We start from the raw sequence: 57,671 nt of genomic DNA on the forward strand, positions 1-57,671 counted from the left end.
ACCCGTTCCCATGCCGAACACGGAAGTTAAGCTCTTCAGCGCCGATGGTAGTTGGGGGTTTCCCCCTGTGAGAGTAGGACGTTGCCAGGTAATGAGTAAAAAGATCAGTAGAGATACTGGTCTTTTTTGTGTATAAAATGATTATTTCATGCACAAGGAATTTATAAAATTCCTTTACTATGGATAAACACACGATATCCAGAGCAAGTGTCTGGCCCCGAGTACAGGACGTGCAAGTGCAGGTCAATGCCGATAGGACGTTGCGCTTTGTACTGCCTCTTAGGTCTACAGCCACTCATGAGGTTGATCAAGGCGCTTTCACTTATTTAGAAAACAGCCATTTGAAAAAAATACAATAATTTCTAAAAAGATTCTTTTAAATCTGCTCCTATGTTATATTCGGATAAAAAGGTGTGAAGCTGGGATGGGAAACAATGTTAAGGATAACTGGAATGCAAGTATATATGACGGCAGTCATCAATTTGTTTCGAAATACGGTGAGAGCTTAGTTGACTTATTAGATCCTCAAAAGGGTGAAGCCGTTTTTGACGTTGGATGTGGTACCGGTGACTTAGCCAATTCATTAGCCAAACTTGGATGCAATGTGATTGGCATTGATAAGTCAGCAAATATGGTACAGCTTGCAAGAGTGAAATATAGTGAAATTCCTTTTCATGTTAAGGACGTTTTAGAGATAGATTATAAAGATGAGTTCGATGCTGTTTTTTCAAATGCCACCCTTCATTGGATTAAGCAGCCTAAGGATGCTTTGCAAGCTATTTTCCATTCGTTAAAAGTTGGCGGAAGATTTGTTGCTGAATTCGGTGGAGAAGGTAATGTTAAGATGATAACAGAGGAAATTAGAAAACAATTTGCAAGAGTAGGAATCGAGTATAAATCGCCTTGGTATTACCCTAGCATTGGACAATATACTTCGTTAATGGAGGAAGTTGGGTTTAGAGTTACCTTTGCTGCCCATTTTGATAGACCGACACGACTAGAAGGGGAACATGGGCTAAGAAATTGGATAGAGATGTTTGGTACAAGCTTCTTTGAATCTGTACCTGCTCAGACAAAAAATGAAATCATGACGAGAGTTGTAGATAATTTAAAGACTTTTCTTTATAAAGATGATCAATGGACAGCAGATTATAAAAGACTTCGGGTTATAGGTTACAAACTGAATTAAGTTTTAAGTATGAGACAGTAACATTGCTTACTGTTCTTTTTTGCTTAGGAATTTATAAAATTCTTGTACTGTGGAAAGCGCACGACATCCAGCTCCAGCGCCTAGCCGCTCTTGGGTCTACAGCAACTTTTGAATAGAAGACTGATTAAGGCGCTTGCACTTTTGTTCTTGTCTATTTTAAAGTAAGAACTTTGATATAGTATAGAGTATTGCGGTTTATATTATTTTAGAATAATTATTAAAGATATTTTATCGGAATATTCGGTGAAATTTAACGGAATTTTATTATAATTAATTTAGTCTATAATATAAATTAGAAAGATTGTATTAACTATTATACATTAGTAAAATTATTGCCATTTGAGGAGAATCTGTAGTCCTATCCTTCCAATTGAAGACGATTTCTGTCCGATGTTGAATAAGGGCTGTTCGAAAAAGGGAGAATTAGAAATGACAACTAAGCCAAAAAAGCAAAAATTTATCGTTGCAGAGCACGAATCAATCGATGAATGTTTAGATAGGATGCGTAAAGATGGATATTATCCAGTTAGAAGGATGGAGCAACCAATCTTTAAGGAAGAGGTACGCGATAATATCGTTGAACATGTGCCTTGCGGTAGAGAGATCATTTTTGAAGGAAAACTACTCTAAAAACCGAACATTAACTTTGGAATATAATAGATTGTTCGATTTTACGTTGACATCACGAATCTTCATTGTTACTATTAAACATGTAAATAATTGATAAGCGACAACCTTATATAACGTTGGGGATATGGCCCAAAAGTTTCTACCCGATGACCGTAAATCGTCGGACTATAAGGGAAAGTGTACGTATCAACGATTCGGAACCATTATAAAGGTTAAATCCGAGCTCGATGTACTGTATTTTCTCTATTACTAAGAGAAGGTTGTGTATCGAGCTTTTTATATGATTGAAGAGAGTAAGAAATGGCTATCCTCTTTTTAAATAGGCCATAGGTAGCTTAAAAATAAGTTTTTGTTGTTTTGTATCTAAAGTTATTCTAAAAGGTGGGAAAAGGATGGAACCGCTTGTAGGCGTTATTATGGGAAGTACATCTGACTGGGAAACAATGATGCATGCATGTGAAATATTAGATGAACTGGGAATCCCTTATGAAAAGAAGGTAGTATCTGCACATCGTACTCCAGATTACATGTTTGAGTATGCAGAAAATGCAAGAAATAGAGGTTTAAAGGTCATTGTTGCTGGTGCCGGTGGTGCAGCACATCTTCCAGGAATGGTTGCAGCAAAAACGACAATTCCAGTAATTGGCGTACCGGTTCAATCAAAGGCATTAAATGGTCTTGATTCATTATTATCGATTGTTCAAATGCCTGGAGGTGTTCCAGTTGCAACAGTTGCCATCGGAAAAGCGGGGGCAACGAATGCAGGATTGCTTGCAGCTCAGATCCTATCTACAGGAGATAATGACTTGGCAGACAGACTGGATAGTAGAAGAGAAGAGCTTCGTCTAAAAGTGTTAGAGAGCAGTGATGAACTTGAATAATAAAAGAATCATGCCTGGAGCAACAATAGGAATTATCGGTGGCGGTCAGCTTGGTAGAATGATGGCGATTGAGGCTAGACAGTTAGGATATCGGATTGCCGTATTAGATCCTACAAAAGATTGCCCGTGTGGCCAATTGGCTGATAGTGAGATAACAGCAAGCTATGATGATTTAGACGCGATAAAAGAGTTAGCTGAAATTAGTGATGTGATAACGTATGAGTTTGAAAATATAGATTATAAGGCTTTGCACTGGCTGGAGGAACATGCATATTTACCTCAAAAGAGTGCATTACTATTGCTTACACAGGATCGTGAAACAGAGAAGGCTGCAATTAAACGTGCAGGGTGTGATGTAGCTCCTTATAAGATTGTTCATAATGAGGAGGAGCTGACAAGTGCCACATCGGAACTTGGTTATCCAAGTGTGCTGAAGACGTGTAGAGGTGGCTACGATGGAAAAGGTCAGGTTGTGCTTCGTACTGAGCAGGCACTAATGGATGCTAAAAAACTTTTGCTACATGGAACATGCATATTAGAGAAATGGGTTCCTTTCGAAAAGGAAATTTCCGTTATTGTTACGAGATCTGTCAATGGAGATACAAAGACTTTTCCTGTAGCTGAGAATATCCATAAAGATAATATTTTGTATCAAAGTATTGTTCCAGCACGTGTCTCTGAAGAAACCCTTGAAGAAGCAAAGCAATTAGCGATAAAGCTTTCCAATAGCTTTGAGCTTGTTGGAACACTTGCCGTAGAAATGTTTTTGACGAAGGACGGAGAGATCTATATTAATGAATTAGCTCCTCGTCCACATAATTCAGGTCATTATACAATTGACCTCTGTGAAACAAATCAATTTGAACAACATGTTCGAGCTATTTGTAATCTTCCTCTTGGAAATACGACATTGCGACAAAGTGGTATGATGGTAAACCTTTTAGGAGAAGATTTAGCTATTGTTACGGACCATATCTCGTTACTAGAAAGGGCAAAACTTCACCTTTACGGGAAGAAAGAGCCAATTTCAAAACGGAAGATGGGGCATATTACAATAATGAGTGATTCATTAGAAGAAGACATAGAAGCTGTTAACCAGATTTGGGGCCTAAAATAGATCGGAGGAAATAGGATGATCGAACGTTATGCAAGACCAGAAATGAGTGCAATTTGGACGGAAGAAAACAAATTTAAAGCATGGCTAGAAGTTGAAATCCTTGCTTGTGAAGCTTGGGCTGAATTAGGTGTAATTCCGAAAGAAGACGTTGCACTTCTTCGTGAAAATGCATCATTTGATGTTAATCGAATTAACGAAATTGAGCTAGAAACACGTCATGATGTTGTAGCATTTACAAGAGCAGTTTCTGAGACATTAGGTGAAGAGCGCAAATGGGTTCATTACGGTTTAACATCAACAGATGTTGTAGACACAGCTCTGTCCTACTTACTTAAACAAGCAAATGATATTCTTTTAAAAGATATTGAGAACTTCATTCAAATCTTAAAAGAAAAAGCACAAGAACATAAATATACAGTTATGATGGGGCGTACTCACGGAGTTCACGCGGAACCAACAACATTTGGGTTGAAAATGGGCCTATGGTATGAAGAAATGAAGCGTAATCTAGATCGCTTTAAACGTGCAGCATCAGGTGTTGAGTTTGGTAAGATCTCAGGAGCTGTAGGAACTTATGCAAACATCGATCCTTTTGTAGAAAAATATGTTTGTGAAAAATTAGGAACAAGCCCAGCACCAATCTCAACGCAAACACTACAGCGTGATCGTCATGCAGACTACATGGGAACTTTAGCATTAATCGCAACTTCAATTGAAAAATTTGCAATTGAAATTCGTGGATTACAAAAGAGTGAAACACGTGAAGTGGAAGAATCTTTTGCTAAAGGTCAAAAAGGATCTTCTGCGATGCCACATAAACGTAATCCGATCGGCTCTGAAAACATGACAGGTCTTGCCCGTGTGATTCGCGGTTATATGTTAACAGCTTATGAAAATGTGCCATTATGGCATGAAAGAGATATATCTCATTCATCTGCTGAACGTATTATCTTACCAGATGCGACAATCGCTTTAAATTACATGTTAAATCGCTTTGGAAACATTGTGAAAAATTTAACTGTATTCCCGGAAAACATGAAGCGTAATATGGACCGTACACAAGGCTTAATCTATTCTCAACGTGTGCTACTAGCTCTAATTGATACTGGAATGACAAGAGAAGAAGCGTATGATCTTGTTCAACCGAAAGCAATGGAAGCATGGGAGAAGCAAGTACCATTCCGTGGGCTTGTTGAAGCGGAAGAAGCAATTACATCTCGCCTTTCTGCTGAAATGATCGAAGATTGCTTCGATTACAACTATCACTTAAAAGGCGTAGATACAATTTTTGAGCGTCTTGGTTTGTAAAAGTATAAAGGTTAGCAAGGGAGTTATAATAAGCCCCTTGCTAAATCTTATGATTAATAAATTGGGTTAGAAAATATGACAATCAATTCATACTACAAAAAAAATTTCCAATATTCCGTTTAGGAGGTCTTCCATGAGCACTGAAAAGCTTGAATTACTATATGAAGGCAAAGCAAAACGCATTTATAAAACAGACGAACCAGATATTTTACTTGTATCCTATAAGGATTCTGCCACAGCCTTTAATGGCGTGAAAAAGGAAGAGATTACTGGTAAAGGTCGTTTAAACAATGAGATTACAACAATTCTATTTGAAAAGCTAACAGCCAATAATATTGATAATCATTTTGTGAAAAGACTTTCTGAAACAGAGCAACTTGTGAAAAAAGTTACGATTATCCCACTTGAAGTAGTTGTCAGAAATGTTGTTGCAGGAAGCCTATCTAAACGAATCGGTATTGAAGAAGGAGTCATCCTGAAGCAACCGCTTGTTGAATTTTACTATAAAGATGATGAACTTGGTGACCCGTTAATAACGGAGGATCATATCGAGCTTTTAGAAGTAGCAACGAAAGAACAAGTTGAAACGTTAAAAACGCTTGCTAAAAAAGTTAACGAAGTGTTAAAAGCTCATTTTCTAACGTGTAACATCCAATTAATAGATTTCAAGCTTGAATTCGGTGTGACAAGCGAAGGGAAAATTATTTTAGCTGATGAAGTTTCTCCGGACACTTGTCGTTTATGGGATACCACCACAAATGAAAAATTTGATAAAGATGTATTTCGCAGAAATATGGGAAGTTTAACAGAAGCATATGAGGAAATTTTAACTAGACTTGGAGGACAATCAACATGTACAAAGTAAAAGTTTATGTCACGTTAAGAGAAAGTGTTTTAGACCCACAAGGAACAGCAGTGAAAAGTGCGTTACACAGTATGTCGTATAATGAAGTTGAAGATGTACGTATCGGAAAATTTATGGAACTTACGATTGAAAAGTCGGATCGTGACCTTGATGTCATTGTTCGTGAAATGTGTGAAAAATTACTTGCTAATACGGTAATTGAAGACTTTAGATATGAGGTACAGGAGGTTGTCACAAAGTGAAATTTGCTGTGATCGTATTCCCAGGTTCGAACTGTGACGTTGATATGTATCATGCTATTAAAGATGAGCTTGGTGAAGAAGTAGAATATGTATGGCATGACGAAACAGATTTAAGCGGTTTTGATGGTATTTTATTACCAGGTGGCTTTTCTTATGGAGACTATTTACGTACAGGTGCAATCGCTGGTTTTTCTAATGTAATGAAAGAAGTTGTTAAGGCTGCTGAAGCAGGGAAACCTGTTCTTGGCGTATGTAATGGATTCCAGATTTTATTAGAAGTAGGATTACTCCCAGGCGCGATGAAGAGAAACGAAAACTTAAAGTTCATGTGCCGACCTGTTCAATTAAAAGTTGCAAATAATGAAACAGCTTTTACATCAGAATATGAACAAAATGAAATTATTTCCGTTCCAATCGCACATGGTGAAGGAAATTATTATTGTGATGAGCAAACACTACAAACGCTTAAAGAAAATAAGCAAATTGCGTTTACCTACGAATCGAATCCAAATGGTAGCTTAGTGGATATCGCTGGTATTACGAATGAGCGCGGAAATGTATTAGGAATGATGCCACACCCTGAGCGTGCGGTTGACGAGTTACTAGGAAGTGCAGACGGATTAAAATTATTTAAATCAATCGTGAAAAACTGGAGGGAATCTCATGTCACTACAGCTTGAACCAACTAACCAGATGATAAAAGATGAAAAAATCTACAAACAAATGGGTGTAAGTGATGATGAGTTTGCCCTTATCGAAAAGATCATTGGACGTCTACCTAATTACACAGAAATCGGTGTTTTCTCCGTTATGTGGTCTGAACACTGTAGCTATAAAAACTCAAAGCCTATTTTAAAGAAATTCCCTGTAACAGGTGAAAAAGTTTTACAAGGTCCTGGAGAAGGAGCAGGGATTGTCGATATCGGAGACAATCAGGCGGTTGTGTTTAAAATTGAAAGTCATAACCATCCTTCAGCAATTGAGCCATATCAAGGTGCAGCAACTGGTGTAGGTGGAATTATTCGTGATGTATTCTCAATGGGAGCAAGACCAATTGCGATCTTAAACTCTTTACGTTTTGGTGAATTGAAAACTCCACGTGTGAAGTATTTGTTTGAAGAGGTTGTTGCTGGTATTGCTGGCTACGGTAACTGTATTGGTATTCCGACAGTAGGTGGGGAAATCCAATTTGATGACTCTTACGAAGGAAATCCACTCGTTAATGCAATGTGTGTTGGGTTAATTAATCATGAAGATATAAAGAAAGGCCTCGCAAAAGGCGTTGGCAACACAGTGATGTATGTTGGTGCTAAAACAGGTCGTGATGGAATTCACGGTGCAACATTTTCTTCTGAAGAATTAACCGAGGATTCTGGTGAAGATCGTTCAGCAGTACAAGTTGGCGATCCATTTATGGAGAAGCTTTTACTAGAAGCTTGTCTTGAAGTAGTAAAAAATGATGCTCTAGTAGGTATTCAAGATATGGGAGCTGCGGGTTTAACAAGCTCATCTGCTGAAATGGCAAGTAAAGCTGGATCTGGTATTGAAATGAACCTAGACTTAATACCACAGCGTGAAACAGGTATGACTCCATACGAAATGATGCTTTCTGAATCACAAGAAAGAATGCTGCTTGTTATTGAACGTGGAAGAGAGCAGGAGATTGTAGATCTTTTTGAAAAATATGATTTAGAGGCTGTAGCAGTTGGCCAGGTGACGGATGATAAAATGCTTCGTCTTTTCCATAAGGGTGAAATGGTAGCTGAGCTTCCAGTTGATGCGTTAGCTGAAGATGCACCTGTTTATCATAAACCTTCAAAAGTACCTGCATATTATGAAGAGTTCCAACAAATGGACGTTGCTCCAATCAACGTAGAAAATTACAAAGAAACGCTTATTGATTTATTAAAACAACCGACAATTGCAAGTAAAGAGTGGGTCTATGATCAATATGATTATATGGTACGAACAAATACAGTTGTAGCACCAGGTTCTGATGCTGCGGTTGTGCGAATTCGTGGTACGAAAAAGGCATTAGCGATGACGACTGATTGTAATTCTCGCTATCTTTACCTTGACCCTGAGGTAGGTGGACAAATTGCGGTAGCAGAAGCTGCTCGTAATATCGTTTGCTCAGGTGGAACGCCGTTAGCGATTACGGATAATTTAAACTTTGGTAATCCTGAAAAACCAGAAATTTTCTGGCAAATTGAAAAGGCGGCTGATGGTATTAGTGAAGCGTGTAGAGTGTTAAGCGCTCCTGTCATCGGTGGAAACGTGTCTTTATACAATGAAACAAATGGAACAGCAATTTATCCAACACCTGTCATTGGTATGGTTGGGCTAATTGAAGATACAGATTATATTACAACTCAAGACTTCAAAGAAGCTGGGGATCTAATCTACCTAATTGGCGAAACAAAGCCTGAATTTAGTGGAAGTGAGCTTCAGAAGCTTACTCATGGCAAAATCTTTGGTAAGTCTCCAGTAATAGATTTAGAGAAGGAAAGAAACGTATTAGGACAGATTTCAAAAGCAATCCGTGCAAATACAGTAGCATCTGCTCATGACGTGTCAGAAGGTGGAGTTGCTGTTGCCTTAGCAGAACCTCTATTTGGTGGTAAAGGGTTAGGTGCATCTGTAACGCTTAAAGGCGATGCAACTGCTGCATTATTTAGTGAATCACAAACTAGATTTGTTGTATCTGTTAAAAAGGAAAATCAACAAGCTTTCGAACAGCACGTTGATGCGGTTTGTATTGGTGAAGTAACGAATTCAGGTAAACTTATCATTAAAGACGAAAACGATGAATCACTTGTCGATGCATCTGTTGAAGAATTAAAGGATGCATGGAAAGGAGCTATCCCATGCTTGCTGAACTCAAGGGATTAAATGAAGAATGTGGAGTCTTCGGAATTTGGGGTCACCCAGATGCGGCTCAAATTACGTATTACGGACTACACAGTCTACAGCACAGAGGACAAGAGGGTGCAGGGATTGTTACGACTGATGGTGAGAAGCTAACAGGGATGAAAGGGTTAGGTTTAACATCAGAGGTATTTGGAAATGGTAAACTAAATGATTTATCAGGTAAAGCTGCAATAGGGCACGTTCGTTATGCGACTGCAGGTGGAGGTGGATACGAAAATGTCCAACCCCTCCTTTTTAAATCATCACATAGCGGAAGCCTAGCACTTGCGCATAATGGTAACCTTGTTAATGCAACACAGGTTAAACATCAGCTTGAGAGTCAAGGTAGTATTTTTCAAACAACTTCTGATACAGAGGTACTTGCTCATCTAATCAGAAGAAGCGGCCATATCGATATGAAGGAAGCTGTGAAAAATGCGTTAACAATGGTAAAGGGTGCTTATGCTTTCTTAATCATGACGGAAACAGAACTGATGGTCGCACTTGATCCTAATGGATTACGTCCATTATCGATCGGTGTGATGGGAGATGCTTATGTTGTTGCATCCGAAACATGTGCATTTGATGTTGTTGGTGCAAAATACGAACGAGATGTTCAACCTGGTGAGCTATTAATCATAAATGATGAAGGAATACGCTCTGAGCGTTTTTCAATGAATATCAATCGTGCAATGTGCAGCATGGAATATATTTATTTCTCTCGTCCTGATAGCGATATTGATGGAATTAATGTTCATACAGCTCGTAAAAATCTTGGAAAACGTCTAGCGGTTGAATCTGAGATTGAGGCAGATGTTGTGACAGGTGTACCTGATTCTAGTATTTCAGCAGCGATTGGGTTTGCCGAATTAACGGGAATTCCTTATGAACTAGGCTTAATAAAAAATCGTTATGTAGGTCGTACATTTATCCAGCCATCGCAAGCCTTACGTGAACAAGGTGTCAAAATGAAGTTATCAGCTGTACGTGGAGTTGTTGAAGGCAAAAGAGTTGTCATGGTTGATGACTCAATCGTACGTGGAACGACGAGCAGAAGAATTGTAACACTTCTTCGTGAGGCTGGTGCAAAAGAGGTGCATGTTCGGATTAGTTCGCCGCCAATCGCAAATCCTTGCTTTTATGGAATAGACACGTCAACACATGAAGAACTAATTGCATCAAACCATTCAGTTGAAGAAATCCGTGAAATGATTGGAGCAGATAGCCTTGCCTTTTTAAGTGTAGAAGGCTTAATTGAAGGAATCGGTCGACCATATGAAGGTGAGACGAAAGGGCAGTGCTTAGCATGCTTTACAGGGCGTTATCCAACTGAAATATATCAAGATACAGTCCTTCCTCATGAGAAGGCATAAATATAATTAGCCGATAGGAATCGAGTCTTCGATTCCTGTCTTACATTAATGAAGATTACTAGGAGGAATCAGACATGTCCGACGTTTATAAACAAGCTGGTGTCGATATCGAAGCAGGATATGAAGCCGTTTCTAGAATGAAAAAGCATGTTGCCAAAACAATGCGCGCGGGTGTTATGGGTGGACTTGGCGGTTTTGGAGGAATGTTTGATTTAAGTGAATTAAATTATAAAAAGCCAGTTCTCGTTTCAGGTACGGATGGTGTTGGAACGAAATTAAAGCTTGCATTTATGGCTGATAAGCATGACTCAATTGGGATCGATGCTGTCGCAATGTGTGTAAATGATATTTTAGCTCAAGGTGCAGAACCATTATTTTTCTTAGACTATCTAGCTTTAGGTAAAGCAAAGCCAGAAAAAATCGAGCAAATTGTAAAAGGGATTGCCGATGGCTGTGAGGAATCTGGTTGTGCATTGGTAGGTGGCGAAACAGCTGAAATGCCTGGATTGTATGAAGAAGATGAGTATGATGTAGCAGGTTTCTCAGTTGGAGTAGTGGAAAAGGAGAAAATAATTACTGGAGAAAACATCGCTCCTGGGCATGTTTTAGTAGGACTTTCATCAAGTGGAATCCACAGTAACGGGTTTTCATTAGTTCGTAAAATTCTCCTTGAAGATCACAAACTTGATTTGCAAGCTGTGTATGAACCATTCACGGAAAACTTAGGTGAAGTTTTATTAGCACCAACAAAATTATATGTTAAGCCGGTTCTAGAAGTGATTAAAAAGTATCAAATAGACGGAATGGCACATATTACAGGTGGAGGATTTATCGAAAATATTCCGCGGATGCTTCCTGAAGGAGTAGGTGTGGAAATTGACTTCGGTTCATGGCCAATACCGAAAATATTTGATTTCCTTAAAGAAAAAGGTGAACTTAGCCATGAAGATATGTTCAATGTCTTTAACATGGGAATCGGCTTTGTTCTTGCGGTAAAAGAGGAGCTTTTACAGGATGTGGTTCAGCTGTTAGAGACAAATGGTGAAAAGGCTTATATCATTGGCCGAGTGAAGCAAGGTTCAGGTGTTTCGTTTGGTGGGGGAGCTCTCCAATGAAGAAAATAGCCGTTTTTGCATCAGGTAATGGCAGTAACTTCCAAGCTATATATGATCAAATACAGCTTGGGGTCATAAATGCAGAAATTGGCCTTGTTGTTTGTGATAAGCCTCAAGCTGGTATCGTTGCGCGTGCAAAGTCAGCAAATATACCAGTCTTTAGCTTCATACCAAAAGACTATGAAACCAAATCACATTTTGAACGTGAAATTTTAGATGCTTTACAAATGCATGAAATTGATTTAGTCGTTCTTGCAGGTTATATGCGTTTAATTGGTTCAACACTATTAGAAACGTACGCAAATAAAATCGTGAATATCCATCCTTCCCTTTTGCCAGCATTCCCAGGTAAGGATGCAATCGGACAAGCCTTTCAAGCACGTGTAAAAGTATCAGGTGTCACCGTTCACTTTGTGGATTCAGGGATGGATACAGGTCCAATCATTGCTCAGCAAGCAATCGAAATTACAGATGAAGATACAATTGAAACGGTAGCTGAAAAAATTCATAAAGTTGAACATGCTTTATATCCAAAAGTAATTCAAGAATTAGTATCAAAATAATGCTAGAGGTGAATAAAATGGCAGTCAAACGCGCGCTTGTTAGTGTGTCAAATAAAGAAAATCTCGTTCCTTTTGTCAAAGAATTAATTGAGTTAGGCGTTGAAGTTATTTCTACAGGTGGAACGAAAGCATTGCTTGAAGAAAACGGCCTGAATGTAATTGGTATTTCTGAAGTAACTGGCTTTCCAGAAATCATGGACGGGCGTGTAAAAACACTTCATCCAAATATTCACGGTGGATTGCTAGCTGTACGTAATAATCCTAGTCATATGAACCAATTAAAGGAAAATAATATCGAAACAATCGATCTTGTTGTTGTCAATCTTTATCCTTTCAAAGAGACAATTTCAAAGCCGGACGTTAAATTCCAAGACGCAATTGAAAATATTGATATTGGCGGTCCTTCAATGCTTCGATCAGCAGCTAAAAATCATGAAGATGTGACAGTATTAGTTGATCCACAGGATTATAATGCGGTATTAGAAGAGTTAAAAGCATCTGGTGAAGTTTCTTTAGCACAAAAACAACGCTTGGCTGCAAAAGTATTTAGACATACAGCTGCTTATGATGCATTAATTGCTGAATTTTTAACAAACTCAATTGGTGAAGAAGATCCAGAAACAGTCACATATACGTTTGAGAAAAAACAATCACTTCGTTACGGGGAAAATCCTCATCAAAAAGCAACATTTTATCAAAAGCCTTTCGTTCCAGTTGCTTCTATTGCAAATGCACAGCAGCTTCACGGGAAAGAGCTTTCGTTTAATAACATTAAAGATGCTGATGCAGCATTGCAAATCGTTCGTGAATTTACAGAACCAGCAGCTGTTGCCGTTAAACATATGAATCCATGTGGCGTTGGTGTCGGAACGTCAACACTTGAAGCATATACACGTTGTTATGAAGCGGACCCAACGTCTATTTTCGGTGGTATCGTTGCGCTAAACCATGAGGTTGATGTAGCAACTGCTGAAAAGTTACATGAAATTTTCCTTGAAATCGTTATTGCCCCTTCTTTCAGTAAGGAAGCATTAGACGTGTTAACAGGGAAGAAAAATCTTCGTCTATTAACGATTGATGTGTCTGCACCTTCTAAGCCTGAAAAACAACTTCAATCTGTACATGGCGGATTGCTTGTTCAAGATCAAGATACATTATCACTTGATAATGTAGAGGTAACGATTCCAACGAAGCGCGAGCCTTCTGAGGATGAGTGGAAGGATTTAAAATTAGCTTGGAAAGTTGTTAAGCATGTCAAATCAAATGCGATTGTCCTTGCTAAAGATGAAATGACTGTTGGAGTTGGTGCGGGGCAAATGAACCGTGTAGGCTCAGCAAAAATTGCGATTGAGCAAGCTGGTGAAAAGGCAAAAGGAAGTGCTTTAGGTTCTGATGCATTTTTCCCAATGTCAGATACAGTGGAAACTGCTGCAAAAGCAGGTATCACAGCTATTATCCAGCCAGGTGGCTCAATCCGTGACGAAGAATCAATTCGTATGGCTGATGAATATGGAATTGCAATGGTATTCACAGGAGTACGTCATTTTAAACATTGATACGAAAAGCGGAAGCGCCTTGTTCAGCCCCGACAAGCATAAGACGCTCAGGAATAGAAGGCGTTCTTTGCCTTCAATTCCTGAGTGGCTTATGACCTCGAGGGGCTAGGCGCTGGAGCTAGACAATTCTCGAAGCCTAAACTTATAAATTCTGATATCAGAACAAAAGCGTAAGCGCCCGTTTAGCGATGTATGAGCTGGAGCTAGATGTTGTGCGCTTATCCGCAGTACAAGAATTTTATAATTTCTTAAACCATAAAAATGGGGTGTTAACATGAATGTTCTAATCATAGGGCAAGGTGGACGTGAACATGCACTTGTTTGGAAGGCAGTAAAAAGTAATCTTGTAGATGAAGTCTTTGTTGCACCAGGAAATGATGGAATGAATGACCTGGCAACAAGAGTATCCATTAGCGAGTCTGACACACAAGGGTTGTTAGAATTTGCGAAAGAAAAAAACATTGATTTAACAATTGTCGGTCCTGAAGTTCCATTATTGAATGGGGTTGTAAATGAATTTGAAGCAGCGGGATTAAAAATATTTGGTCCAACGAAAGAAGCTGCTCTAATCGAAGGTAGTAAAAACTTTGCGAAGGAACTTATGGTGAAATACGACATTCCAACGGCTGATTACCAAACGTTTACTTCACTAGATGATGCAAAGGCATATGTAGAAGAAAAGGGTGCTCCTATTGTCATAAAAGCAGATGGACTTGCTGCTGGAAAAGGAGTAACTGTTGCTGAAACCGTTGATGTAGCAATTGAAAGTTTAACGGAAATGCTTGAGGGTGGAAAATTTGGCGAGGCTTCTCAGTCTGTCGTTGTTGAGGAATTTCTTGCAGGGGAAGAATTTTCTTTAATGGCTTTTGTAAAAGGTGAGAAGGTATATCCAATGGTTATCGCTCAAGATCATAAACGTGCGTATGACAATGACGAGGGACCTAATACTGGAGGAATGGGAGCATATTCTCCCGTGCCACAGATTTCTGAGCAGGTCGTTGAGACAGCGATAGAGACGATATTAAAGCCTGCAGCAAAAGCACTTGTAAGTGAAGGTCGCTCTTTCACAGGGATACTATACGCTGGACTAATCCTTACAACTGCTGGACCAAAGGTAATCGAATTTAATGCGCGTTTTGGTGATCCAGAAACACAGGTAGTCCTTCCAAGACTTGAATCAGATTTAGTTGAATCATTATTAGCGATTCTTGATGATAAACCTGTTGAACTCGTTTGGTCACAGAAAGCTGTTTTAGGAGTTGTACTCGCTTCAAAAGGTTATCCAAACGAGTACGAAAAAGGACTGCCAATTGGTCCATTGACAGCTACAAACGAAGAAGCAGTTATTTTCCATGCTGGAACGAAAAAAGTTGAAGATCAATTCGTTAATAACGGTGGTCGTGTATTGGTTGTTTCAGGCTTTGGTGAAACAATACTCGATGCTCAAAAACAAGCTTATGAGCTTGTTGAAAAAGTAGCGGCACCTGCCTTATTTTACAGAACAGATATCGGATACAAAGCAATTAAGCACGGCGTTTCTTAATATAAACGAACAATACCGCAATAATTCCGCCGATAAGTGCAATTAAACTAAACGACATATCGGTTAAGTATTCTAAAAACATGTGAACACCTCCAATTTAAATAAGGGACTGGCCTTCAAGCCAGTCCCATTTTTGGTATTAAGAAGGATTGAATACAACCTTTTCATCATCTTCTTCAAGATTTTCTTCATCCTTTAAGAATGGAGTTTTGGCGTTTTTAACTAAATAGACGAACGGGCAGAAACGTAAAATTCCTTCTCCGACCTTCATTGCCCCGATTACATTCAGAATGAAATAGCAATCTCTCCAAGGCTTTTTGCAAGATTTAGATGTAGACCAAGCAAGGATAGTCAGACCACATGTAATTCTAATTAATGCATTTACGATACCTATATTTGGACGAATCGATTTTAAAACCCCCATAAATGTAATAAAATTGAAACAAAACTTTCATGCTTTACTAAGCTGAATATGTTAACATAGTAGATAATTAGTAAAAAATGGAGGGTTACCTATGCCCCATGGGAAATTTCATTGGAAAAACAGTCAAATACGTAAACAAATAGATGTACTATCACAAAAACTTGCACCAACAATTGTGTTAAAGAATGCTACCTACCTTAATTCTTACTTGCGTCAATGGATTAAAGCGAATATCTGGATATATGAAGATCGAATTGTCTATGTTGGAGACAATTTACCAGATTATTCAGCACAAACAGACATCATTGATTGTTCAAACAAAGTTGTTGTGCCAGGCTACATTGAGCCACATGCACATCCTTTTCAACTATATAATCCCCATACATTAGCAAAGTATGTGTCACAAACAGGAACAACAACATTTATAGGAGATAATCTTTTTTTACTTTTACAATGCGAAAAAAAGAAAGCGCTTACGTTTCTTGATGATATAGAAAAGCTACCTTACCATTTTTATTGGTGGGCAAGATTTGATTTGCAAACAGAGGTTCGATCTGAAGAAACTATTTTTACTCACGACTTTATGAATGAATGGTTAGATCATAAAGCTGTTATTCAAGGTGGTGAACTAACAAGCTGGCCAAAGCTAATAGATGGTGATGACTGGATACTATATTGGCTTCAAGAAACGAAGAGCAGGGGAAAAAGACTTGAAGGACATTTTCCTGGTGCTTCTGAAAATACGTTAACAAAAATGAAACTATTTGGAGTCGACAGCGACCATGAATCGATGACAGGCAAAGATGTCATAAACCGTCTGAAAATGGGCTATACAGCAGCAATCAGACATTCATCTATCCGACCAGACCTCGTTAAACTGATAAAGGAGATACAGGAGGAGGGGTTAACAACGTATGATCATGTCTATTATACAACTGATGGGGCAACGCCAACTTTTTATGAAGATGGCATGATTAACCGTTGTATTGAAATTGCGCTAGAATGCAACGTCCCAGCAATTGATGCATACAATATGGCATCCTTTAATATAGCAAAATACTATCAGCTTGAAGATAAACTAGGTGTTATTTCACCAGGCCGAATAGCTACTTTAAATATATTGGATTCTATTGACAGACCAAATCCGACTTCAGTAATGTCTAAAGGGTTATGGTTACTTAAGGATAATCAGCCTCAAGAAGTGAAAGATGTTGTAAATTGGGGAGAATATGGCCTAGGACCAGCAGAATTAAATTGGAATCTGGAGATGGATGATCTACAGTTTTCCATGCCATTAGGAATGAAGATGAGAAATGCAGTCATCATGGAGCCTTATTCGATAACAATTGATAGTACAGATAACGAAATTTCCGAAAGTCATGATGAAAGCTACCTAGCATTAATTGATCGTAGTGGAGAATGGAGAAATAATACAATATTAAAAGGCTTTTCTCAACATATCCAAGGCTTTGCAAGCTCTTATTCCTCAACAGGCGATATTATTATTATTGGAAAAAGTAAAACGGAAATGGCTGCTGCATTTACGCGCATGAAAGAAATTGGTGGTGGAATTGTCTTAACTGAAAATGGGAAGGTACTATTTGAAATGCCATTAGAGCTAAATGGAAGTGCCTCAAATAAAAGCTTAGAAGAGGTCATGATAAAACAAAACCAATTAAATTCTCTTTTGAAAGAAAGAGGCTATAGCTTTGATGATCCAATTTCTTCTTTGTTATACTTGTCGGCTACACTTTTGCCATATATTCGAATAACACCACAAGGCATTTTTGATGTTATGAAAAAAACGGTACTCTTTCCGTCTATAATGCGTTAAAATATAAAAGTAATAAAGTGTAAGGTTGTGTTAGTTTGATAAAAGGAAAATTCTCATTTGTGATTTTGTCCACATTACTAGTAATTAGTGCTTGTGGCAATAAAGAAGAGCACAATACGACAAGTAACCAGGGGTCTGTTCAGAATGAGGCCAAACCGGTTGCTGTTGAAGTCGGGGAAGAAACAATTTATCCGCTCACCGGACTTGAAGCAATAGATGGTGAACAGAACCAACGCCCAGTGGCAGTTATGATTAATAATCACCCAAATGCTAGACCTCAATCGGGTCTTCATAAAGCTGATATTGTCTATGAAGTTCTTTCAGAGGGGAGCATTACTCGATTTTTGGCAATCTTCCAGAGTGAATTACCTGATGTTATCGGACCTGTTCGAAGTGCAAGAGAATATTATGTTGATCTCAGTAAAGGCTACAATGCACTTTATATTAGTCATGGCTGGAGCCCAACGGCTAAACAAAAGCTGGAAGCGGGAGAAGCCGATTATTTAAATGGATTGTTTTATGATGGCACATTATTTTGGAGAGCAGCTCATCGTAAAGCACCACATAATTCATATATATCAAATGAAAATATTGTAAAGGGCGCTGTATCCAATAACTATGAAATAGCGGCTGAAGTAGAACCCTATCCGTTTCTTTCAGAAGAAGAAATTGCAAACTTAGAGGGAGAACCATCAAGCAAATTTGTTGTGAAATATGGTAAATCTCAAACATGGCAATCGACATATGAGTATAATCAAACAAAACAAAGCTATAGTCGTTTTAGTGATAATGAACAAACGGTTGATTTAGAAAGTGGAGAACCGGTTTCTCTAAGCAACATTTTCGTCGTTGAAATGAATCATTCATATCTAGATGATTATGGAAGAAGGGGAATTGATCTGACATCAGGAGGTAAGGCGATACTCTTCCAAAAGGGATTAAAGCAAGAGTTGGAATGGGAAAATCGTGATGGAAGGATCATTCCGATTAAAAATGGTGAAGTTGTAAAGTTTGTGCCAGGAAAAACGTGGATTAATATTGTCCCAAACATCATAGATACATTTTCAGATCAATCGTAAAAGCAAAAGGAGAATGTTTATGCAAATAGAAAAGCTTCGTGGTAAAGAACTGGATCAGCTCTTTAAATCTATTTTGTCATTAAAAGATTTAGAAGAATGTTATCGCTTCTTTGATGATCTTTGTACTGTAAATGAAATCCAATCGCTTGCACAAAGATTAGAAGTAGCAAGAATGCTTAGCGAAGGATTTACCTATCATAAAATCGAATCAGAAACGGGTGCAAGTACTGCTACCATTTCACGTGTAAAACGTTGTTTGAATTATGGAAACGATGCCTATCAAATGGCATTGGAACGAGTACATGATAAAAAACAACCGACCAAATCAGAATAAAAAAAGTCCGATTAATGAAAAAAGAAGCTAATCTACTATCTAGTTGATTAGCTTCTTTTATTGTCTTTCTATCAATGGAATTCTTCGTTTTTTTAATACTATCAGAATTTATATGTTTTGTACTTTGTTTTGGTGTCTAGCGCAAGCGTCCTAGCCCCCTCAGGTCTAGTCACACATGAATTGACAAAGAACGCCTTCTATTCATGTGCGTCTTATGCCTGCCTTAGGCTGATCAAGGTGCTTGCTCTTTTCTTAGTAATTGTCAAAATTAGATCAGAGCTTCGCGTTTTTTGCATATGGGATCTTTGCTATAATAGTGGAATGGATATTTTTGAATGGAGGAGTCCTGTATGTATGATATTAACGAGTGGAAGCATGTATTTAAACTCGATCCCGATAAAGAAATAAGTGATGAAGACTTAGAAAAAATCTGTGAATCAGGAACAGATGGTATTATTGTTGGGGGAAGCGATAATATTACAGAAGATAATGTGTTGAATTTAATGTCGCGAATCCGTCGCTACCTGATTCCGTGTGTTTTAGAGGTTTCAAATGCCGAAGCAATTATTCCTGGGTTTGACTTATATTTTATCCCGACTGTTTTAAATAGCAGCAGCACAAGGTGGATTATTGATTTGCATCATGAAGCGGTAAAGGAATTTGGGGAAATCATGAATTGGGAGGAGCTAATTGTTGAAGGGTATTGCATTTTAAATCCTGATTGTAAAGCTGCTACCCTGGCAGATGCTAAAACTGACCTTTCAATTGAAGATGTTGTGGCGTATGCGCGCGTCGCAGAAAATATGTTCCACTTACCGATTTTTTATCTTGAATATAGTGGGAAGCTAGGAGATATTACTGTAGTTGAGCAAACAAAAAAAGCTTTAACAAGTACGAAGCTTTTCTACGGAGGTGGAATAACATCGGCAGAGGAAGCGAAGAATTTTGCACAATATGCTGATGCTGTAGTAGTTGGAAATATTATTTATACAGATTTGAACGCAGCTCTTCAAACGGTCGAAGCTGTAAAATAATTTAAAGGGTCCGAATACCTCCAGTTTAATTTGGAAATAGGCTAGCTAGCTTATTAATAGGTTTTTGTATTTAGTGGTAGTATTCAACCACATTCTTTTGATAAAATAGAACATATGTTTGTTAAGGCGGTGAAGAAGTTGCAATTTTTATCAAATCAATTACTTACAGGTTTGAACGACATGCAACAAGCAGCAGTAAAAGCAACGGATGGGCCATTATTAATCATGGCAGGAGCGGGGAGTGGTAAAACCCGAGTGTTAACCCATCGGATTGCCTATTTAATGACAGAAAAACAAATAGCACCATGGAATATTTTGGCGATTACGTTTACAAATAAAGCGGCTCGCGAAATGAAGGAAAGAATTCAGCGAATTTTAGGCCCAGGAGCAGATGATATATGGATTTCAACCTTTCACTCCATGTGCGTGCGGATTTTGCGTCGAGATAGTGACAGAATGGGGATAAATCGTAACTTTTCCATCCTTGATACGACTGATCAATTGTCAGTAATCAAAACGGTGCTGAAAGAGAAAAATCTCGACCCTAAGAAACACGATCCAAGAAGCTTATTAGGGACAATTAGTAGTGCGAAAAATGAACTTATCACACCAGAGGAATTTGATAAAACAGCTAACGGTCACTATGAACAAACGGTAAGCGACGTTTATAAGGAGTATCAAAAAAAGTTACGCAAAAATCAATCTCTTGATTTTGATGATCTAATTATGTCAACCATTCAATTGTTTCAACGAGTCCCTGAGGTTCTTGAAACGTACCAAAGAAAGTTTCAATATATTCATGTTGATGAGTATCAGGATAGTGCGACACGTTGCTAATTGAAAAGATTAGCCACTAGCATAAAGCTAGGAGAACTGATGATTTGAAGAGTCGAATGATGGGGTAACGTCCTGAAAGGCTCTCCCTGATCCTCCGAATAGCGTCAAGGAAGGTAAGTGTCCCTGAGGTTATAAGCTCGGTGAAGTCGGCTGAATGTTGCCGTAACAAATCAAGTTGACGAAAGCTTTCCAGAGGTGGAAGGTGTAACAAGATAAGCCGGGGGTCTATAAAACGCTCATGGTGAGAATGTTGGCGCGAAAAAGCCAACTGACGAAAATCCGAATGTACGGCTCTAGAGGTATAGATACTAGAAATGGTATTGCCACGGTTCGTGGTGCTAGTGAGGTGGAGTAAGAGTTGTCTTTATGAAACACCTTGTCGTGTTACAGGCATGATCAAGCTAGCAGGGCTAGAGGATTCACCTACAAGTGCATGTACAGATAAAATCATTGGAACGTGGGAAGCTGACAACGTGGAGGTCTTACTACCGTTGAAGCGGTGTTAAGGAAGGGCATAAGCCATAACTTATCTTTATGTCAGTGATAGTGGTGGCACAGTACCGTTGAAGTGATGGAAACATCATGGAGGGATAGCCACTAGTCAATTTGTTAAAGCAACTACATTTATCGTCTATCAGGTTCGAGAGACTTTCAAAAAATGCAAACCAACCCTTATAGGTTCGTATACTGAACCTAAATAAAGATGCCATTAAGATAATCAACAAACTTCGCAAGTTGGTTGGAAACGATAAAATAGTAGCTTGATGATAACGAATTGATGGAACGCCGTATGCGGGGAAACTCGCACGTACGGTGTGAATGGGGGGAAAAGCTGGAGATGACTTCAAAGGCTTACCTATCCATATCCAATAGAGCCCAATATATGTTAGTAAAACTCTTAGCAGCAAGGTTTAAAAATCTTTGTGTAGTCGGTGATTCTGATCAATCGATATATCGCTGGCGTGGTGCTGATATTGCCAATATCCTTTCTTTTGAAAAAGATTATCCTAATGCAAATGTGATTTTGCTAGAACAAAATTACCGTTCAACTAAGTTGATTTTAGATGCAGCAAATGGGGTTATCAAAAATAATTCAAATCGTAAACCGAAAAAGCTTTGGACAGAAAATCAACAGGGATCAAAGATTTCGTATTATCGAGCAGATAGTGAAGCAGCGGAAGGGCAATTTGTTGTAGGAAAAATCAAACAGCTTGTCGATTCAGGGCAAAGAAAGCTTTCAGAAATTGCGATTTTATACCGAACAAATGCTCAATCGAGGATCATAGAGGAAGTTTTACTTAAATCTAATCTGAATTATACGATTGTCGGTGGAATTAAGTTCTATGATCGTAAAGAGATTAAGGACTTGCTCGCTTACTTACGATTAATCTCCAACCCGGATGATGATATTAGTTTAAGACGTATCATTAATGTACCTAAACGAGGTGTTGGTTCGACATCAGTAGATAAAATTGCGAATTATGCAATTGATCATGACTTGTCACTGTTTCAAGCATTAAATGAAATTGAACAAATTGGTGTAAGTGCACGGGTAATCAATGCATTGGTTGAATTCCGTGAATTAATTCGTAACCTCGGCAATATGCAGGATTATTTATCCGTTACAGAGCTAGCAGAAGAGATTATCGAGAAATCTGGTTATCGAGACATGCTGAAACAAGAGAAAACAATTGAGGCACAGAGTCGTTTAGAGAATATTGATGAGTTTTTATCTGTTACGCAAACATTTGAAAAGCAGAATGAAGATAAAAGTCTCATTGCATTTTTAACCGATTTAGCGCTTGTAGCTGATATTGATAAGCTCGAGGAAGATGAGCAGGAACAAAGTGATGCGGTTGTGTTAATGACCCTGCACTCGGCAAAGGGGTTAGAATTCCCTGTCGTGTTTTTAATCGGGTTTGAAGAAGGTGTTTTTCCACATAGTCGTTCATTAATGGAAGAGGCTGAAATGGAAGAAGAGCGTCGCCTTGCCTACGTTGGGATTACTCGTGCTGAAAAAGAATTATTTATAACAAACGCACAAATGCGTACGTTATTTGGACGGACAAGCATGAATCCAGAGTCGCGATTTATTTCTGAAATACCAAGTGAGTTAATTGAGAATTTAAATGAAGCAAAGAAAAAGTTAAACACAGCAAAGAAATCTACCTCATCCTTCAATCAGGGGCGCAGGCTTGATACACGTCCACCTGTTTCAAGACCGGTTGCGACCTCAACGGGAGGAGACGGAATTTCTTGGGGTGTTGGTGATAAAGCAGAACATAAAAAGTGGGGTATTGGGACAGTAGTCAGCGTAAAAGGCACAGGTGAAGGAACGGAATTAGATATCGCCTTCCCAAGTCCAGTCGGAATTAAACGTCTGTTAGCAAAATTTGCGCCAATAAACCGTGTGTAAGAAGAAGTTCGGGTAGAAAGGATTGGACATCTGAATGGATAAACAATCAGCATTGAATAGAGTTCATGAGCTTCATGAGCTACTAAACATTTATAACTATGAGTACAATGTTTTAGATAAACCAAGTGTGCCGGATTCTGAATATGATCGATTAATGCAGGAACTATTAAAGCTTGAAGAGGCGTTTCCAGATTTGAAATCATCAGATTCTCCTACACAAAGGGTCGGAGGAGCTGTTTTAGAGGCTTTTCAAAAAGTTGTTCATCGGACATCAATGTTAAGCCTAGGAAATGCCTTTAATGAACAAGACTTAAGAGATTTTGACCGTCGTGTTCGGCAAGCTGTTGGCGATGATATTCAATATGTGGTCGAGTTGAAAATCGATGGTCTAGCCGTTTCTTTAAGGTATGAGAATGGATTATTCGTACAAGGTGCTACTCGTGGAGATGGTACAATAGGTGAAGATATTACGGAAAACCTAAAAACAATTCGCTCGATTCCACTTAGAATAAAAAGAGAACTATCATTTGAGGTACGCGGTGAAGCATTTATGCCGAAAAAGTCTTTTGAAAAGCTTAATGAACTGCGTTTACAGCTTGAAGAAGAACCGTTTGCAAACCCGAGAAATGCTGCTGCAGGTTCGATTAGACAGCTTGATCCAAAAATAGCAGCAAAGCGTAACCTCGATATTTTTGTGTATAGCATTGCCGATTTAGGTGAAACAGGTGTTGAAAGACATAGTGAAGCACTAGACCTATTAGAAGACGTAGGATTTAAAACAAATCAAGAACGTAGAAAATGTACTAGCATCGAGGAAGTCCTTGCTGCTATCGAAGAAATTCAAGAAAAAAGAGCTTCATTGTCTTATGAAATCGATGGAATCGTCATAAAGGTCGATTCGCTTACACAACAGGAGGAACTTGGATTTACAGCTAAGAGTCCACGTTGGGCAATTGCTTACAAGTTCCCTGCTGAGGAAGTGATGACGAAGCTAATTGATATTGAATTAAGTGTGGGACGAACTGGTGTGATTACGCCAACAGCGATTTTAGAGCCTGTTAAAGTTGCAGGTACAACTGTTCAACGCGCATCTCTTCATAACGAGGATTTAATTCGAGAAAAAGATATTAAAATTGGTGATACAGTTGTTGTCAAAAAAGCAGGAGATATTATCCCAGAGGTTGTAAATGTTTTAGTAGATCAACGTACCGGTGAAGAACAAACATTTATGATGCCTACTCATTGTCCTGCTTGTGAAAGTGAACTCGTACGAATCGAAGGGGAGGTCGCACTCCGTTGTATTAACCCACAATGCCCTGCTCAAATAGTAGAAGGTCTTATTCACTTCGTCTCAAGAAATGCGATGAATATAGATGGTCTCGGGGAACGAGTTGTAGCGCAATTGTTCCAAGAAGGGTTAATTAAAGATGTTGCCGACTTATATAGATTAACCCGTGAACAGCTCATCCAGCTTGAGAGAATGGGTGAGAAGTCGACAGATAATTTACTAAGTGCAATAGAGCAATCGAAGGAAAACTCATTGGAGAAACTTCTGTTTGGATTAGGCATTCGCCATGTTGGAGCCAAGGCGGCAAAAACGTTAGCACAGTACTTTGAATCGATTGAAAAACTCATGCAGGCCTCAAATGAGGAACTAATCTCCATCAATGAAATAGGCGATAAAATGGCGGACGCAGTTGTTACTTATTTTGAAAACCCTGATGTACAGCATTTAATTAATGAACTTGCATCTCTTGGGGTTAATACTGCTTACAAAGGACCTAAGTTGATAAAAGCAGAAGATAGTGATTCGTACTTAGCTGGAAAAACAATTGTATTAACTGGAAAGCTTGAGCAGTTATCGCGAAATGAAGCCAAAGAAGGAATTGAGGCGCTCGGTGGGAAAGTAACCGGGAGTGTAAGTAAAAATACTGATCTTGTGGTAGCTGGTGAAGCTGCAGGCAGTAAGTTGAAAAAGGCCGAGGAATTAAACATTGAAATATGGGATGAAGCTCGGCTTGTCGCTGAACTAAATAAATAAAAGGTGTTGACTCACTTGAAAAAGAAACTATTAACGGTGTTAGCAGGCTTTCTAGTCTTAACAGCCTGTGCACCAAACTTTGGAGAGCCAGAAGAAATCGTGCAGGAAACAGAGAACGAATCAAAGGAAAAGGCCATTATCCCCGAATATAATATTTCTGATTCATATTACAAGGCAATATTGAGTCAGAAAGAAGGGGAACCAAGTTATAAGCCTGGGGAGGCAAGAGGATTAGTTGCTGAACAACTAAATACTCGACTAGATATCGATGAATTTGAAACAGGTTTAATGAGGGTAGCCCAAGAAACGTTTTCGACAGATACGTATTTATTTCAAGAAGGACAATATTTAAAGGGCGATGTCGTAAAAAGTTGGCTGGCAAGGAAGAAGCTCGGCGAAAAGCTAAAGAATGCACAAGCAGAAGCAAAAGCTAAAGATAAAAATACCACTGGTGCAGATGAAAAATATGTTGAAGTTGGACTTAACCCTGCTTTACCAGAGGGAAGTAATCTTGAGACCTTATATTCAGAGAATCCGATTTACTTAGCACACATTCTTGAACATAATTATTTGATCCGCAAAGACGATACCGTTGAATTAGGTGGTGTAGTCATTGGTCTCGCAATGAATTCTGTTTACTATTATAAGCAGCAACAAGGTTATGCGCGTGAGAAGAAAATTAGCCGTGAAGAACTTTTAGCAAAAGGAAAAGAAATGGCTGAAGTAGTGATTAATCGGGTGAGAAGCACGAAAGGGTTAGAGAAAGTGCCGGTTCTTATTGCAATCTATGAACAAGAGAAAAAATCTTCGGTTGTTCCTGGTAACTTTGTTGCCAAATCGGTTGTGAAGGGAAATAGCAACAATCTTGGAAATTGGGAAGCTATTGATGAGGATTACTTCCTATTTCCTTCAGATGAAGCAACAAATAATTACCGAGATGATGCACAGATGTTCAATCGATTTAAATTAGAAATTGAAGACTTTTTCCCGAACTATACGGGTGTAATTGGAAAAGCGTTTTATAAGAACGGAGAATTAAATTATTTAGATATTGAAATACCAATGCAATTTTATGGGAAAGGTGAGGTTATTGCCTTTACACAGTTTGTCACAGGGAAGGTAATGGACTATTTCCCAAACTATATAACCTTAGAAGTGAATGTTATGTCTAACTCTGGACAGGAAGCGCTCATCGTGAAAGAACCAGACAAAGAAGAGCCAATTGTTCATGTCTATAGGTAAGGTGGAAAAGCTGAAGCCCCTTGATTAGTCGTGCGCAAATTGGCGGATGGCAGGCAAAAGCATGACGGCATGTCTTCAAACGTAAGGACAAAAAACTGATTATTTATTATCCCTTTAGAAAACAAGCTAGGAAGTCTAATCTAGCTTGTTTTTTATTTTCATCAACAATGAAAGATAATCATTTCTACCATAGGCTATGCATACGAATGAAGCATGAGCGTTCATTTATAAGAGCTTTTTATCGGGCAGTAAAACCCTCAAGATTCACGAGCAAGATGAGGAGAAAACTGCCTGTAAAGATTAAGGGAAGTCTCGCTTTATTCAATGGTTCTTTCAAAATGAAGAGATTTGGAAGAGGAATAGCCAAGTAATTCCAAGGAGGCGAAAGAAATGGTAGTACCTTACAAACACGAACCGTTTACTGACTTTTTGGTTGATGAAAATAAACGTGCGTTTGAAGATGGTTTAAAGATCGTTCAATCCTATTTAAATCAAGATTATAGTTTGATCATTGGTAGAAATCGTGTTGCGACAAAAGATAAAATCATCTCAATTAACCCTGCTAATAAGGAAGAAGTTATTGGAACGGTATCAAAGGCAACGAAGGCGCATGCAGAGGAAGCAATGCAAATTGCTGATAAAACGTTTAAATCTTGGCGGAAATCGAAGCCGGAAATGAGAGCGGATATTTTGTTTCGTGCAGCGGCAATTGTCCGACGACGTAAACATGAATTTTCAGCACTTCTTGTAAAAGAAGCAGGAAAGCCTTGGAACGAAGCGGATGCTGATACCGCAGAGGCAATTGATTTTATGGAATATTACGGACGGCAAATGTTGAAATTAAAGGATGGTATTCCTGTTGAGAGTAGACAAATTGAATATAATCGTTTTCATTATATCCCACTAGGAGTCGGTATTGTTATATCACCATGGAATTTTGCATTTGCCATTATGGCTGGGATGACATCGGCAGCTTTTGTTGCGGGTAATACTGTTTTATTAAAGCCAGCAAGTACAACACCGGTTATAGCTGCTAAATTTATTGAAGTACTAGAAGAGGCGGGATTACCAGCAGGCGTCGTTAATTATCTCCCTGGAAGTGGTTCTGAGGTCGGAGATTATTTAGTAGATCATCCACGAACTAGGTTTATTAGTTTCACTGGTTCTCGAGATGTGGGTGTGCGGATTTACGAGCGGGCTGCAAAAGTTCATGATGGGCAGATTTGGTTAAAGCGCGTTATAGCAGAAATGGGTGGAAAAGATACAATTGTTGTCGATAGCTCTGCAGATTTGGATTTGGCGGCCAAATCAATCGTAGCATCTGCCTTTGGTTTTTCTGGACAAAAATGTTCTGCATGCTCTAGAGCTGTTGTCCTAGAAGACGTATACGGCGAAGTATTAGATAAAGTTGTTGAACTAACGAAAGGTTTAACTGTAGGTGATCCGAAGAATAGATCAAATTTTATGGGACCTGTTATTGATCAAGCGGCTTATGAAAAAATCGTAAGTTATATTGAAATCGGGAAAGAAGAAGGGAATTTAGTTGCTGGAGGTAAAGCCGATAATTCGAAGGGGTTCTTCATTGAACCAACGATCTTTTCTGATGTTGATGAACATGCACGAATCATGAAGGAAGAAATATTTGGTCCGGTTGTAGCCTTCTGTAAAGCTAGGGATTTTGATCATGCAATTGAGATTGCAAATAATACAGAATATGGCCTGACTGGGGCAGTGTTAACGAATAATCGTGATCATATCGAAAAGGCGCGAGAAGATTTCCATGTTGGAAACCTCTATTTTAATCGTGGATGTACAGGTGCAATCGTAGGCTATCAACCATTTGGTGGCTTTAATATGTCTGGAACAGATTCAAAAGCAGGAGGACCTGACTACCTGATCCTACACATGCAAGCGAAAACAACATCTGAAATGCTTTAAAATGGAAAGGGACTAACTCAGGTTGAGCCAGTCCCTTTCATTGTTGCTTAGGAAATTATAAAATTCTTGTACTGTGGCTAAGCGTACGACATCCAGCGCCTAGCCCCTCTTGGGTCTACAGCCACTTTTGAATAGAAGGCAGAGTACGGCCTTCTATTCAAAAGCGTCTTATGCTATGCCTGAGGCTGATCAAGGCGCTTGCGCTTTTGTTTTTTCATCTAGTTAGCCATTCCAATAAAAACGTTCATCTTCATAACCAATCGAGGTGTCTTTTTTCGAAGTTGTGTCTGTAGAATTAGTTATTTGATGATCCTCATGTTTTGTAAGAGATTCTTTCGTTTCTTGCTTGGGAGGTGCAATTCGTTGTTCAGATAGGGCTTGAATCAGCTGAGTTGTAATCTCACTGCGCTTTTGATATTCATTAAGAAACGCTGCCATAGCAAGAATAATTCCACCGCCGATTAAGCATGTAATATACGGTCCAATTGTACTAAAAAGTTGAATCATCATGAAATGAACTGAATCACCATACATATTCTGTTCTTCCTGTACAGCTTTAATTGTCATTGAAAGATGATTAACGATTCCAGCTGCCCCCAAAATGATTAACAAGCCTCCGAAACTAATTAAAAATTTCTTCAAAATATCACTCCTACCACCGATTAATCTAGTACTAGCTTAGCATGTTTTTGGATATGCTTCCAGATTTTCAATAACTATCCAAATGGTATATTGAGAGTGATAATAAGTGAGAATAGTTAACGGTTTCTTTGCCTCATGAAAGAAAGCATCGTTTTTGATTAATGATGAATTTTGTTGTCTTATAAAAATACAATGAACTTATGATTGATGACCTAAAAGACCTCTACTATGCCCGATAATTACGAAAAAAGAATGAATACGGTAACGAAAGACCCCCGAATGTGCCCGCGAACCACGAAAAAAGGAAAAAACGGTAACAAAAGACCCTCAAAGGTGCCCGTAAACCGAGTAAAAGGTAAATACGGTAACCAATGAAGGCCAAGGTGTCCGCAAACCATCAAAAAAGTAGATTACGGTAATATGAGGATACACAATACGAGTAAAACGCTGACTTTAAGACGTATCAAATTTCCTGGTTAAGCTTTTCTTCCATTTTACCGAATGTATTTTCAACCTCTTTAGAAGGTGCTTTCGTCAACAGACTTACAACGATAACTGAGAGTAGGCTTAATGCAAATCCTGGTATCATTTCATACATAAAGTTTTTCGCCGCTGGAATGTTCACCCAAATCAGTACGGTTAACGCACCAATTATGATACCTGATAAAGCACCCCACTTGGTCATACGTTTCCAATACAAACTTAAGAGAATCGCAGGACCAAATGCTGAACCAAATCCAGCCCATGCATATCCAACAAGACCTAATATTGTGTCATTAGGATTGATAGATAAGAAGATAGCTATAACCGCAACGATTAACACTGAAAGTCTACCTACGAGGACAAGCTCTTTATCAGTAGCATCTCTACGGAAAAGTGCTTTATAAAAATCCTCTGTCAGCGCACTTGAAGTAACAAGTAGTTGTGACGAAATTGTACTCATAATTGCTGCTAATATTGCTGCCAGTAAGAAACCAGTAATAAGTGGATGGAACAATAGCTCAGAGAAATAGATAAAGATTGTCTCAGGATCCTCTAATGATGCACCAGTTTTCGAAATATAGGCTGCACCTACAAGTCCTGTAAGCATTGCACCAACGATTGAGATAATCATCCAGCCCATTCCAATACGACGAGCGGGCTTTAGTTCTTTAAGTGAAGAAATCGCCATAAATCGGACAATAATATGTGGTTGCCCAAAATAACCAAGTCCCCATGCTAGTAGTGAAATAATTCCAATCAAGGATGTGCCGGTAAAAATATTAAGCATAGCGCTATCAATTTGACGAATTTCATCAAATGTAGATGCAAATCCTCCAATATCCGTAAGTGCTACAATCGGAACTAATACAAGAGCGACGAACATAATACAACCTTGAACAAAATCTGTTAAACTAACCGCTAAAAACCCACCAAATAATGTGTAAGCCATAACAACACTGGCCGTCACTAACAATCCAAAAAGATAATCAAACCCAAATGCAGATTCAAACAGTGTACCGCCGGAAACTAAGCCTGCTGAAGTATACAAGGTAAAGAAAATAAAGATGACTAAAGCAGATACAATACGCAGCGTTTTTGAACCATCATCAAATCGATTTTCAAAAAAATCAGGAATGGTAATTGAATCGTTTGCAATTTCGGTATACGTACGCAGACGCGGTGCAACAAGTAAGTAATTAAGATAAGCACCAATTGTCAATCCAATCGCAATCCATATGCTTGAAAGACCTGAGACATACATTGCCCCTGGTAAACCCATGAGCATCCAGCCACTCATATCTGATGCTCCAGCTGAAAGCGCAGTTACCGCTGGACCTAAACCACGACCCCCTAACATATAATCTGAAAGGTTTGACGTTTTCTTATAAGCGTACCAACCAATCAAAAGCATACCAACCATGTAGATCCCTAAAGAGATAATTATTCCTAATTCCACCGAATCACTCCAATTGTTTTATTTGCTGACATTTTCAGAAAAATTAAAAAATTGTCAGGCTTTTGCTTATGGTTATTAAAACTATCAAACTATTGCTTATTTTTCAAGGTGAGGGAACGAATTTGAAGTGCCTGTCTATCTACTATAGAGATTAATATAGCGTAAAATAAAGCGGTTACATAAACAATAAAAGTAAAAATATTCAGAAAATTAGGACGAGTAAAAATAAACATTTCTATAAGCCGTTTATTATTTTATTTGGTTTTATGCCATTTAGCAAGTGAATGACATAAAGACATTCTTACCTATAAGGAAATGAAAGAAACAGTAAGTAAAACTGAGACTTCAAGACCTCAAATTAAAGAAGGATAAGTTGGGTTAAATTGTCCGTTAACAAAAGGTGAATCATGCTAATATCATCTGTGGGGGATAAAGAAAACCCCACTGATGGAAGTCTCGCTTTATAGTGCTGCCTAGTCAAAACGACTTTCGAATTCATAGGATAATATCAATAATAATTATTTTTAGGAGGGTGTGCCGTGAGTGATCCAATGAAGATGATGAATGATTTTTTTCAAAATCGTCCAAAGCGTACGCTTTTAGATTCAATAGACAATGCTTTTCGGAAAGCACCTGTGGCTGGTTTTTTAACTGAGGTAGTAGAAAATGATCAGCATTTCAAAATTTTTGCTGAACTTCCAGGTGTGCCTAAAGGGGATATAAATGTAGAAATCCGTGGGAACGAAGTATACATTGAAGTAAAGGAACAGGAGAACCTAACACGTAAGATTGGTGGTGTGCGAGCAGTACCTTTACCGAATGATGTGATCAAGCGCAATATGAAGGCTGTTTATCGCGATGGAAAACTAGAGATCCGATTGGATAAGAAGAAGCCAACGAGAATTAAAATTGAGTAGTGAGGGATGGATACCCCCTACTGCGATCAGTTTAAGTTCACCGCTTCTACAACGAGGTATGTGAATGGTGAAAAGATGTTGTTAATTGTCAGACGGATGATATTTTTGTCTAATTAATTGATATAATATTGATTCCTGACGATGAAGTAAGGAAAATGAACTAATCCGCTATTAAAACGCAGGCAGGGGACTATTGGTGATTTTGCCATTTAATAGTAGGGGTTCTTAAGTTTTTGTTCAAAGATATAAAATATATAATTTGGGACTCTCTTTAGTGTCAATTTCTAACGTCTAAGTCAAAGACTGTACAGGGCGTATAAGTACAGTTTCAGCGAGTACCTTTCGTTTAAAACTGACTATTGGGTGTCGTATTTGAAGGCGAAAGTCTGCTTGTGCATTTCATTGCCCTAGGCTGAATAAGGAGCTTCTGCTTTTCTTCATGAATTGTTGATTAAATATGCTTTAGTTTGGTATCATCAGAGTATTGTGAATGTACGAGTTTATGGAGGTGAGAGGATATGTCAAGAATTTCAACAGATCAAGTTAAACACGTAGCTAATTTAGCTCGCTTAGCAATTACAGAAGAGGATGCAGAGCTTTTCACAAGCCAGCTAGATGCAATTATCTCTTTTGCTGAGCAATTAAATGAAGTGGATACAGAAAATGTTAAACCAACGTCACATGTATTAGATATGAAAAATATTATGCGTGAAGATATTTCGGAAAAGGGACTATCTAACGAAGAAGTTGTAAAAAATGCACCAGATCATGCAGATGGTTATATTCGCGTACCATCAATTTTAGAATAAGGGAGGGACATGCATGGCGTTTTTTGATCGTAAAATATCAGAACTAAAAGGACTTTTACATAAGAAGGAAATTACAGTTTCTGACTTAGTTGATGAATCGTATAAACGTATTCAAGAGGTAGATGACAAGGTTGGAGCGTTTTTAACGTTAAATGAAGAAAATGCACGTACATATGCAAAAGAATTAGATGAGGCACTAGGAAGCCGTGACCAGTTTGGATTATTATTCGGTATGCCAATAGGTGTGAAGGATAATATCGTGACAAAGGGTTTACGAACTACTTGTGCGAGTAAAATTCTTGAAAACTTTGATCCGATTTATGATGCAACAGTTGTAAAACATCTACAACACGCAGAGGCTATCACAATCGGTAAATTAAATATGGACGAGTTTGCGATGGGGTCATCTACAGAAAACTCTGGCTTCAAACCAACGAGAAATCCTTGGAATCTTGAAACAGTACCAGGTGGATCAAGCGGTGGTTCAGCTGCAGCAGTTGCAGCAGGAGAAGTACCATTTTCTTTAGGTTCAGATACTGGTGGTTCAATCCGTCAGCCTGCAGCATTTTGTGGAGTTGTTGGATTAAAGCCAACATACGGTCGAGTTTCACGTTTTGGATTAGTTGCATTCGCATCTTCTTTAGATCAAATTGGGCCAATTACACGTACTGTTGAAGATAATGCCTATCTTTTACAAGCAATTTCAGGTGTTGATGAAATGGATTCAACCTCTGCAAATGTTGATGTACCAGATTTTCTATCTTCCTTAACTGGTGATGTAAAAGGACTGAAAATAGCTGTGCCTAAAGAATATTTAGGTGAAGGTGTTAACGAAGAAGTGAAGCAATCGGTTTTAGATGCTTTAAAAGTACTTGAAGGACAAGGAGCTACATGGGAAGAGGTATCGTTACCACACTCTAAATATGCTCTTGCTACTTATTATTTATTATCATCATCTGAAGCATCTGCAAACCTGTCTCGCTTTGATGGTGTACGCTTCGGCCACCGTACTGATAATGCTGAAAACTTAATTGATTTGTACAAGCAAAGTCGTGCTGAGGGCTTTGGAGATGAAGTTAAACGACGTATCATGCTTGGGACATTTGCGTTAAGCTCTGGTTACTATGATGCTTACTACAAAAAGGCACAAAAGGTAAGAACGTTAATTAAAAAAGACTTTGAAGATGTCTTTGAAAAATTCGATGTCATTATTGGACCAACAACACCAACACCAGCATTTAAAATTGGTGAGAATGTGAAGGATCCATTAACAATGTACGCGAACGATATTTTAACGATTCCTGTTAACTTAGCAGGTGTACCGGCTATTTCCATTCCGTGTGGATTATCTAATGGTTTACCACTTGGTCTGCAAATTATCGGTAAGCATTTTGACGAAAGCACGATTTATCGTGTTGCTCATACTTTTGAGCAAGCAACAGAACATCATAAAGCAAAACCTGAACTGTAAGGGGTGAGAAATCAATGAACTATGAAACGGTTATCGGACTTGAAGTCCATGTTGAATTAAAAACAGATTCTAAAATCTTTTCAAGTGCACCAAACCATTTTGGAGCAGAGCCTAATACGAATACAACAGTTGTTGAACTTGGCTACCCTGGTGTCTTACCAGTCTTAAATAAGAAAGTAGTCGATTTTGCCATGAAGGCGTGTATGGCATTAAATTGTGAAGTTGCAACTGAAACGAAATTCGACCGTAAAAATTATTTTTATCCGGATAATCCAAAGGCATACCAAATTTCTCAATTTGATAAGCCAATCGGTGAAAATGGATGGATTGATATTGAAGTAAACGGTGAAAAGAAACGAATTGGGATTACACGTATTCATATGGAAGAGGATGCCGGTAAGCTTTTGCACACTGGTGATGGCTATTCATTAGTCGACCTCAACCGTCAAGGTACGCCACTAATTGAAATCGTGTCTGAGCCAGATATTCGTACACCTGAAGAGGCATATGCATATTTGGAAAAACTAAAAGCAATCATTCAATATACAGAAGTATCTGATTGTAAAATGGAAGAAGGATCACTTCGCTGTGACGCGAATATCTCGCTTCGTCCAGTGGGACAGGAAGAATTCGGTACAAAAGCAGAGTTGAAAAACCTAAACTCATTTGCGTTCGTTCAAAAAGGGTTAGAATATGAAGAAAAACGTCAAGAGAAAGTTCTTCGTTCTGGTGGAGTCATTGAACAAGAAACGCGTCGTTATGATGAGGCAACGAAAAAGACAATCTTAATGCGCGTAAAAGAAGGATCTGACGATTATCGTTATTTCCCAGAACCAGACCTTGTTGAACTTTACATTGATGATGAATGGAAGGACCGAATCAGGGCTTCTATTCCAGAGCTTCCGGATGAACGTCGTAAACGCTATGTCGCTGAACTAGGGTTACCAGAATATGATGCACAAGTATTAACGATGACAAAGGAAGTATCTGACTTCTTCGAACAGACATTAGATGCAGGTGCGGAGGCAAAACAAGCTTCAAACTGGATCATGGGTGAAGTATCAGCATACTTAAATGCTGAAGGAAAAGAGCTAAAAGATGTAGCTTTAACAGCAGAAGGTTTAGCTAGTTTGATCAAATTAATTGAAAATGGAACAATTTCTTCTAAAATTGCCAAACAAGTTTTCAAAGAGCTGATTGAAAATGGTGGAGATGCAGAAAAAATCGTAAAAGAAAAAGGTCTAGTCCAAATTTCTGACGATGAAACGCTGCGTAAATTTGTTACTGAAGCATTAGATGCGAACCCGCAATCTGTTGACGACTTTAAAAATGGAAAACAAAAAGCAATTGGATTCCTCGTCGGTCAAATTATGAAAGCGACAAAGGGTCAAGCAAACCCACCAATGGTGAATAAGCTATTAATGGAGGAAATTCAAAAGCGTTAATAATAGGAAAAAGCAGTGGAACTCGAATTCCACTGCTTTTTTGGTCGTTTAGGAAACTATAAAATTCTTGTACTGTGGATAAGCGCATGCCATTCAACTTCAGCGCCTTTGTTCTTTGTCTAAGGTGGTAATTAAAATCTGATTTTTTAAAAAGTATAATTTGCTAGTTGTTATTTTATTTATTTTTTATTATGATTAGTAGTATAAACTATAACGTTACAGTTTTGGGGTGAGGATATGGGGCAGAGAATCTAAAAATTGGTGAATTAGCAGAACTTACTAATGTAACGAAACGAACGATTGACTATTATACTACTATGGGTTTATTGAAAGCAGAACGTTCTGCTTCTAATTATCGTTACTATGATCATTCTTCAATTGAACGTCTAACCTTTATCGAAAAATGCAAAGCTAACGGTTTATCTTTAGATGAAATTAAAAAGAAAATGTTAGAGAAAGACGCAGAAGAAATAGATGTTCAGGAATTAAGGTTGAAAATTAAAGGGTTAGAGCAAGATGTATCTGATATACTAGCCAATTTCGATAAGAATGACCCGAAAAGTAGAGCGGATATGAAAAAGCAAATATCCAACGAAAGTCTTTCGTTAATCCAAACATTGTTGCTATTGGTAAATTGAATATAAACTGAAATAATCTAACGATACTAGGAGGTGTACGTCTTACTCTTGTAAGACTACTCATTGATCACGTTTAATTTAATTTTACTTGCTTTATTAATTGCCTTTACTGCGTTTTTCGTTGCAACAGAATTTGCTATTGTAAAAGTACGTACATCTAAAATTGACCAACTTATTGCTGAAGGGAAAAAAGGGGCTGTCTCTGCTAAAAAGGTAGTAACACACTTAGATGAATATTTATCAGCCTGTCAATTAGGGATAACGGTTACTGCGTTAGGGATAGGTTGGTTAGGTGAACCTACATTTGAAAAGATTTTACATCCATTGTTTGAGTATTTCCATTTGAATGAATCAATTGCTAGCATTTTATCATTTGGTATAGCGTTTGCTATTGTTACATTTTTGCATGTTGTAGTTGGTGAACTTGCGCCTAAAACGCTTGCGATTCAAAAGGCAGAGACTATTACATTGTATACAGCAGTTCCGATTATTTGGTTTTATAGACTTATGTATCCGTTCATTTGGGTACTTAATGGCTCTGCCCGTTTATTAGTTGGTATTTTTGGTTTAAAGCCAGCTTCTGAGAATGAATTAGCTCACTCTGAAGAAGAGCTACGTATCTTAATGTCTGAAAGTTATAAGAGCGGAGAAATTAATCAAAATGAGTTAAAATACGTCAATAACATCTTTGAGTTTGATGAAAGAATTGCGAAAGAAATAATGGTTCCTCGTACTGAAATGGTAAGTATTTCTATTGATGACACTTTTGATGATGTCGTGGATATTTTAACAAAAGAAAACTATACACGCTATCCAGTAGAGGATGGAGACAAAGATAATATTCTAGGATTTATTAATATGAAGGAATTGCTAACAGAGAAAGTCATGAATCAGGATCGTGTAAACGATTTGAAGTTAGAATCCTATATTAATCCGGTTATCCGTGTCATTGAGACAATACCGATCCACGATTTATTAGTGAAAATGCAGAAAGAACGTACTCACATAGCAATTTTAATAGACGAATATGGTGGTACATCTGGATTAGTAACGGTTGAAGACATTTTAGAGGAAATAGTTGGGGAAATTAGAGACGAATTCGATGATGATGAAATTCCAGAAATTCGTAAACTGAAGGAAAATCATTATATTTTAGATGCCAAAGTATTAATTGGAGATGTGAATTATTTACTTGGTACTAATTTATCCGATAAAGAAATTGATACAATTGGTGGTTGGTTTCTCACTCAAAACTTTGATGCTAAAACGGGTACAGAAATAGAATCTGAAGGATATTTATTCAAGGTTCGTGAAATTGATGGACATCATATTCAATATTTAGAAGTAACACAAGTGTAAAAAAGCCATTTTTGGCTTTTTTTATTTGGTTAACGGAATTTTTTATGCGAATATAAGATGAACGAAAACAGTGTTTATCATGTGATTCTATTTTAGCCCGAATTTTGTACATCTGGCGTTACTTACTTTAAAGATAGGCATAGTTGTAAGATCGTATTTAGGACTAACTGGCTCCGTTCCTTTCACATCATTTTTGACGATCTTTAAATAAAATCATAACATGTGCAAATCTATGAATTATTTATGCTATGCTTTCCTTAGTGAAAAAATTCAAATGATCGATGACTGCAGGTGTTTACTAGAAAATAGTAATGTAAACCACCTAGTATCAAATGATAAGCTTTAAGTAAAATGAAGCATATGAAAGGATAATAGACCTGCAAGAAAACCATCGATATTTTTCATAAATTTACATCAAGCTTAATCTGGACTCTAGTTTGGTTAGCTACTCCAATGTATTGTCGCGTTTCAGAAGGAGTAGAGTGTTGAAGTCTTTTTTGAATGAGTGAGATTGCTATTCCCTTTCGATAAGCATGGTATCCGAATGTCTTCCGGAGCGTGTGTGTGCCTATGGAATCATTAATACCAGCTTGTTTAGCCGCTTCATTAATAATGCGATAAGCTTGTTGGCGAGTAATTGGGTCATTCGTCCTTTTGGATTTAAAAAGGAAATCATTAAAATCTAGCGCTCCGTTTGATATACACGACTTTAAAGAGTTACGAACCGATAAGTTAAGATATACGGGAGGATCCGTATGGATTGTAGATTGCAGGTAATGATAGTATTCATCTTCCTCGCTCTTAAAATCCTTTACATACAAATGCAGTAAATCATGGATCCGAATTCCTGTATTTATGCCTAACATAAACAAACAGTAATCACGGGGTGAGCGCCGCTCTAAATAAGACTTTATAGATAGAAGTTGTTGTTCATCTTTAATTGCTTCTACGGTTTTCATCGAAAAGTGCTCCTTTAAGTTACATAGTAAAAAGATAAAACAGGAATATATTCCATTAAAACAAATTGCTAAGTTTTTGGCAAAAAAAACTTCTGTCAGTGGATTAGAATAGCTATTGTACAAGAAAATCATCGTGATTTACAACATTGATTGATTAAAGGTACTATAAAGAAGACTTCCATCAGTGGGGGGCTCTCTTCCCCCACTAATGGTTAGTTCGCACTTATCGGACCTTTACGGGCAGTTCATCTCTTACCTCCCACCTATCTTTTTTGTACACTCAGAATCCTGGGGTGGGAGTCTTACTGCCCGTTAAGAGTGGGATAAATGTATAAACATTATGAAGTTAGTCACTTAGATTTAACTTGCTATGGGCTTGAAAGGGGAAGGTTTATGGAGAATGCACGTCACTCAAAGGGTGGAATATTTAAAAGGTTTATTTTGAATAATAAATTTGTCCTTTTCTTAATGGTTTTATTATTAATCGGGATTAATATTTTAATCTTTAGGGAAGTATCTTTTATATTTACACCGATAAAGGTTCTGTTTAAAGCGGTTTTATTGCCTATAATGATGGCAACCGTACTCTATTATTTATTAAATCCTATCGTTAATTATTTAGAAAGATTAAAGGTGAAAAGGGTTTATTCTATCCTTTTACTCTATATTATTATTATAGGCTTACTAAGCATCATCGTTGTATCTGTTATCCCTTTTTTACGAGAACAAATTATGAGTTTAGTTCGTAGTTTTCCGGCTTATGCTGCAGATGTGGAAGCTTTAATCAAACAGATCGTTGGCAGTCAGTTTGTAAATGAGGCACAAAATACGTTAAATATTAATGTTCCTGATCTAGCTAATACGATTTCAAATCATGTATCCAAAATAGTGAATAATACATGGATGGGAATTGGGATTTTTGTCGGGGTAGTAAAAGATTTTATTTTGGCCTTAATCATTATGCCTTTTATTTTGTTTTATTTGTTAAAGGACGGGAAAAGTCTTCCTAAATATATCCTAACGTTTTTACCTGTGACTTTCCGAAACCAGTCATTTACTGTAATGAAGGAAATTAATAGTAGTATTAGTCTGTACATAAGAGGACAAATCATCGTTAGTTTTTGTATAGGTATTTTAATGTTTATCGGCTTTTTAATAATCGGCCTTGAGTATGCATCACTATTAGCTTTAATTGCGGCATTTACAAGTGTTGTTCCTTATTTGGGACCTGCAATTGCGATTACTCCAGCATTAATTATTGCGATTGTGACTTCACCAATCATGCTTCTAAAACTAATTGTTGTTTGGACAGTTGTTCAGCTTATTGAAGGGAAATTTATTTCTCCTCAAATTATGGGGAGAAATCTTCATATACATCCAATCACGATTATCTTTGTTATCTTAACTGCAGGAAATTTATTTGGCGTAATCGGAATCATTTTGGCGGTACCAGGGTATGCGGTATTAAAGGTTATTGCAACACATCTATTTGACTGGTTCAAAGCTAAAAGTGAACTTTATAAAGAGTGACAGCTTGGTCAATGCCAGATTCGATTCATCCGATTTTACGATTTGCAAATTAATAGGCTCTAAACAGAAAGGTTAAAATCATGAAGTAGATTTTGGCCTTTTTATTTTGGGGGAATTTATTATAAATAGGTGGAGATAATAACTTTTACCTCAAGGCTATGAGACATCGGAGTAGAATAAACAACAAAATTCAGTGGTGTAGAATATTTTTTAAGTAATTATGGTGTTTTTGGGATATTTTATGGTATATAAAAAGAAAAATCAACGATATAATGTTAAGACTTTGTAAATTTTTTGATAAGATATTGTAAATTCGACAAAATCCAATAAAATAAGACAGTGGATGAAGAAAAATAGAAAGTATCATTGGAGGGTTTCCTAATGTTGTTTGGTTCAAAAAAAGATGTGTTTTTTGAGAAACTATTATTGGTTGCTAGAAATGTAGAAAAATCAGCCAAGTACCTAGTTGATCTTAAAATCGATAATATCAGCGATTTAAAAGAAATCGCTACAGAAATGAAGAGCTACGAAAGTGAAGGGGATACTTATATTCACGAATTGATTGTCGATTTAAATAAGACCTTTATCACACCGATTGAACGGGAAGATATTTTACAATTAGCAATGAAAATGGATGATGTACTCGATGGAATGGAACAGTGTATGGCTTATTATGAAATGTTTTCTATTACGGAGCATGATGAATACATACAAAAATTCGTCAGCTATATCTACAGTAGCACCCTTGAAATAACAAAGGCGCTGGAATTATTGTCTAATAAAAAACTATTAGATATGAGAAAACATGCAATTGAAATAAAGGATCTCGAATCAAAATGTGATGAACTGTTAAGAGTGTCGATTAAGCATTTATTTGCTAAACAGAAAGATCCAATTATTATTATGCAGTATAAAGAAATTTATGAAATGCTTGAAAAAGTAACTGATAGTTGTCAAGATGTTGCAAATACTATTGAAACCATCATCATGCGAAATGCGTAAGGGAGCGTCAATTTAAAGTATGGATACAATTTTAATATTAACGATTTTAGTTGTTATATGCGCGCTAGCATTTGACTTTATAAATGGGTTTCATGATACGGCAAATGCTATTGCAACGTCTGTGTCTACACGTGCTCTGTCACCAAGAAGAGCCATCATTTTAGCCGCAGTGATGAACTTTATTGGTGCAATAACTTTCACTGGTGTGGCTAAAACAATTACTAAGGACATTGTCGATCCATTTGCTTTAGAAAATGGTTCACTTGTCATTTTAGCTGCATTAGTAGCAGCGATTATATGGAATCTACTTACTTGGTATTACGGTATCCCAAGTAGTTCTTCCCATGCATTGATTGGTTCGATTGCTGGAGCTGCAATTTCAGCTGCTGGAATTGGAATCTTGAACTATTCAGGCTTTATTAAAATCTTGCAAGCACTACTCATTTCCCCGTTCATTGCATTGGCTGCTGGGTTTATTATGATGAGTTTGTTTGGTCTTATTTTTAAAAATACTAATTTATATAAAACAAATAAAGGATTTAGGATATTTCAAATTTTCACAGCTGCTTTGCAATCATTCACTCATGGGACAAACGATGCCCAAAAGGCGATGGGGATCATTACGATGGCTCTTATTGCTGCTAACTACCATAGTTCCGATGATATACCACTGTGGGTTAGAATTTCTGCAGCATTAGCTATGGGGATTGGTACGTCAATCGGTGGATGGAAAATAATAAAAACTGTTGGTGGGAAGATTATGAAAATCCGTCCAGTAAACGGTGCTGCTGCTGACTTATCTTCTGCCATCATTATCTTTGGTGCAACACTCATTCACCTCCCTGTAAGTACAACACATGTTATTTCTTCAGCCATTATGGGGGTTGGATCTGCACAGAGAGTTAAAGGCGTGAAATGGGGAGTTGCAGGGAAGATTGTCCTAACTTGGGTCATTACTCTACCTATTACTGCGCTTTTAGCCGCAGTGGTTTATCAACTGTTAAATTTAATTTTCTAAGCTAATTAAGTGAAACAAAATAAATCCTTGCTTGTTTGGGTATTTATAAAAGATGGCGTTACTTCTACTGGAGGTAAAGTCATTTTTTTGTATATATTTATTGAAAGGTCTTTGCTTTTTCAACGTTTGTCAATGAGAGAAGGATAGGTATAATCGATGTCTAAAAACTTTGCATTTCCGTAAAAAAATGGAGATAATATAAGTTAGACATAAAAAGGATTAGACAGTTTTGTCATTGTTAAATTTGGGCACGCTTATGGATATAGATAACACTTGGGTGGATGAGAACCATTACTTTTTGTGAAAAAGGGAAAATATAATCTTTTATAGAAAATAGGATGATAGGGATGAAAAAGGCAAGAATTATTTATAATCCAACTTCAGGACGCGAGCTTTTTAAAAAGCACTTACCTGAGGTGTTACAAAAATTCGAACAAGCTGGTTATGAAACGTCATGTCATGCCACAACTTGTGAAGGCGATGCAATTCAGGCAGCTAGGGTGGCAGCTGAAAGGGGCTTCGATCTCATCGTAGCAGCAGGTGGAGATGGGACAATTAACGAGGTAGTAAATGGAATAGCAGTGCTTGAGGACAGACCAAAGATTGCAGTTATTCCTGTTGGAACGACAAACGATTTTGCAAGAGCAATTGGAATCCCGTTAAATAATGTTCCCCAAGCAGTTGAGGTTATTTTAAATGGCGAATCTAAGAAAATTGATATCGGTCATGTCAACGATCAATATTTTATCAATATAGCAGGTGGAGGCCGTTTAACAGAACTGACTTATGAGGTTCCAAGTAAATTAAAAACAATGGTCGGCCAACTTGCCTATTATTTAAAAGGGGTAGAAATGCTACCATCACTTCGTCCAGCTGAAGTGGAAATAGAATATGATGGTAAGCTTTTTCAAGGAGAAATTATGTTATTTCTAGTTTCGTTAACGAATTCTGTTGGTGGCTTTGAAAGGCTTGCACCAGATTCGAAGCTAAACGATGGAATGTTTGACTTGTTAATTTTAAAAAAGGCAAACTTAGCAGAATTTATTCGCGTTGCAACCCTTGCGATAAGGGGAGATCATATAAATGACGACCATATCATTTATACAAAAGCAAATCGGGTAAAGGTTACGAATAAAGATAAAATGCAGTTGAATTTAGACGGTGAATACGGTGGCCTGCTTCCCGGTGAATTCGTTAATCTCTACCAGCATATTGATTTCATTGTGTCATCAGACAAAGCAAGGCAAATGGAGGACTAATCAACTTGGCAGAATAGTGGCCAAGTTTTTTTTATAATATCAGAATTTATAAGTTTTGGCTTCGAGAATTGTCCAGCGCAAGCGTCCTAGCCCCTCTTGGGTCTAAGCCATTCTTGAATTGAAGGTAAAAAACACCTTCTATTCAAGAGTGGCTTATTTGCCCGAGGCTGATCAAGGCGCTTGCGCTTTTCTTAATGTCAATCGACTATGTTAAAATGAGTCATACTAGTTTGAATGAAAAGGAAGAAAAACATGTCAAAATTACAAGCGCCAATTATGAAAAATGAATATTACGATGTAACCTTTGAGGATTTAACTCACGAAGGTGCAGGTGTGGCAAAAATTGAGGGCTTCCCTATTTTTGTTGAAAATGCACTCCCAGATGAACGTGGTAAAATTAAAGTAACGAAGGTGAAAAAGGGCTTTGCATTTGGACGATTAATTGAGATATATGAAGAAAGTGAAAATCGAATTGAAGCACCCTGTCCAATCTATGCTCAATGCGGAGGATGCCAACTCCAACATTTAAGCTATGAAGGCCAGTTAAGCTTTAAGAAAAAGCAAGTAGAGCAAGTACTTGCGAGAATTGGCAAGTTAGATTTGAACAAAGTAAAGGTTCATCCAACGCTTGGCATGAATGATCCTTGGAGCTATCGAAATAAGGCTCAAGTACCTGTGGGTGAACGAGAAGGTGGTCTTGTAGCCGGATTTTATCAAAAGAGAAGTCACGATATCATTGATATGGAAAGATGTCTTATCCAACAAGCTGAAAACGATGACGTGGTTCAAGCTGTAAAAAGAATTTGTGAGAAAAACGGCATCCGTGCGTATAACGAAGAAAAGCATAAAGGTTGGCTTCGTCACATTATGGTGCGTTATGGACTTGTTACGAAAGAAATGATGATTGTGTTTGTGACAAAAACAGCGGACTTTCAACATAAGCAAGAAATCATCACACAAATCACTGAACAATTCCCAAACGTAAAATCAATCGTTCAAAATATAAACAATAAACGCACGAACGTCATCTTTGGTGAGGAAACCAAGGTTCTCTGGGGTGAGGAATACATTTACGACAAAATTGGTGACGTAACGTTTGCGATCTCAGCTCGTTCCTTTTATCAAGTCAATCCTGAGCAAACAAAGGTGTTATATGATAAAGCACTAGAGTATGCAGAGCTTACGGGGAAGGAATCTGTTATCGATGCCTATTGCGGAATCGGCACAATCTCTCTATTCCTTGCTCAAAAAGCAAAAAATGTATTCGGTGTTGAAATTGTACCTGAAGCGATTGAAGACGCAAAACGAAATGCAGAGTTAAATGGAATAACAAACGCTGAATTTGCGGTAGGAGAAGCGGAGGTTGTTATTCCAGAATGGTATAAGCAAGGAAATAAGGCAGATGTCATCGTTGTCGACCCACCACGAAAAGGCTGTGATGAGTCACTATTAAAGACAATTTTGGATATGAAGCCAAATCGTGTTGTGTATGTGTCCTGTAATCCCGGGACACTTGCTCGAGATCTGCACGTGCTTGAGCAAGGTGGCTATGAGACGGTTGAGGTGCAGCCGGTTGATATGTTTCCGCATACGACACATGTGGAGTGTGTTGCTCAGTTAGTTTTAAAAGTGTAGTCAACTAACAAACGTTCTCCAACCGAAAGATCATGATCATTCTTCCATTCAAGGGAGAATAAGGATTTTGAAATGATGGATATTGCTACAAGTCAGCCTGCAGCCTATGATTTTTTTAAAAAATAAAAATGGGTTTTTCAGGTAAACTTCATTATAATGGCCTACTATGAATGTGGTCTGATAGGTGATTTTGGAAGAAGTATTTTAACAACATACAAAATGAAGAAGCAGAAAACCATAAAAGGTTATCTGCTTTGTTTCATTTGGTCGATCCAAGGTGTTTGATCTCAATATTGTTGAAGATCGCTGTTCCGCCTTCTGAGAAGAGAGTGATGCCTTGATCATTTGCTCCAGGGAATATTAAATTGGAATGAGCGATCCTTCCATCATCCACAAAGACTTCAATACTAGATTTATCAACAAGTATCTTCAAGTGAACTTGCTGCTTGCTGCCATCAAATTGCGCTTTGCTTTCTACATTTTGATTGCTTTCGTCAGGGTGTCCGGTCATCAATCGATTAACATAAGAGTATTGTTGTAGTGGATCAACAAATACACCAACATCGACATGGCTTTCCTGATCAGTCGATTCTCTGAGCCGCAGGCCAGCATTTTTAATCTCTGTCCAAGAGATATCTGCCTCTAATTGATAAACATTGCCTTTGACATCAAGTGTTTCGGAGCCATTTACTTCAATTTGATTAAAAGAGTCTATTGAAGTTGTTAATTGATTCACAGCTTCAATTGGCTGTGAGGCTAAATAGTATAAATTGTTTCCCTCATGCTTAAGTTCAATTTGACGAACAATTGAATCCATTCCGTTAAAGTCCTCTTGCAATGTTGGGGTGTTATGAGCATATGCCCAGCTATTCATCCAAGCGATGGCGTAACGTTTTTTATATTTATCGCTTTCTTTTCCATCTTCAAACGTTACACCGCCATACCAATCAAAGCCATGATCTAACCATTGCGGTTCATTCTGGTCGGGGTTAAATTCCTTACCGTCAAAATATCCAGTCCAATAGGCATAAGTATTTGGCTGATCAATTGATTTCCCATTTGCGCTGACACCCAGCACCCATTTTAATGTTCCATCATTAGCACGCAGCAAATAGAGATCTGGACACTCTAAGATTCCCATTTTCTCTGTAGTAAAACTGCTCATATAATGCCAATTCTTTAGGTTGTGAGACTCGTAAAAACCTATTTTGGATCCTTCCGCCATGACCATTACCCATTTATGATCTCTGCTATCCCAAATGATTTTAGGATCCCTAAAATCGTGTGTGCCTGGATTTAGCATAATCGGCTTATCGCTAAAAGAGGTAAACGTCTTCCCTTTGTCTTTACTGTACCATAGAAATTGTTCCTGCTTGCCGCCATCTGCAGAAGGTTGTGTCACAATTGCGATGAAAGCACCTTTTCCAAACCCTGCTGTATTTTCCTTGTCTATCACGACTGAGCCTGACCATGGATCTCCATTTTTATTCGTATATTTGGGAATAGCAACGCCTTCATCATTCCAATGCAATAAATCTACTGAAGTCGCATGCCGCCATTCTGTGCCATTCCCATTTGGATAATCACGATTATAGAGATAATAATAATGGTACCTTCCATCAATAAAGATTGGTCTCTGAGGATCGTTTTTCCATTTATCCGGTACGGTAAAGTGATATTGAGCTCGATACGAATGCTCATTATTTTCTGGTGTTGATTCCTCTTCCTTGGAGGGGGGATTTTCTTCTTTTTTGTTCGTTGATTTATTTATTTGATTAATCAAAAATCCGATGACGATGATAAGAGATAATCCAATCAATATGAAATTCAACGATTTCATCCATTTTTTATTACATGTTTTTTTGTTCAAATAAACTCACCGCACTTATTGTTTTTCTATTAAAATAAGGTAAGCTGCTTTTATATAAAAAGAAAATACCAATTGATTTATTGGCATTTTCTTTTTGTGTTTTTTACTTTACCTGATAAAAGTATTGATTAATTCTATAATTATTTTATTGTTACTTGTCCTTGTTCAAGGATACTATTTTCCACTACAGAAGTTTTGTCGCCATTAATGTTAAGCTGGAAGCTTGGCGCAAATGTAGATTTGTGCTCTTTGAAGTAACCTCTATTTGTCATGTAACTTGTTACCACTGTATTATCACTGCCTTCTTGCGGAATAGCAAAGTGAGCGTAGTTCCAAGTAACATCATATGGATCAAGATCATGATGTAAAACAAGTCCAGTTTTATTTAAAGGTTTGTATGGTCCAGTTAAGGAATCTGATACATAACCTAGTAAATAAATATCTTCATTGTCAATTCCATCAATCGTCATTTTTGATCCACGTGAACTTGTGAATAAGTACCATTTTCCATCCTTTTTAAAGATGTTCGGACGTTCGATTTCATCAGTTACTGTGTTTGATGCAACTAATGGTTTCATAACTCTTTTTAAGCTATAATCATCATTAATTTCAATAATACCTAAAGCACCGTTTGAAATTTCAGCTAAATCTTTCTTAGGACTTTGTAACAATTTGCTTTTTTCATTTTGGAAGAAAACGTTACTTCCGCCATAGTAAGCTTTATTGAATAAAGATTCTTCACCTTGGTATCCAGTTTCAGTTCCAGTATTAGCTTCGAATACTAGATATTTATGACCATTTTCTTCGATATAGTGAGGATCTCTTAATGTATGGTTATCAGAATAATCACCATTTCCGAAAGCTTGCTCAACCGTTTGATAGAATTTCTGGTCACCATCAAAGATTGATTTGTGATCTTCAATTCCATCTACTTTCAACGTGTTTGAACCTTGTTCAGACACATTGATTTGAGCTGTTGTTAATGTTTGTTTTCCGAAGAAGTTGTGTGCTGGATCCCAGCCATGACGGTTTGTATAGAACAAACGAACCTTTCCGTCTTCAGTTAAAGTAGCTGAACCTGACCATTCTTCCGCTTGGTTTCTTAAGATAGGATCATCTGATTTGAATTTATCGGAATCTTTAAACACTCTACCTGCATTTTTCCAGCTATCAATTCCTGTGTCACCAATTTTTTTATAGAACATGTAAATAAAAGTGTCCCATCCTTTATCAGGGTCCCCAGCTAAACCGAAAACAATTTGGTAGCCATTATAATTTGCAACTGTTCCATCAGCATTTTGTAGCGGCCATGTGTCCCACACATCTAAATCAATTACGTTACCTAACTCATCATACCCTTTTGCAGAAGGGATGTTTTTAATTTTAGATTCGTCGAATTGAGGTACTGTATATCTTGAATCACCTTGTTGTTCAATGATCTTGTGCATGTCTGAACGTGTTATATGGGAAATTCCATATGATTCATTGTGATCACGGGAGTCTTTTTCTTTCGCATAAGTCAGCGATTCTCCTCCACCTAATAATATAGCTGTACTAAGTGTTACGACTGTTGCTTGTTTAGCAAATCTTTTAAAGTTCATCGGTCGTCCTCCTAGAATATTTTAGTTGTTACACGATGGTTCTTTACCAGAAAACGGCTCCAGTGCCACCGTGTCTTGTCTACAAATAGAATTATAGGGTAGTTACGATTCTGTGAATATGTCATAGATTGATAAGAATTTAGTCGTAAATTGATATATAGGGGGGATTTTAACGAAAAACCCCCCCCGACAAAGGGGATGGACGATATCATTTGATTAAGGTGATAATGGATCATGAGGTTCATACAGTTCTTAAGTTGAATTTCTTTCTTACGTTACACAAACATTTAGCTGAAGCTGATTGCTTTGGATAGTTGTTAGCATGGTTACTGACTAGTAGCTCTATCCCAAGATTTCTGAAACTCTTGCAGTAACTGATCGCGATGAAACTGTTTTCCGACATATAACTGTATGGAAGATCCAAATTCTTCTCTTACTCCGACAGGAAAATGAAACCAGTTAGAACTCATGGTTTTTCCTTCTTTGTAATATGCTAATGTATCATTGGCAAGGGGACCTAAGTGGTTAGACTCTATATTTTTAAAAGCAGGGATGAATTTAAATTGTTCAGTCATAAATGTTTGTCCTTGTTGGGAAGAAACCATCCAGTTTAAGAATTTTTTTGCTTCCTTTTTCTTTTCGGGTGTTGATTGTTTGTTTACTACCCAATAATTTGAGACACTAACGACCAAGGCATCATTTTTACGTTCATCATTAATAGGTATTGGAAGAAATCCAATATTCATATCAGCCGATAATTGATCAATCATTGGCTGAACCCAGTTTCCTTGAAGTATCATTGCTGTAGCTCCTGTTGCAAACAAATTTACTTCCATATTGTAGTCCGTTGTTAGCGGATTATCATTTCCATATTTTATTGTTAAATCCAACAAATCAATGATATCCTTGAATTGCTGATTATTGGTGATTTTTTCTGTACCGGAATTGAGGTTTTTTATAAACGTGTTTGGATCTTCTTGTTGAGCAAACGCGATATTTAAAAGAAGTACCCCCAATTTCCAGTCCTCGTAATAACCATTAGCAAAAGGAGTAATGCCTGCTTTTTGTAATTGTTCTGAGGCCACTCTTAATTCTGTTAGCGTTTTTGGTATCGTATTGATTCCTGCCTGTTTAAACAAATCCTTATTGTAAATAAAGCCATATCCTTCCATGTTAACTGGCATACCATAAATCTCTCCATTAAATGTCATTGGGGATAATGTATCCTTATAGGCATTCTTCACCCATGGTTGATCTGAAAGGTTTTCTAAATATTTCCGCCATAATATCGCATATTCGTATCCAATGTTTGTGAAAATATCAGGACCTGTACCTGCAGCGATCTGTGCTTCTAGATCGGCAAGATCATCAGTTGCGCCACCAACAGTTTCTATCTGAATATCTATGTTAGGGTTTTCCCTTTCATAAGCTTTTACCATTTGTTCGAACTGTTTTGAAATTTCCACTTTAGGATTTCTTATATTTAAGGTGATTTTTTGTTCGGCAATTTTTCTCTCTTTCGTTGTCGGCTCCGTATTAATTTTTTGACATGCTGCAAGAGAAAGGCTCAGAGTTCCAATTAATAATATGTGTACTATCTCTTTTCTCATCAACTCACCCCAAGTATGTTTCACAAGATATAAATACGGAAATGATTTCAATCTATCTACTTGTCAATGCAAGTTTTTTATCTAAGTTTCGATACTCAAATGGTGTTATCCCAACTACCTTTTTGAATAGCTTTGAAAAGTATTTTTCATCTTTATAGCCAAGCATTAATGAAATAGATAATATACTCTCATCTGTTTCACTTAGCCATGATTTTGCCTGATCAATTCTAAGATTCATAATGTATTTTGATAGGGGCATTCCAGTTTGTTGTTTAAATTTTCTTGAGATATGTTCACGACTTAAGAAGAACCGGTTTGCCAGTTTTTCTAAACTTAGTTCTTCCATATAATACGTTTCTACATAAGCAACAATGTTTTGCATTCGCTGCGCATCATCCAAGTCATTCAAACGGTGTATCGTGCGGTATCTTTGATCATCCATCGCTTTTTGTAAGACTTGGTACAACCTAGGTATTTCATTAAATAAACGTAACGCTTTCCCGCTAACCAGTCGAACTGGAATGTCAAATTGATGACTAATCCATTCTTCAATCGCTAACCAATGCCTTTGTGTAGAAATAACAAGACAAAGATTTTGATCATGCTGAAGCGCAAATGCGTTTCCCCAGTCTTGATTAAAGAGCTCATCAGCTAATAATTGAATGTATGGTTCTGAATGATGCATATGATAAAAGGAAATGAGTGTAACATCGTATTCATCTGCAAGGGGAAGAAATGAAGCGACTTCTAATTCTTCGAATGGTTCCCCTAAACAAGCTTGTGTAACGACATGATTCATACGAAACCTTTTAACCTCTTCGAGTACGCCTTTCTCTTTGTTTTGACGCTCTTCCTTTTCACTCAGCCAGGACTCAATGGCTGCTGACAAGGTATTATTGAATGGATCAGCTTCAATCGGTTTTAATAAATAGTCGAAACTGTTGCACTGAATGGCTTTTCGCATAAATGAATAGTCGTCAAAGCCTGTAATGAAAATAACTTTGCCTGAATAAGCGATTGAGTTTAACCACTCCATGATTTCGATTCCGCTTATTCCGGGCATTTTTATGTCAGTGAATATAATTTCCGGATTTTGTCTTTCTATTATTTTTTTTGCTTCCTCTCCATTAGCTGCTTCTAAAACATCAGTGATCCCGTGTTGTTTCCACTGTCCTAAATGTCGAATAACATAACGGACATTGAACTCATCATCTATAATTAGAGCCTTCATACAGTTCCAGCCTCCTTATCAAAAATTTTTAAGGTAACAATAATCTAATTGTATAGAGTTGTTATAAATGAAAGTGTGCTAATCGTTTGATACATTAGGTTCTAGAGGAATGACAAGTTGAACTAAAAAGCCTTGTCCTTGTTTCGTATCTAGCTTTAGACCTGCATTTTGTCCATAGTTTAAAACCAATCGGTCATGTATGTTTTTTAGACCGATATGTTCGTGTGAATAGGTTCCTGTATAAGGAGCGGTGTAAATATTTTCTCTTAATGATTGCAACTTTGAGAGTGTGACACTTGAGCCATCATTTTCTACTGTTAGAGTTAAAGTTTCTCCTTTTATTTCTCCGTATATGCTTAAGTGCCCATCTTGGAATCCTTCTTCATAACAATGTTTAAAAAAGTTTTCAACAAGCGGCTGAATAATCATGCTTGGGATTTTCATTCTTTGAATTTCTTCGTTTAGTTTAATAGAAATGTTTAAATTGTTTCCAAAACGCTCCATTTGTAGGGAAAGGTATGCTTGTATATAATCCACTTCATCGCGTACCAGGACCCATTGATCGGCACGGATAGAGTATCGCATCATTTTGGATAAGGATGTTACTAATTGGTAGACATTTGGAGACTGAGAACGTAGAGCAACAGCACCAATTGATTGTAATGCGTTAAATAAGAAGTGCGGATTTACTTGAGATTTTAGTGCTCTAAATTGGTTTTTTCTATTCTCAATGTCTAGTTTATATTCACGTTCAATGTGGCGGTTAATGCGGTCCATCATATCCTTCATATGTTTTTCAAGATGACCAATTTCGTCCTCTCTTTTATGATGAAAAGGGACATTCATATTTCCACCTTCAATAGACCGCACTTTTAGGCTAAGCATTTTAATTGGACGAGTGATTCTATAGGAAACAAAACCTATCATTAGCAACCCCATCATACCTACTCCAATTCCAACGAGTATGTTTATAAATGCAGTCTGTCTTGCATCTTGAAATAAAAAATGACTAGGAGTTATCTTAATTAGTTTCCATTGTTTTAGTGATCCAGATAAAGTTTTCGATAATAAAATATCTTCTCCCGAATCAATATCTGTAGCATTGATACGCTCTAGTAAGCTAGGTGGAACAGACTTACCGATAAGAGTAGCGTCGCTTGCATACATAACACGATCATTAGGATCAACAAGTAATACAGATTCTTCATTCTTCTGAATGAGGGTATTACATAACCGAGCATATCCATTTAGATCGATATCCATTGTAATAATTCCGAGAAATTCATTTGAAAGCACATCAACTATTTTATGGTGAAACGTCATAACTACTGTGTTGTCCGACTGAGGAACAATGGCAGCATTATTATAATTTACAATTTTATGAGGAGGCTCAATCAGATAGTTTACGTTCGATTGATAAAGTTTTTTAATTGATTCTTGGTTTAATAAGTCAGGTTTCAATTTAGGAGCACTGACTTTAGCGTTATAAGCGGTAAAAGATTCTTTGTTTCTATCAAGATAAAAACGAACTTGGCGGATTTCATTTCGCATAAGATAAAAAGTTTCTATGCTTTTTTCTCTTGAGTTTGGGTTAGAGTATCTTGAATCTTCACTATCATTTCTGAAGACCTGAAATAAGTCAGGATTCCGATAAAGAATATAAGGAAGATTGATCATATCTTGAAAGTATTGCTCCAGTTCTTCTGACAATTTATTCATTTGATTGTTACTGACCTCAAGTGCTTGCTGTTCAACTCTATCTTTTGTATATCCATATATAAAAAAAACAGATAAAAAATACGGTATGATGATAAAAAGAAGAAGCATAAGAAATAAGCGACTTTGAATGCTTTTCATCTAAAAATGCTCCTTTCGTTCAGGAATTCTAAATTAACATGCCTTTTTACAAAAAAATAAATAGAAGGTTGGATATGACGAATCATGAACGACTAATAAGAACTCTTTAAGAGGCAAACACTCTTTTACCCTTACTCTATTATTAAAATCTAATGCTATTTGATTAATTTAGTCAACATAGGGTAAATCATTGAAATTAAAGACAGGAAATGCTCAATTTCCCTATTATAATTGAGTTTGGTAACGGTTACTCTGAAAGATGAAATCCCTATCATGATTTGAAAAATGAATCTTAGGTACTAGTAGATATTGAATTTTTACAAAAAGTAGTTAGATTGGATTAAATGGTGTAATAATCTTAATTTTTGCCCTGCAATTCCTTCAAATTACTCGTTGATTCTAATGTAGTTGCTGATTGTTATAATGAAGAGTTATTAAATCGTTTAGCTTGAGGCAATGGAATGAAAAGAGGATTGTCCGGCAGTTATGTATTATAAATGCATAAATCTGCTAACTATTGTAGGTTAAATATAGTGATCGGCAGTCAACACATGTGGAGTGCGTAGCACAACTCGTATTAAAATAAAAGAGAGGTGCGGCCGGTTGATATGTTTCCGCATAAGACACATGTTGAGTGTTGTTCACTATTAACTTATAGAGGTAAATAAAGATGTAACAGTTAGTAAAGAGCCTCTTCACATGGATAAGGCTCTTGATTTCTTTTCTGAAAAGTATAAAGGGAAAGAGTCGCCGTTGAATATAATAAATAAAACTAACTTTACAATAAGTTGGTTTTACTTGTTTAATGCTGATAATATGAACGCTATTAAAGCTTTCTACATAAAAGATATACCTTTGGCAATTCTTTTAAGTAGTCCTTAATTATATTTTCGAAATATTTAGATAACATATAATCCATTGCAATATGTTTCTTTGCTAAAGTAAAATGATTATGAAAATGATTTCATGTTTATTTTGACAGTGGGGTGATAAACAAGTGGCTACAATATCAGATGTTGCAAAATTATCAGGATTATCGAAAACAACAGTTTCTCGTGTAATAAATAATCATCAGTATGTTTCGGACAATAAGAGAGAATTAGTACTTAAGGCAATGAAAGAGCTTGGTTACACACCCAATCCTTCCGCAAGGAGGCTAAGAGGACAGTTAACTACAACAATAGGTGTCATTGTACCTAGAATTGTGAATCCATTCTTTTCGTATTTAGTGAATTCTATTGAACAGGCTGCCTATAAAAAGGGACACCAAGTGTTGATTTGCCAAAGTAATGAAGATAAAGAAAAAGAATTAGCATTTTTAAACTTATTAAAAACAAAGCAAGTAGATGGAATTATTATGACTTCAATCGAAAATGATTGGGAAATTATAGAGTCGTATAACGAATACGGTTCTATTTTGTTATGCAATGATTACGTAAATCAAGCAATTGTTCCAATGATCCGTTTAGATCAAATCAAAGGGGCATATTTAGGCGTTAAGCATTTAATTGAAAGGGGCCATCAAAAAATTGCTTACTGCACAGGTGGATTGTTTGATGAGCAGGGGAAAGGTAAAGATCGTAATCAAGGTTTTCAAAAAGCATTAAATGAAGCAGGAATTAAGATCAATCCGAAATGGATTTTTATAAATCAGCATACAATTGAAGATGGTAAACAGATAATAAAGCAGATTCAAGCGATGGATGATCGTCCAACTGCTATTTTTACTGGAAGTGATGAAATTGCGGGCGGAATAATAATTGAAGCAAAAGATCTGGGTTTAACAATTCCTAATGACCTTGCAATCATTGGGTTCGATGATCAGCCAATTGCAGAAATACTAGATCCTAAGCTAACGACTATTCGGCAACCAGTAGATCAGATGGGGGAAAAATCAATAGAAGTGATGATCGAGATGCTAGAAAATAACGAAATGGAGATAAAAAACTATGAGCTTCCGATAGAATTAATTGTTCGACAATCGACATAGTTTTAAATGCATTGTTAATCTCGCAACAAGTGAGGGACAAAGTGAAACTTTCATAGCAGTTTCACCTTGTTGTTTTTTCAACAAATTCCAACAGCATAGGCCTTTTCGGAAGATAAATGGTAAACACAGTATCTCTGTTATGTTTAATTTGATAATTTTGGAATTTAAGAATATGAAGAGAAAGCGTTGACAGAAGATAAAACTAAAATTATAATAAAAAACAGAAACCGGTTCCATTACCAAGTATAGTAAATAAACATATTTTTTTATTTTGTTATGGAACCGATACCATATTCATTCTAAGTTTTTTATAACCGTGTTATTTGCGTAAATGTGATTAAATCTTTGTGAATTTTAGCGTTATCTCTTGCTATATTTTTTTGAGAGATTATGGAATCGATACCATATGCAAATAACAGACGTAATTATCTAAGAAAATCTCTTAAATATACACAATAATGGAGGGAACAACATGAAGAAGTGGTGGCAAAAAGAAGTTATTTATCAAATTTATCCTAAAAGCTTTTATGACTCGAATAATGATGGAATAGGCGATATAAAAGGGATTACCCAAAAACTAGATTACTTGCAGTCTTTGGGGATTACGATGGTGTGGATTTGTCCAATTTACCAATCTCCAATGGCCGATAACGGGTATGATATCTCAGATTATTATCAATTAAATCCAGAGTTTGGAGACATGAAAGATCTGGATGAATTGATTGTTAGGGCAAAAGAAATAGGGATTAAGATTGTCCTTGATCTAGTCATAAATCATACATCTGATGAACACCCATGGTTTCAAGATTTACTAGAGAACCCAGAAAGTAAATATAAAGATTATTATATTTTGAAATCTGGTAAAGACGGACAACCTCCTACTAATTGGCGCTCTGTTTTCGGCGGCAGTGTATGGGAACCTTTGAATAATACAGATCAGTATTACTTTCATTCTTTTGGAATTAAGCAACCTGACTTAAATTGGGAAAACAAACACGTCCGAGAAAATTTATATAAAATGGTCAATTACTGGTTAGATAAAGGCATTGCCGGGTTTAGAGTGGATGCGATAACTTTTATAAAGAAAGACCAAAACTATGATGACCTCCCTGCTGATGGAGTAGATGGACTTGTAAAGTGTACAAAGAAGGCTCGTAATCAAGCGGGAATTGAAGATTTCTTACATGAATTACAAGAAGAAACATTTTCTAAATATGATTGTGTGACGATTGGTGAAGCACCTGGAGTACCTTATGAGCAATACGGTGATTTTATTGGAGACAATGGCTACTTTTCAATGATTTTTGATTTTAGATATGCAGACCTTGATGTAGCTTCTGGTAGTGAGTGGTTTAAGAGGGTCGATTGGAATGTATTAGATCTAAAGAAATTAATCTTCACTAGTCAAATGGAAATCCAAAAAGCGGGCTGGGGAGCAAACTTTCTAGAAAATCATGATCAAAATCGATCAATAAGCAAGTATATAAAGGAAGAAGCAAATCGACATTTCCATTCTGCGACAATGCTAGGAGCGATGTTTTTCTATCTTCGAGGTACACCTTTTATTTACCAAGGTCAAGAGATTGGTATGACTAATTTTGAACGAAAAAGTATTGAGGAATTTGATGATATTTCAAGTATTGATCAGTATTATCGTTCCATGAACGAAGGCTTTAGTGCAGAAGAAGCATTGCACTTTATGAACTTGCGAAGCCGTGATAATTCAAGAACGCCATTTCATTGGAATGCTAAAGGATATGGTGGATTCTCAGAAGTAAAGCCTTGGTTAGGAATGAACGAGAATTACAAAACGATTAATGTGGAACAACAAGAGCAAGACCCTGATTCCATCCTACACTTTTATAAAAAAATCATTCAAGTTAGACAGTCAAGTGAGACAAGCGATTGTTTAATTTATGGAGAGATTGAGCCTATTTTAGAAGAGCATCCAACGATTGTTGCATACAAACGTAAGTTGAATGATGAAGAGGTTGTTTGTTATTTCAATTTTTCATCTGAGAGCCAAAAAGTCGAAGTGGATCATTATAAATATAATGTTTTACTAGACAATTACAAAGAAGAAAAAGAAACGATATCGGAGCAGGAATGGTCTTTAAAGCCATATCAAGCACTAGTACTTCAAAAGAAAGAAGCGAGCCATCATGAGTGGAAATAGATACGAACGTATAGGGAAAGAAATTGTTAATGTCATTGGTGAGGGTAATATCGAATCGTATGTTCATTGTGCAACAAGGTTACGCTTTTCCATTAAAGATCGCGAAAAGATTGATGATGAGGCAATTGAAAAGATTGATGAAGTAAAAGGCGTATTTTTTAATGCTGGTCAATATCAGGTCATTTTAGGTACTGGTACGGTCAATAAAGTCTACTCCGCCT

General features: G+C 37.2%; 45 protein-coding genes, 1 rRNA gene, 3 pseudogenes and 1 riboswitch (1 of these 50 running past the window's edge). Of the genes and pseudogenes, 38 read left to right on the forward strand and 11 right to left on the reverse strand.

Annotated elements, in window-relative coordinates:
• The 15 genes from rrf to purD form a co-directional block, all read left to right on the forward strand.
• A 5S ribosomal RNA gene (gene rrf / locus K9V48_RS11585) occupies nucleotides 1–90 on the forward strand; the annotation flags it as partial.
• Between the two features lie 334 nt (nucleotides 91–424).
• On the forward strand, nucleotides 425–1,189 hold the full coding sequence (locus K9V48_RS11590; protein ID WP_224139157.1) for a class I SAM-dependent methyltransferase: 765 nt from the start codon (nucleotides 425–427) through the stop codon (nucleotides 1,187–1,189).
• A 450-nt stretch (nucleotides 1,190–1,639) separates the two neighbouring features.
• Complete coding sequence (locus K9V48_RS11595) at nucleotides 1,640–1,840, forward strand: NETI motif-containing protein (RefSeq protein WP_224139158.1); 201 nt, start codon at nucleotides 1,640–1,642, stop codon at nucleotides 1,838–1,840.
• An 86-nt stretch (nucleotides 1,841–1,926) separates the two neighbouring features.
• A riboswitch (purine riboswitch) is annotated at nucleotides 1,927–2,028 on the forward strand.
• A 204-nt stretch (nucleotides 2,029–2,232) separates the two neighbouring features.
• The gene (gene purE, locus K9V48_RS11600; RefSeq protein ID WP_224139159.1) at nucleotides 2,233–2,721 is read left to right on the forward strand and encodes a 5-(carboxyamino)imidazole ribonucleotide mutase; all 489 of its coding nucleotides are present in this window, start codon (nucleotides 2,233–2,235) and stop codon (nucleotides 2,719–2,721) included.
• Nucleotides 2,708–3,838, forward strand: a complete 1,131-nt coding sequence (gene purK, locus K9V48_RS11605; RefSeq protein WP_224139160.1) for a 5-(carboxyamino)imidazole ribonucleotide synthase — start codon at nucleotides 2,708–2,710, stop codon at nucleotides 3,836–3,838. Before purE ends, purK begins: the two co-directional genes overlap by 14 nt.
• 15 nt (nucleotides 3,839–3,853) lie before the next feature.
• The gene (purB, locus tag K9V48_RS11610) at nucleotides 3,854–5,146 is read left to right on the forward strand and encodes an adenylosuccinate lyase (RefSeq protein ID WP_224139161.1); all 1,293 of its coding nucleotides are present in this window, start codon (nucleotides 3,854–3,856) and stop codon (nucleotides 5,144–5,146) included.
• 133 nt (nucleotides 5,147–5,279) lie between these two features.
• Nucleotides 5,280–6,011 (forward strand): phosphoribosylaminoimidazolesuccinocarboxamide synthase, encoded by a 732-nt coding sequence (purC, locus tag K9V48_RS11615; protein WP_224139162.1) that lies wholly within the window; start codon nucleotides 5,280–5,282, stop codon nucleotides 6,009–6,011.
• Nucleotides 5,999–6,253, forward strand: coding sequence for a phosphoribosylformylglycinamidine synthase subunit PurS (gene purS, locus K9V48_RS11620; protein WP_111617687.1), 255 nt, complete (start codon nucleotides 5,999–6,001; stop codon nucleotides 6,251–6,253). Before purC ends, purS begins: the two co-directional genes overlap by 13 nt.
• Complete coding sequence (gene purQ / locus K9V48_RS11625) at nucleotides 6,250–6,933, forward strand: phosphoribosylformylglycinamidine synthase subunit PurQ (RefSeq protein WP_224139163.1); 684 nt, start codon at nucleotides 6,250–6,252, stop codon at nucleotides 6,931–6,933. The genes purS and purQ overlap by 4 nt, the downstream gene beginning before the upstream one ends.
• Entirely contained in the window at nucleotides 6,917–9,145 is a 2,229-nt protein-coding gene (gene purL / locus K9V48_RS11630; RefSeq protein ID WP_224139164.1) for a phosphoribosylformylglycinamidine synthase subunit PurL, read from the forward strand. Before purQ ends, purL begins: the two co-directional genes overlap by 17 nt.
• Nucleotides 9,121–10,536, forward strand: coding sequence for an amidophosphoribosyltransferase (purF, locus tag K9V48_RS11635; RefSeq protein WP_224139165.1), 1,416 nt, complete (start codon nucleotides 9,121–9,123; stop codon nucleotides 10,534–10,536). Before purL ends, purF begins: the two co-directional genes overlap by 25 nt.
• Nucleotides 10,537–10,610: 74 nt before the next feature.
• On the forward strand, nucleotides 10,611–11,651 hold the full coding sequence (gene purM / locus K9V48_RS11640) for a phosphoribosylformylglycinamidine cyclo-ligase (RefSeq protein ID WP_224139166.1): 1,041 nt from the start codon (nucleotides 10,611–10,613) through the stop codon (nucleotides 11,649–11,651).
• Entirely contained in the window at nucleotides 11,648–12,214 is a 567-nt protein-coding gene (gene purN, locus K9V48_RS11645; protein WP_224139167.1) for a phosphoribosylglycinamide formyltransferase, read from the forward strand. The genes purM and purN overlap by 4 nt, the downstream gene beginning before the upstream one ends.
• 17 nt (nucleotides 12,215–12,231) lie before the next feature.
• The gene (purH, locus tag K9V48_RS11650) at nucleotides 12,232–13,770 is read left to right on the forward strand and encodes a bifunctional phosphoribosylaminoimidazolecarboxamide formyltransferase/IMP cyclohydrolase (protein WP_224139168.1); all 1,539 of its coding nucleotides are present in this window, start codon (nucleotides 12,232–12,234) and stop codon (nucleotides 13,768–13,770) included.
• A gap of 274 nt (nucleotides 13,771–14,044) precedes the next feature.
• Nucleotides 14,045–15,313 (forward strand): phosphoribosylamine--glycine ligase, encoded by a 1,269-nt coding sequence (purD, locus tag K9V48_RS11655; RefSeq protein ID WP_224139169.1) that lies wholly within the window; start codon nucleotides 14,045–14,047, stop codon nucleotides 15,311–15,313.
• Here purD and K9V48_RS29680 read toward each other — a convergent pair.
• From K9V48_RS29680 to K9V48_RS30165, 3 genes and pseudogenes are all read right to left on the reverse strand, one after another.
• Nucleotides 15,294–15,395, reverse strand: a complete 102-nt coding sequence (locus K9V48_RS29680; protein ID WP_368858292.1) for an EYxxD motif small membrane protein — start codon at nucleotides 15,393–15,395, stop codon at nucleotides 15,294–15,296. The two genes, purD and K9V48_RS29680, sit on opposite strands and share 20 nt — an antisense overlap.
• A gap of 57 nt (nucleotides 15,396–15,452) precedes the next feature.
• Nucleotides 15,453–15,584: a hypothetical protein gene (locus K9V48_RS30160; protein WP_498043122.1), complete on the reverse strand. Its 132-nt coding sequence runs from the start codon at nucleotides 15,582–15,584 to the stop codon at nucleotides 15,453–15,455.
• Nucleotides 15,585–15,590: 6 nt separating this feature from the next.
• Nucleotides 15,591–15,737, reverse strand: a pseudogene (locus K9V48_RS30165) (hypothetical protein); the annotation flags it as partial.
• A 91-nt stretch (nucleotides 15,738–15,828) separates the two neighbouring features.
• On the opposite strand from K9V48_RS30165, the gene K9V48_RS11665 reads away from it, so the two are divergent.
• The 9 genes and pseudogenes from K9V48_RS11665 to pruA all read left to right on the forward strand — a co-directional run bounded on the left by K9V48_RS11665 (nucleotide 15,829) and on the right by pruA (nucleotide 28,492).
• On the forward strand, nucleotides 15,829–17,571 hold the full coding sequence (locus tag K9V48_RS11665; RefSeq protein WP_224139171.1) for an adenine deaminase C-terminal domain-containing protein: 1,743 nt from the start codon (nucleotides 15,829–15,831) through the stop codon (nucleotides 17,569–17,571).
• Nucleotides 17,572–17,609: 38 nt separating this feature from the next.
• Nucleotides 17,610–18,650: a DUF3048 domain-containing protein gene (locus K9V48_RS11670; protein ID WP_438803888.1), complete on the forward strand. Its 1,041-nt coding sequence runs from the start codon at nucleotides 17,610–17,612 to the stop codon at nucleotides 18,648–18,650.
• Nucleotides 18,651–18,669: 19 nt separating this feature from the next.
• Nucleotides 18,670–18,984 (forward strand): YerC/YecD family TrpR-related protein, encoded by a 315-nt coding sequence (locus K9V48_RS11675; protein WP_224139173.1) that lies wholly within the window; start codon nucleotides 18,670–18,672, stop codon nucleotides 18,982–18,984.
• A gap of 350 nt (nucleotides 18,985–19,334) precedes the next feature.
• The gene (gene pcrB, locus K9V48_RS11680; protein ID WP_224139174.1) at nucleotides 19,335–20,018 is read left to right on the forward strand and encodes a heptaprenylglyceryl phosphate synthase; all 684 of its coding nucleotides are present in this window, start codon (nucleotides 19,335–19,337) and stop codon (nucleotides 20,016–20,018) included.
• Nucleotides 20,019–20,156: 138 nt separating this feature from the next.
• Nucleotides 20,157–20,840, forward strand: a pseudogene (locus K9V48_RS11685) (UvrD-helicase domain-containing protein); the annotation flags it as partial.
• Between the two features lie 880 nt (nucleotides 20,841–21,720).
• Nucleotides 21,721–23,271 (forward strand): annotated as a pseudogene (locus K9V48_RS11690) (3'-5' exonuclease); the annotation flags it as partial.
• A gap of 34 nt (nucleotides 23,272–23,305) precedes the next feature.
• Nucleotides 23,306–25,312 carry an NAD-dependent DNA ligase LigA gene (ligA, locus tag K9V48_RS11695; protein WP_224139175.1) on the forward strand — a complete coding sequence of 669 codons (2,007 nt, stop codon included), beginning with the start codon at nucleotides 23,306–23,308 and terminating at the stop codon, nucleotides 25,310–25,312.
• A gap of 15 nt (nucleotides 25,313–25,327) precedes the next feature.
• Nucleotides 25,328–26,554, forward strand: a complete 1,227-nt coding sequence (locus tag K9V48_RS11700) for a CamS family sex pheromone protein (protein ID WP_224139176.1) — start codon at nucleotides 25,328–25,330, stop codon at nucleotides 26,552–26,554.
• A gap of 390 nt (nucleotides 26,555–26,944) precedes the next feature.
• The gene (gene pruA, locus K9V48_RS11705) at nucleotides 26,945–28,492 is read left to right on the forward strand and encodes an L-glutamate gamma-semialdehyde dehydrogenase (protein ID WP_224139177.1); all 1,548 of its coding nucleotides are present in this window, start codon (nucleotides 26,945–26,947) and stop codon (nucleotides 28,490–28,492) included.
• 222 nt (nucleotides 28,493–28,714) lie between these two features.
• Here pruA and K9V48_RS11710 read toward each other — a convergent pair whose 3' ends face one another.
• Both K9V48_RS11710 and putP read right to left on the reverse strand, forming a co-directional pair.
• Nucleotides 28,715–29,134, reverse strand: a complete 420-nt coding sequence (locus tag K9V48_RS11710; protein WP_224139178.1) for a hypothetical protein — start codon at nucleotides 29,132–29,134, stop codon at nucleotides 28,715–28,717.
• 463 nt (nucleotides 29,135–29,597) lie between these two features.
• Entirely contained in the window at nucleotides 29,598–31,073 is a 1,476-nt protein-coding gene (putP, locus tag K9V48_RS11715; protein WP_224139179.1) for a sodium/proline symporter PutP, read from the reverse strand.
• A gap of 539 nt (nucleotides 31,074–31,612) precedes the next feature.
• Between putP and K9V48_RS11720 the strand changes: the two genes are divergently transcribed.
• The 6 genes from K9V48_RS11720 (at nucleotide 31,613) to K9V48_RS11745 (ending at nucleotide 37,712) form a co-directional block, all read left to right on the forward strand.
• A complete protein-coding gene (locus tag K9V48_RS11720) occupies nucleotides 31,613–31,990 on the forward strand; it encodes an Hsp20/alpha crystallin family protein (RefSeq protein ID WP_224139180.1) in 378 nt (125 codons plus the stop codon).
• Between the two features lie 518 nt (nucleotides 31,991–32,508).
• On the forward strand, nucleotides 32,509–32,799 hold the full coding sequence (gene gatC / locus K9V48_RS11725; protein ID WP_224139181.1) for an Asp-tRNA(Asn)/Glu-tRNA(Gln) amidotransferase subunit GatC: 291 nt from the start codon (nucleotides 32,509–32,511) through the stop codon (nucleotides 32,797–32,799).
• 13 nt (nucleotides 32,800–32,812) lie between these two features.
• A complete protein-coding gene (gene gatA, locus K9V48_RS11730) occupies nucleotides 32,813–34,270 on the forward strand; it encodes an Asp-tRNA(Asn)/Glu-tRNA(Gln) amidotransferase subunit GatA (RefSeq protein ID WP_224139182.1) in 1,458 nt (485 codons plus the stop codon).
• 14 nt (nucleotides 34,271–34,284) lie between these two features.
• A complete protein-coding gene (gene gatB / locus K9V48_RS11735) occupies nucleotides 34,285–35,715 on the forward strand; it encodes an Asp-tRNA(Asn)/Glu-tRNA(Gln) amidotransferase subunit GatB (protein ID WP_224139183.1) in 1,431 nt (476 codons plus the stop codon).
• Nucleotides 35,716–35,972: 257 nt separating this feature from the next.
• Nucleotides 35,973–36,353, forward strand: coding sequence for a MerR family transcriptional regulator (locus K9V48_RS11740; RefSeq protein ID WP_224139201.1), 381 nt, complete (start codon nucleotides 35,973–35,975; stop codon nucleotides 36,351–36,353).
• 63 nt (nucleotides 36,354–36,416) lie between these two features.
• Nucleotides 36,417–37,712: a hemolysin family protein gene (locus tag K9V48_RS11745; protein WP_224139184.1), complete on the forward strand. Its 1,296-nt coding sequence runs from the start codon at nucleotides 36,417–36,419 to the stop codon at nucleotides 37,710–37,712.
• Between the two features lie 401 nt (nucleotides 37,713–38,113).
• Here K9V48_RS11745 and K9V48_RS11750 read toward each other — a convergent pair whose 3' ends face one another.
• Complete coding sequence (locus tag K9V48_RS11750; protein WP_224139185.1) at nucleotides 38,114–38,671, reverse strand: tyrosine-type recombinase/integrase; 558 nt, start codon at nucleotides 38,669–38,671, stop codon at nucleotides 38,114–38,116.
• A gap of 393 nt (nucleotides 38,672–39,064) precedes the next feature.
• Between K9V48_RS11750 and K9V48_RS11755 the strand changes: the two genes are divergently transcribed.
• From K9V48_RS11755 to rlmD, 5 genes are all read left to right on the forward strand, one after another.
• Nucleotides 39,065–40,201 (forward strand): AI-2E family transporter, encoded by a 1,137-nt coding sequence (locus K9V48_RS11755; RefSeq protein WP_224139186.1) that lies wholly within the window; start codon nucleotides 39,065–39,067, stop codon nucleotides 40,199–40,201.
• 381 nt (nucleotides 40,202–40,582) lie between these two features.
• Entirely contained in the window at nucleotides 40,583–41,203 is a 621-nt protein-coding gene (locus tag K9V48_RS11760; RefSeq protein WP_224139187.1) for a DUF47 domain-containing protein, read from the forward strand.
• Nucleotides 41,204–41,222: 19 nt separating this feature from the next.
• The gene (locus K9V48_RS11765; RefSeq protein ID WP_224139188.1) at nucleotides 41,223–42,221 is read left to right on the forward strand and encodes an inorganic phosphate transporter; all 999 of its coding nucleotides are present in this window, start codon (nucleotides 41,223–41,225) and stop codon (nucleotides 42,219–42,221) included.
• A gap of 347 nt (nucleotides 42,222–42,568) precedes the next feature.
• Nucleotides 42,569–43,480, forward strand: coding sequence for a diacylglycerol kinase (locus K9V48_RS11770; protein WP_224139189.1), 912 nt, complete (start codon nucleotides 42,569–42,571; stop codon nucleotides 43,478–43,480).
• Between the two features lie 252 nt (nucleotides 43,481–43,732).
• Complete coding sequence (gene rlmD / locus K9V48_RS11775; RefSeq protein ID WP_224139190.1) at nucleotides 43,733–45,115, forward strand: 23S rRNA (uracil(1939)-C(5))-methyltransferase RlmD; 1,383 nt, start codon at nucleotides 43,733–43,735, stop codon at nucleotides 45,113–45,115.
• A 259-nt stretch (nucleotides 45,116–45,374) separates the two neighbouring features.
• On the opposite strand, the gene K9V48_RS11780 is transcribed toward rlmD, so the two are convergent.
• The 5 genes from K9V48_RS11780 to K9V48_RS11800 all read right to left on the reverse strand — a co-directional run bounded on the left by K9V48_RS11780 (nucleotide 45,375) and on the right by K9V48_RS11800 (nucleotide 53,284).
• Nucleotides 45,375–46,955 carry a glycoside hydrolase family 32 protein gene (locus K9V48_RS11780; RefSeq protein ID WP_224139202.1) on the reverse strand — a complete coding sequence of 527 codons (1,581 nt, stop codon included), beginning with the start codon at nucleotides 46,953–46,955 and terminating at the stop codon, nucleotides 45,375–45,377.
• A 170-nt stretch (nucleotides 46,956–47,125) separates the two neighbouring features.
• A complete protein-coding gene (sacB, locus tag K9V48_RS11785) occupies nucleotides 47,126–48,586 on the reverse strand; it encodes a levansucrase (protein ID WP_224139191.1) in 1,461 nt (486 codons plus the stop codon).
• 326 nt (nucleotides 48,587–48,912) lie between these two features.
• The gene (locus K9V48_RS11790) at nucleotides 48,913–50,196 is read right to left on the reverse strand and encodes an ABC transporter substrate-binding protein (RefSeq protein WP_224139192.1); all 1,284 of its coding nucleotides are present in this window, start codon (nucleotides 50,194–50,196) and stop codon (nucleotides 48,913–48,915) included.
• A gap of 52 nt (nucleotides 50,197–50,248) precedes the next feature.
• The gene (locus K9V48_RS11795; protein WP_224139193.1) at nucleotides 50,249–51,427 is read right to left on the reverse strand and encodes a response regulator; all 1,179 of its coding nucleotides are present in this window, start codon (nucleotides 51,425–51,427) and stop codon (nucleotides 50,249–50,251) included.
• Between the two features lie 78 nt (nucleotides 51,428–51,505).
• A complete protein-coding gene (locus tag K9V48_RS11800; protein WP_224139194.1) occupies nucleotides 51,506–53,284 on the reverse strand; it encodes a sensor histidine kinase in 1,779 nt (592 codons plus the stop codon).
• Between the two features lie 997 nt (nucleotides 53,285–54,281).
• Here K9V48_RS11800 and K9V48_RS11805 point away from each other — a divergent pair.
• The 3 genes from K9V48_RS11805 to K9V48_RS11815 form a co-directional block, all read left to right on the forward strand.
• Nucleotides 54,282–55,274, forward strand: coding sequence for a LacI family DNA-binding transcriptional regulator (locus K9V48_RS11805; protein ID WP_224139195.1), 993 nt, complete (start codon nucleotides 54,282–54,284; stop codon nucleotides 55,272–55,274).
• A 472-nt stretch (nucleotides 55,275–55,746) separates the two neighbouring features.
• Nucleotides 55,747–57,450, forward strand: a complete 1,704-nt coding sequence (locus K9V48_RS11810) for a glycoside hydrolase family 13 protein (protein ID WP_224139196.1) — start codon at nucleotides 55,747–55,749, stop codon at nucleotides 57,448–57,450.
• On the forward strand, nucleotides 57,437–57,671 hold the 5' end (the start) of the coding sequence (locus K9V48_RS11815; protein ID WP_224139197.1) for a PTS transporter subunit EIIC. It continues 1,211 nt past the right edge of the window; the window shows 235 of its 1,446 coding nt (coding positions 1–235); its start codon is at nucleotides 57,437–57,439; its stop codon lies beyond the right edge, outside the window. Before K9V48_RS11810 ends, K9V48_RS11815 begins: the two co-directional genes overlap by 14 nt.

It is taken from the genome of Metabacillus rhizolycopersici (assembly GCF_020075705.1).

What these genes read in the sequence shown, in the direction of transcription:
- purM (WP_224139166.1), top strand. Translation starts at nt 10,611, where the DNA reads ATGTCCGACGTTTATAAACAAGCTGGTGTCGATATCGAAGCAGGATAT.
- K9V48_RS11675 (WP_224139173.1), top strand. Translation starts at nt 18,670, where the DNA reads ATGCAAATAGAAAAGCTTCGTGGTAAAGAACTGGATCAGCTCTTTAAA.
- K9V48_RS11765 (WP_224139188.1), top strand. Translation starts at nt 41,223, where the DNA reads ATGGATACAATTTTAATATTAACGATTTTAGTTGTTATATGCGCGCTA.
- K9V48_RS29680 (WP_368858292.1), bottom strand. Translation starts at nt 15,395, where the DNA reads ATGTTTTTAGAATACTTAACCGATATGTCGTTTAGTTTAATTGCACTT.
- K9V48_RS30160 (WP_498043122.1), bottom strand. Translation starts at nt 15,584, where the DNA reads ATGAAGGTCGGAGAAGGAATTTTACGTTTCTGCCCGTTCGTCTATTTA.
- K9V48_RS11590 (WP_224139157.1), top strand. Translation starts at nt 425, where the DNA reads ATGGGAAACAATGTTAAGGATAACTGGAATGCAAGTATATATGACGGC.
- K9V48_RS11760 (WP_224139187.1), top strand. Translation starts at nt 40,583, where the DNA reads ATGTTGTTTGGTTCAAAAAAAGATGTGTTTTTTGAGAAACTATTATTG.
- purD (WP_224139169.1), top strand. Translation starts at nt 14,045, where the DNA reads ATGAATGTTCTAATCATAGGGCAAGGTGGACGTGAACATGCACTTGTT.
- gatC (WP_224139181.1), top strand. Translation starts at nt 32,509, where the DNA reads ATGTCAAGAATTTCAACAGATCAAGTTAAACACGTAGCTAATTTAGCT.
- K9V48_RS11770 (WP_224139189.1), top strand. Translation starts at nt 42,569, where the DNA reads ATGAAAAAGGCAAGAATTATTTATAATCCAACTTCAGGACGCGAGCTT.
- sacB (WP_224139191.1), bottom strand. Translation starts at nt 48,586, where the DNA reads ATGAACTTTAAAAGATTTGCTAAACAAGCAACAGTCGTAACACTTAGT.
- K9V48_RS11790 (WP_224139192.1), bottom strand. Translation starts at nt 50,196, where the DNA reads ATGAGAAAAGAGATAGTACACATATTATTAATTGGAACTCTGAGCCTT.
- gatA (WP_224139182.1), top strand. Translation starts at nt 32,813, where the DNA reads ATGGCGTTTTTTGATCGTAAAATATCAGAACTAAAAGGACTTTTACAT.
- ligA (WP_224139175.1), top strand. Translation starts at nt 23,306, where the DNA reads ATGGATAAACAATCAGCATTGAATAGAGTTCATGAGCTTCATGAGCTA.
- K9V48_RS11750 (WP_224139185.1), bottom strand. Translation starts at nt 38,671, where the DNA reads ATGAAAACCGTAGAAGCAATTAAAGATGAACAACAACTTCTATCTATA.
- purL (WP_224139164.1), top strand. Translation starts at nt 6,917, where the DNA reads ATGTCACTACAGCTTGAACCAACTAACCAGATGATAAAAGATGAAAAA.
- K9V48_RS11665 (WP_224139171.1), top strand. Translation starts at nt 15,829, where the DNA reads ATGCCCCATGGGAAATTTCATTGGAAAAACAGTCAAATACGTAAACAA.
- K9V48_RS11810 (WP_224139196.1), top strand. Translation starts at nt 55,747, where the DNA reads ATGAAGAAGTGGTGGCAAAAAGAAGTTATTTATCAAATTTATCCTAAA.
- purH (WP_224139168.1), top strand. Translation starts at nt 12,232, where the DNA reads ATGGCAGTCAAACGCGCGCTTGTTAGTGTGTCAAATAAAGAAAATCTC.
- K9V48_RS11595 (WP_224139158.1), top strand. Translation starts at nt 1,640, where the DNA reads ATGACAACTAAGCCAAAAAAGCAAAAATTTATCGTTGCAGAGCACGAA.
- K9V48_RS11755 (WP_224139186.1), top strand. Translation starts at nt 39,065, where the DNA reads ATGGAGAATGCACGTCACTCAAAGGGTGGAATATTTAAAAGGTTTATT.
- gatB (WP_224139183.1), top strand. Translation starts at nt 34,285, where the DNA reads ATGAACTATGAAACGGTTATCGGACTTGAAGTCCATGTTGAATTAAAA.
- pruA (WP_224139177.1), top strand. Translation starts at nt 26,945, where the DNA reads ATGGTAGTACCTTACAAACACGAACCGTTTACTGACTTTTTGGTTGAT.
- K9V48_RS11795 (WP_224139193.1), bottom strand. Translation starts at nt 51,427, where the DNA reads ATGAAGGCTCTAATTATAGATGATGAGTTCAATGTCCGTTATGTTATT.
- purB (WP_224139161.1), top strand. Translation starts at nt 3,854, where the DNA reads ATGATCGAACGTTATGCAAGACCAGAAATGAGTGCAATTTGGACGGAA.
- K9V48_RS11800 (WP_224139194.1), bottom strand. Translation starts at nt 53,284, where the DNA reads ATGAAAAGCATTCAAAGTCGCTTATTTCTTATGCTTCTTCTTTTTATC.
- purE (WP_224139159.1), top strand. Translation starts at nt 2,233, where the DNA reads ATGGAACCGCTTGTAGGCGTTATTATGGGAAGTACATCTGACTGGGAA.
- purC (WP_224139162.1), top strand. Translation starts at nt 5,280, where the DNA reads ATGAGCACTGAAAAGCTTGAATTACTATATGAAGGCAAAGCAAAACGC.
- K9V48_RS11780 (WP_224139202.1), bottom strand. Translation starts at nt 46,955, where the DNA reads ATGAAATCGTTGAATTTCATATTGATTGGATTATCTCTTATCATCGTC.
- rlmD (WP_224139190.1), top strand. Translation starts at nt 43,733, where the DNA reads ATGTCAAAATTACAAGCGCCAATTATGAAAAATGAATATTACGATGTA.
- pcrB (WP_224139174.1), top strand. Translation starts at nt 19,335, where the DNA reads ATGTATGATATTAACGAGTGGAAGCATGTATTTAAACTCGATCCCGAT.
- purF (WP_224139165.1), top strand. Translation starts at nt 9,121, where the DNA reads ATGCTTGCTGAACTCAAGGGATTAAATGAAGAATGTGGAGTCTTCGGA.
- purS (WP_111617687.1), top strand. Translation starts at nt 5,999, where the DNA reads ATGTACAAAGTAAAAGTTTATGTCACGTTAAGAGAAAGTGTTTTAGAC.
- purN (WP_224139167.1), top strand. Translation starts at nt 11,648, where the DNA reads ATGAAGAAAATAGCCGTTTTTGCATCAGGTAATGGCAGTAACTTCCAA.
- purK (WP_224139160.1), top strand. Translation starts at nt 2,708, where the DNA reads ATGAACTTGAATAATAAAAGAATCATGCCTGGAGCAACAATAGGAATT.